This window comes from Roseibium sp. RKSG952, from assembly GCF_009711355.1.
The window spans coordinates 31,224-88,894 of record NZ_SMMF01000958.1 but is presented as its reverse complement, the minus strand read 5'-3'; the positions used below and the strand labels follow the sequence as shown (position 1 = coordinate 88,894).

Annotated in this window: 47 protein-coding genes and 3 pseudogenes (1 of these 50 only partly in view); 22 read left to right on the top strand and 28 right to left on the bottom strand. The window is 54.1% G+C overall.

The annotated features are described in order from the left end of the window. The 5 genes from E1297_RS39535 to E1297_RS39515 form a co-directional block, all read right to left on the bottom strand. Positions 1 to 439, bottom strand: partial view of an AAA family ATPase gene (locus E1297_RS39535; protein ID WP_155148027.1) — the 5' end (the start) only. The gene continues 806 nt to the left of window position 1, outside the view; the window shows 439 of its 1,245 coding nt (coding positions 1–439); its start codon is at positions 437 to 439; its stop codon lies beyond the left edge, outside the window. A 1-nt stretch (position 440) separates the two neighbouring features. Beyond that, complete coding sequence (gene prfH / locus E1297_RS39530) at positions 441 to 1,082, bottom strand: peptide chain release factor H (RefSeq protein WP_155148025.1); 642 nt, start codon at positions 1,080 to 1,082, stop codon at positions 441 to 443. Beyond that, positions 1,079 to 2,212 (bottom strand): RNA ligase RtcB family protein, encoded by a 1,134-nt coding sequence (locus tag E1297_RS39525; protein WP_155148024.1) that lies wholly within the window; start codon positions 2,210 to 2,212, stop codon positions 1,079 to 1,081. Before E1297_RS39525 ends, prfH begins: the two co-directional genes overlap by 4 nt. 332 nt (positions 2,213 to 2,544) lie before the next feature. Next, positions 2,545 to 3,348 carry a metallophosphoesterase gene (locus E1297_RS39520; protein ID WP_209016274.1) on the bottom strand — a complete coding sequence of 268 codons (804 nt, stop codon included), beginning with the start codon at positions 3,346 to 3,348 and terminating at the stop codon, positions 2,545 to 2,547. A 50-nt stretch (positions 3,349 to 3,398) separates the two neighbouring features. Then, on the bottom strand, positions 3,399 to 3,965 hold the full coding sequence (locus tag E1297_RS39515; RefSeq protein ID WP_155148022.1) for a metallophosphoesterase: 567 nt from the start codon (positions 3,963 to 3,965) through the stop codon (positions 3,399 to 3,401). A 678-nt stretch (positions 3,966 to 4,643) separates the two neighbouring features. Here E1297_RS39515 and E1297_RS39510 point away from each other — a divergent pair. The 4 genes from E1297_RS39510 to E1297_RS39495 are packed head-to-tail and all read left to right on the top strand — an operon-like array spanning position 4,644 to position 10,351. After that, positions 4,644 to 5,441, top strand: a complete 798-nt coding sequence (locus E1297_RS39510; protein WP_155148019.1) for a hypothetical protein — start codon at positions 4,644 to 4,646, stop codon at positions 5,439 to 5,441. After that, positions 5,441 to 7,618 (top strand): DDE-type integrase/transposase/recombinase, encoded by a 2,178-nt coding sequence (locus tag E1297_RS39505; RefSeq protein WP_196223514.1) that lies wholly within the window; start codon positions 5,441 to 5,443, stop codon positions 7,616 to 7,618. The genes E1297_RS39510 and E1297_RS39505 overlap by 1 nt, the downstream gene beginning before the upstream one ends. Next, positions 7,611 to 8,528, top strand: a complete 918-nt coding sequence (locus E1297_RS39500) for a TniB family NTP-binding protein (RefSeq protein ID WP_155148015.1) — start codon at positions 7,611 to 7,613, stop codon at positions 8,526 to 8,528. Before E1297_RS39505 ends, E1297_RS39500 begins: the two co-directional genes overlap by 8 nt. A gap of 35 nt (positions 8,529 to 8,563) precedes the next feature. Then, a complete protein-coding gene (locus E1297_RS39495) occupies positions 8,564 to 10,351 on the top strand; it encodes a TniQ family protein (protein ID WP_155148013.1) in 1,788 nt (595 codons plus the stop codon). A 551-nt stretch (positions 10,352 to 10,902) separates the two neighbouring features. Here the strand turns inward: E1297_RS39495 and E1297_RS39490 are convergent. The 3 genes from E1297_RS39490 to E1297_RS39480 all read right to left on the bottom strand — a co-directional run bounded on the left by E1297_RS39490 (position 10,903) and on the right by E1297_RS39480 (position 15,388). Then, positions 10,903 to 12,879 carry a tyramine oxidase gene (locus E1297_RS39490; RefSeq protein WP_155148011.1) on the bottom strand — a complete coding sequence of 659 codons (1,977 nt, stop codon included), beginning with the start codon at positions 12,877 to 12,879 and terminating at the stop codon, positions 10,903 to 10,905. 22 nt (positions 12,880 to 12,901) lie between these two features. Next, entirely contained in the window at positions 12,902 to 14,308 is a 1,407-nt protein-coding gene (locus E1297_RS39485) for an aldehyde dehydrogenase family protein (RefSeq protein WP_155148009.1), read from the bottom strand. 108 nt (positions 14,309 to 14,416) lie between these two features. Beyond that, a complete protein-coding gene (locus tag E1297_RS39480; RefSeq protein WP_155148008.1) occupies positions 14,417 to 15,388 on the bottom strand; it encodes a helix-turn-helix domain-containing protein in 972 nt (323 codons plus the stop codon). Between the two features lie 99 nt (positions 15,389 to 15,487). On the opposite strand from E1297_RS39480, the pseudogene E1297_RS39475 reads away from it, so the two are divergent. After that, positions 15,488 to 16,009 (top strand): annotated as a pseudogene (locus E1297_RS39475) (IS5 family transposase); the annotation flags it as partial. A gap of 18 nt (positions 16,010 to 16,027) precedes the next feature. Here the strand turns inward: E1297_RS39475 and E1297_RS39470 are convergent. Further along, complete coding sequence (locus E1297_RS39470; RefSeq protein WP_155148006.1) at positions 16,028 to 16,531, bottom strand: GNAT family N-acetyltransferase; 504 nt, start codon at positions 16,529 to 16,531, stop codon at positions 16,028 to 16,030. A gap of 405 nt (positions 16,532 to 16,936) precedes the next feature. Beyond that, the gene (locus E1297_RS39465) at positions 16,937 to 17,569 is read right to left on the bottom strand and encodes a tyrosine-type recombinase/integrase (RefSeq protein ID WP_155148207.1); all 633 of its coding nucleotides are present in this window, start codon (positions 17,567 to 17,569) and stop codon (positions 16,937 to 16,939) included. A gap of 306 nt (positions 17,570 to 17,875) precedes the next feature. On the opposite strand from E1297_RS39465, the pseudogene E1297_RS39460 reads away from it, so the two are divergent. Next, positions 17,876 to 18,004: pseudogene (locus E1297_RS39460) on the top strand (tryptophan--tRNA ligase); the annotation flags it as partial. Between the two features lie 83 nt (positions 18,005 to 18,087). On the opposite strand, the gene E1297_RS39455 reads toward E1297_RS39460, so the two are convergent. Further along, a complete protein-coding gene (locus tag E1297_RS39455; protein WP_155148004.1) occupies positions 18,088 to 19,422 on the bottom strand; it encodes a tetratricopeptide repeat protein in 1,335 nt (444 codons plus the stop codon). 165 nt (positions 19,423 to 19,587) lie between these two features. Between E1297_RS39455 and gntH the strand changes: the two genes are divergently transcribed. From gntH to E1297_RS39410, 9 genes are all read left to right on the top strand, one after another. Continuing rightward, a complete protein-coding gene (gene gntH, locus E1297_RS39450) occupies positions 19,588 to 20,919 on the top strand; it encodes a guanitoxin biosynthesis MBL fold metallo-hydrolase GntH (RefSeq protein WP_155148002.1) in 1,332 nt (443 codons plus the stop codon). Positions 20,920 to 21,032: 113 nt separating this feature from the next. Beyond that, positions 21,033 to 21,794, top strand: a complete 762-nt coding sequence (locus E1297_RS39445) for a hypothetical protein (protein WP_196223513.1) — start codon at positions 21,033 to 21,035, stop codon at positions 21,792 to 21,794. A 40-nt stretch (positions 21,795 to 21,834) separates the two neighbouring features. Further along, complete coding sequence (locus E1297_RS39440; protein ID WP_155148001.1) at positions 21,835 to 23,514, top strand: hypothetical protein; 1,680 nt, start codon at positions 21,835 to 21,837, stop codon at positions 23,512 to 23,514. Between the two features lie 4 nt (positions 23,515 to 23,518). Next, entirely contained in the window at positions 23,519 to 24,778 is a 1,260-nt protein-coding gene (locus tag E1297_RS51440) for a HupE/UreJ family protein (RefSeq protein ID WP_155147999.1), read from the top strand. 571 nt (positions 24,779 to 25,349) lie between these two features. Then, on the top strand, positions 25,350 to 26,696 hold the full coding sequence (locus E1297_RS39430) for a substrate-binding protein (RefSeq protein WP_155147997.1): 1,347 nt from the start codon (positions 25,350 to 25,352) through the stop codon (positions 26,694 to 26,696). Between the two features lie 105 nt (positions 26,697 to 26,801). After that, the gene (locus E1297_RS39425) at positions 26,802 to 27,833 is read left to right on the top strand and encodes a branched-chain amino acid ABC transporter permease (RefSeq protein WP_155147996.1); all 1,032 of its coding nucleotides are present in this window, start codon (positions 26,802 to 26,804) and stop codon (positions 27,831 to 27,833) included. 3 nt (positions 27,834 to 27,836) lie between these two features. Next, on the top strand, positions 27,837 to 29,042 hold the full coding sequence (locus tag E1297_RS39420) for a branched-chain amino acid ABC transporter permease (protein WP_155147994.1): 1,206 nt from the start codon (positions 27,837 to 27,839) through the stop codon (positions 29,040 to 29,042). Between the two features lie 10 nt (positions 29,043 to 29,052). Beyond that, positions 29,053 to 29,808, top strand: a complete 756-nt coding sequence (locus E1297_RS39415) for an ABC transporter ATP-binding protein (RefSeq protein WP_155147991.1) — start codon at positions 29,053 to 29,055, stop codon at positions 29,806 to 29,808. Positions 29,809 to 29,817: 9 nt separating this feature from the next. Then, entirely contained in the window at positions 29,818 to 30,573 is a 756-nt protein-coding gene (locus tag E1297_RS39410; protein WP_155147989.1) for an ABC transporter ATP-binding protein, read from the top strand. Positions 30,574 to 30,652: 79 nt separating this feature from the next. On the opposite strand, the gene E1297_RS39405 is transcribed toward E1297_RS39410, so the two are convergent. Then, a complete protein-coding gene (locus tag E1297_RS39405; RefSeq protein WP_155147987.1) occupies positions 30,653 to 31,531 on the bottom strand; it encodes an AraC family transcriptional regulator in 879 nt (292 codons plus the stop codon). A gap of 138 nt (positions 31,532 to 31,669) precedes the next feature. Between E1297_RS39405 and E1297_RS39400 the strand changes: the two genes are divergently transcribed. Next, positions 31,670 to 32,650 (top strand): aldo/keto reductase, encoded by a 981-nt coding sequence (locus E1297_RS39400; protein ID WP_155147985.1) that lies wholly within the window; start codon positions 31,670 to 31,672, stop codon positions 32,648 to 32,650. Positions 32,651 to 32,933: 283 nt separating this feature from the next. Here the strand turns inward: E1297_RS39400 and E1297_RS39395 are convergent, their stop codons facing one another. Continuing rightward, positions 32,934 to 35,720, bottom strand: a complete 2,787-nt coding sequence (locus E1297_RS39395) for a bifunctional aconitate hydratase 2/2-methylisocitrate dehydratase (protein WP_155147983.1) — start codon at positions 35,718 to 35,720, stop codon at positions 32,934 to 32,936. Positions 35,721 to 36,098: 378 nt separating this feature from the next. On the opposite strand from E1297_RS39395, the gene E1297_RS39390 reads away from it, so the two are divergent. Continuing rightward, positions 36,099 to 37,022, top strand: coding sequence for an SMP-30/gluconolactonase/LRE family protein (locus E1297_RS39390; protein WP_155147982.1), 924 nt, complete (start codon positions 36,099 to 36,101; stop codon positions 37,020 to 37,022). 180 nt (positions 37,023 to 37,202) lie between these two features. Next, the gene (locus E1297_RS39385; protein WP_196223512.1) at positions 37,203 to 40,373 is read left to right on the top strand and encodes an adenylate/guanylate cyclase domain-containing protein; all 3,171 of its coding nucleotides are present in this window, start codon (positions 37,203 to 37,205) and stop codon (positions 40,371 to 40,373) included. Here the strand turns inward: E1297_RS39385 and E1297_RS39380 are convergent. The 11 genes from E1297_RS39380 to E1297_RS39330 form a co-directional block, all read right to left on the bottom strand. Continuing rightward, the gene (locus tag E1297_RS39380; protein WP_155147979.1) at positions 40,370 to 41,767 is read right to left on the bottom strand and encodes a hypothetical protein; all 1,398 of its coding nucleotides are present in this window, start codon (positions 41,765 to 41,767) and stop codon (positions 40,370 to 40,372) included. The two genes, E1297_RS39385 and E1297_RS39380, sit on opposite strands and share 4 nt — an antisense overlap. Then, positions 41,764 to 42,480 (bottom strand): hypothetical protein, encoded by a 717-nt coding sequence (locus E1297_RS39375; protein WP_155147977.1) that lies wholly within the window; start codon positions 42,478 to 42,480, stop codon positions 41,764 to 41,766. Before E1297_RS39375 ends, E1297_RS39380 begins: the two co-directional genes overlap by 4 nt. Before the next feature lie 4 nt (positions 42,481 to 42,484). After that, the gene (locus E1297_RS39370; protein WP_155147975.1) at positions 42,485 to 43,498 is read right to left on the bottom strand and encodes a catalase; all 1,014 of its coding nucleotides are present in this window, start codon (positions 43,496 to 43,498) and stop codon (positions 42,485 to 42,487) included. A 161-nt stretch (positions 43,499 to 43,659) separates the two neighbouring features. Further along, a complete protein-coding gene (locus E1297_RS39365; protein WP_155147973.1) occupies positions 43,660 to 44,709 on the bottom strand; it encodes a patatin-like phospholipase family protein in 1,050 nt (349 codons plus the stop codon). Between the two features lie 186 nt (positions 44,710 to 44,895). Next, the gene (locus tag E1297_RS39360) at positions 44,896 to 46,059 is read right to left on the bottom strand and encodes an NnrS family protein (RefSeq protein WP_244328057.1); all 1,164 of its coding nucleotides are present in this window, start codon (positions 46,057 to 46,059) and stop codon (positions 44,896 to 44,898) included. A gap of 34 nt (positions 46,060 to 46,093) precedes the next feature. Continuing rightward, on the bottom strand, positions 46,094 to 46,333 hold the full coding sequence (locus E1297_RS39355) for an NnrT protein (protein WP_155147970.1): 240 nt from the start codon (positions 46,331 to 46,333) through the stop codon (positions 46,094 to 46,096). Then, positions 46,330 to 46,503 carry a protein NnrT gene (locus E1297_RS39350; RefSeq protein WP_155147968.1) on the bottom strand — a complete coding sequence of 58 codons (174 nt, stop codon included), beginning with the start codon at positions 46,501 to 46,503 and terminating at the stop codon, positions 46,330 to 46,332. Before E1297_RS39350 ends, E1297_RS39355 begins: the two co-directional genes overlap by 4 nt. Position 46,504: 1 nt before the next feature. Then, on the bottom strand, positions 46,505 to 48,391 hold the full coding sequence (locus E1297_RS39345) for a nitric oxide reductase activation protein NorD (RefSeq protein WP_155147966.1): 1,887 nt from the start codon (positions 48,389 to 48,391) through the stop codon (positions 46,505 to 46,507). A gap of 5 nt (positions 48,392 to 48,396) precedes the next feature. Next, positions 48,397 to 49,191 carry a CbbQ/NirQ/NorQ/GpvN family protein gene (locus E1297_RS39340; RefSeq protein WP_155147964.1) on the bottom strand — a complete coding sequence of 265 codons (795 nt, stop codon included), beginning with the start codon at positions 49,189 to 49,191 and terminating at the stop codon, positions 48,397 to 48,399. 3 nt (positions 49,192 to 49,194) lie between these two features. Continuing rightward, complete coding sequence (locus E1297_RS39335; RefSeq protein ID WP_155147963.1) at positions 49,195 to 50,544, bottom strand: cbb3-type cytochrome c oxidase subunit I; 1,350 nt, start codon at positions 50,542 to 50,544, stop codon at positions 49,195 to 49,197. Between the two features lie 21 nt (positions 50,545 to 50,565). Continuing rightward, positions 50,566 to 51,018 (bottom strand): cytochrome c, encoded by a 453-nt coding sequence (locus E1297_RS39330; RefSeq protein ID WP_155147961.1) that lies wholly within the window; start codon positions 51,016 to 51,018, stop codon positions 50,566 to 50,568. 119 nt (positions 51,019 to 51,137) lie between these two features. Between E1297_RS39330 and E1297_RS39325 the strand changes: the two genes are divergently transcribed. Further along, the gene (locus E1297_RS39325) at positions 51,138 to 51,353 is read left to right on the top strand and encodes a DUF1858 domain-containing protein (RefSeq protein ID WP_155147959.1); all 216 of its coding nucleotides are present in this window, start codon (positions 51,138 to 51,140) and stop codon (positions 51,351 to 51,353) included. 8 nt (positions 51,354 to 51,361) lie between these two features. Here E1297_RS39325 and E1297_RS39320 read toward each other — a convergent pair whose 3' ends face one another. Beyond that, positions 51,362 to 52,072 carry a Crp/Fnr family transcriptional regulator gene (locus E1297_RS39320; protein WP_155148205.1) on the bottom strand — a complete coding sequence of 237 codons (711 nt, stop codon included), beginning with the start codon at positions 52,070 to 52,072 and terminating at the stop codon, positions 51,362 to 51,364. Here E1297_RS39320 and E1297_RS39315 point away from each other — a divergent pair. The 3 genes and pseudogenes from E1297_RS39315 to E1297_RS39305 all read left to right on the top strand — a co-directional run bounded on the left by E1297_RS39315 (position 52,019) and on the right by E1297_RS39305 (position 54,707). Continuing rightward, complete coding sequence (locus tag E1297_RS39315) at positions 52,019 to 52,660, top strand: pseudoazurin (RefSeq protein ID WP_368669820.1); 642 nt, start codon at positions 52,019 to 52,021, stop codon at positions 52,658 to 52,660. The two genes, E1297_RS39320 and E1297_RS39315, sit on opposite strands and share 54 nt — an antisense overlap. Before the next feature lie 267 nt (positions 52,661 to 52,927). Further along, a pseudogene (gene nirK, locus E1297_RS39310) lies at positions 52,928 to 53,938 on the top strand (copper-containing nitrite reductase); the annotation flags it as partial. A gap of 19 nt (positions 53,939 to 53,957) precedes the next feature. Beyond that, the gene (locus E1297_RS39305) at positions 53,958 to 54,707 is read left to right on the top strand and encodes an SUMF1/EgtB/PvdO family nonheme iron enzyme (protein ID WP_155147953.1); all 750 of its coding nucleotides are present in this window, start codon (positions 53,958 to 53,960) and stop codon (positions 54,705 to 54,707) included. Positions 54,708 to 54,748: 41 nt separating this feature from the next. Here the strand turns inward: E1297_RS39305 and E1297_RS39300 are convergent, their stop codons facing one another. From E1297_RS39300 to E1297_RS39290, 3 genes are all read right to left on the bottom strand, one after another. Next, a complete protein-coding gene (locus E1297_RS39300; RefSeq protein WP_155147951.1) occupies positions 54,749 to 55,597 on the bottom strand; it encodes an ABC transporter six-transmembrane domain-containing protein in 849 nt (282 codons plus the stop codon). A gap of 6 nt (positions 55,598 to 55,603) precedes the next feature. Then, positions 55,604 to 56,023, bottom strand: a complete 420-nt coding sequence (locus E1297_RS39295) for a DUF2141 domain-containing protein (protein ID WP_155147949.1) — start codon at positions 56,021 to 56,023, stop codon at positions 55,604 to 55,606. Beyond that, on the bottom strand, positions 56,020 to 57,671 hold a 1,652-nt coding region (locus E1297_RS39290), incomplete at its 5' end, for an efflux RND transporter permease subunit (RefSeq protein ID WP_155148203.1). The genes E1297_RS39295 and E1297_RS39290, both read right to left, overlap by 4 nt.

Genomic DNA, 57,671 nt, shown 5'->3' with positions numbered 1-57,671 from the left:
GAATTGTCTCGACTTTCCCGAACAGGACAGTGACATTCAGCACCTCCATCGGCCGCTGATTGTGCGATGCACCCACTTTTGACTTTTCATTGATGTCGCGCTCCAGACGGCAAAGTTTTCCGCGCCAGAAAAACCAATGCCGTCCCGGAGCTGGTGCATAGCCCTTTGTTCCCCGAGCCCATTTTCCATCCGTCATACGTACATGCCGCGAATGGGACAGAACATTGTTCTGCTCCATCCAGATACAGAAATGGCGATAGGCGGCGCTCCGGTTGTCGAGTGTCAGACTCACCCAAACGCGCCGCACAATCACGCGGTACAGGGCCATGAATGCGACGCGTAGAAAGGCTGCCGCGACCCCGAATGCCCCGAGCGCCAAGCCGCCCGCGAAAAAATCGCTGGTCAGGGCGCTGGTCAGGAATTGATCAAATGCTTCCATCTTAGCCCCCTTTCACTTCGCGAAAGTCGTGACCTTTGAAACACCGCACCGGATTGCCGCGTTCGAGCGCATGGTGCAGCTCATTGCGGCTTGCCTTTTGTGCAGCTTCTTCCGCAGAGGCTTGCGCGGCCATCAGATGCTGAAGACGTTCCAATGCCAGCGCCTTGTTGCGGTGTTGCGACCGTTCTTCGCGCGCCACCGCTGCAAGCCCCGTTTGCCTGTGCGTCGCCCGCACTGCGCTATCGGTCGTGTTCTGGTGCTGCCCGCCAGGTCCGCCCGCCCGGAAGGTTGCAAAAGTGACGTCGCTCGCTTGAATGCGTTCAAGTGTTTGCACCGGTGCAGGCAAGTCGAACACCCCAATGAACCAATTGGCCCGTTTATGCGTCGGACGCAGATTGCTTTCCGCCCGCCACTGGATCGTACCGCGCCAATTCTTGGCGAAGGCCTCCGCGTCTTCACCGCTGACCAGAACCACCGCGGATTTATAGCCATGTTTTGTACGCACCCCATTGGTGTCGAAGTCCACGGCGATGAGCCCGGCCTCGTTGCGCATTGCCTCCAGCACGCCTGCAACTGCTTGCTGGCATTCCGCCGGACCGCTGCCACTGGTGACCAAGAGTGAAATATGTCGGGATGCAGTCATGACGGCCTCCCGTCACGCGTTTTCTTGAAGGTTAGAAGCGGATGGAACTCAGCCACAGAATGCGCAGCACCTGTTCGCTCCAGGTCTCCGGCGACGGACTTGGCCGATTTGTAGGCCAAGGGCGCTTCTTCAATCAGAAGGTCGCGATCTTCGCACAGAATACGCCCGCCAAGGGGGGTGCGCTGCATAGCCTCAATGTCAGATTTCTTGGCTCGCACGCGACCATGCATGGAAGATCGGTCATAGCGCCGCCCCGCCCCATGAGCGAGGCTGCTTAGTGCGTCGTCACAACCGTTCGGAGCCATCAGATAGCTTGCACTGGCCCGCGATCCGGCAAGCGGAACAAATCCCTGCTCGGCGACTGCCGCGCCCTTGCGGTGCAGCCAGCCATCGCCATGTCGCGCAAGTAAATTATGCGGGGCATCAACCAACAGCATCAGATCTACCCGAAGCGCCTCCGCCGCGCGTTCAGCGATGATATGGCGGTTCAGGCTGGCCCAGCGAACGGCCCTGTCATGATCCCGCAAGTAAGCCAACGCGGTGTCATTCTCGGGATCAAGGCCCGCGAAGGTGCCATCCGGTACCGAACCAAGAACCGCATTGCCGAATCCGCGCGATCCGGAATGAACCAGCAGATACAGGCGTGATGCATCGAGGCGGATGCCGTCATCCGCCTCGGCCAAAGTTTGCACTTCGCAGAAATGATTGCCGCCACCAACCGTACCGAGCGATGTGGCAAACAGATCGGTTGGCAGGCCAGCATCTTCCAGTCGCCAGCGCTGATCTTCAGATACAGGTGCTCCAAGAACACGCATCCGGCGCAGCGCTTTCTCCAGCTTCAGCTTTCGCACAGGCAGATCAAGCTGGAACAGAGACATGCCACAACCGATATCGTTACCGATCAGTTGCGGAAAAATCCGGTCCGCCAGGACGGCACATCCAACCGGCCCGTATTTGCCCGGATGCAAATCGGGAAAGGCCGCGATTTTTTGCACGCCGGTCCAGCCGGAGATTTCTTCGAGTTGCGCTTCGGCCCGTCCTTCAATCCAGGCCGCAGATGTATAGAATTTCGTGATGACGCCGTCGCTGGACACAGCTGACGCGCGACCATCCAAGACAGAATTGCCCATAAGATAGTACCCAATAAACGTATATAGATGCGCCAGCTACGAGCCGGCGAACTGGATCAAACCTGATCTGATTTCAGTTTAGGTGTTGATCGGCCCCGAAAGGGCGAAATGACGAATAAGCATGTATGTCCCTTTCCTTGTTGGGGGTTACGATTTGGGTCCGATGGACCAATTGGAGAACGTCGGATAAGCGGGATTGTTGATTCCCTCAACAGTTTTGAACTTGGCTGACCGCAAGTCGTGTCCAAACAGCAACACGACTGTGGCTCTATGGTTACCACCAAGCTTCTCTGCAAAGCATGTACAATTGATACGTTTGGCGATCGAATGGGTCAAACTGCCATCAAACCCGAAGGATCAAATGCTGTTCTCTCTCCTGGATAACCTCTTTGGTTGGAAACAAAGCGCATCGATCCATGATCGCCTTTTCCCACCCAGCAAAATTGCTCATGGCTGTGCCCACATATCCAGGTGTGGACTTTGAGCTTTCGCACTTCATCCCACAAATCACTTGCAAAACCGTTGCTCAGCAAACGCTCCGGGTTGCTTTGGTGGGTGCGCCAAGGCGTGAGTAGCTCCCGTACTGGCAAGTGATGTGTCATTACAACCGTTGGGCCAGAATGAGGCCGGTGCAGCGCTTCAAACAGCGCAACTTTGTCGGTTCTATGACGTTCCAGCATGTCCTCAACTGTAAACCTTGTATCAGGCGCGGTTCGTATTTCTCGATAGTCCTGAAGGTGTGCAGACAGCATAATCTGCGTTTGCGTGTCCGATCCTGGAAACAGCTGGAGATCAGTCCAAAGTGTAGCTCCGATGATACGAACACCAGCAATTTCCGTTACCGCACCATGTAGGACCCGAATATCGAGGCCTTCTGCGCAAAGATCAGTTAGCTGTCGCTCTTCGTCGGCCAGTAGTTCCGACCAGATTGACCCATAAGGTTCATGATTTCCCCAAATGGTAACAACCGGGCACCCGTATTTGCGCGCGGCCCGAGCCGGGATATCCAAGTGGCGTCCCATCGTGTTGGTATCGCCTGCGATCAACACTCCGTCTATCGGAGAGGCTAGGTCGGGTAGCTCAAAACCATCCCAGAACTCGTCATGCAAATCGCTCCATACCAAGAATTGCGCCACATTTTTACTCCAAACTTACCAGGCTGTTTCGTAGTGATTGACGAACCGAACTAGAGTAGGGAAGACCTTGGCTCAACATCAGACCAGTGTTTATTAACAGGCAACGACTTCGCCCGTTTTGCAATTTGCCGAAATGAAACCGGCGTGAAGTCCCACACATCGACGCCAACATTGACGGCGTTCCTTGCTCCTTTCCAGTTGTTATGAACATGACCAAAAAGATGAAGCGCTTGGCGCCTTGCATGGTTCCAAGTCATCATTGGATAGTGGCAAAGTGTATGAGCCTGGTTTTGAGGCCCATCTTTGACCTCGACCAAATAATGTATGCTGTCCCACGGCAGTTCTAAAGTAGGACTGAGGTCATGGTTCCCAACAACAAGGTGCTTTTTCGCTCCGGGCAGCTGGCTGAAAACACCCGCCAAATATGGTGCCTCTTTCGCTTTTGGACCAAAGGCAAAATCACCAATTATCCATAGTTCGTCATCCGGCTTCACGACCTTCCACATGTTTTCGATGAGGAGGGCATCCATTTCGGCTGCCGACCGGAATGGACGATCACAATGAGCGATTACATTCTCATGCGAGAAATGCGTATCTGCAGTGTACCAATTGGCCATTTTCCGGCTCCCGAATTTCTCACCACCTTTGTCGATTTAGCTGAGGCAGTAAATCCCAATTGAGCTATTCGGACCAATGATCATCTCGTTACGTGAAATCACGTAACATATTGAATATATTATTAACTTAAGAAAATTTTTGAGGTAATATAGTACCCATATGGGTATTAATTGGGCCTGATTGGGGATTGCAACGAGACCGCAAAAGATTCATTGTGATGGTACATCGTATAGGAAAGTGGACGTCAATCCATGCAATGTGAAATGTGTGCTGGAGAGATAAAATTTCGCCTCAAGACTGAAGCTGGAATGTCCCTTGCTCAATTCGCAGATTCCATAAATCGACACCCATCGACCGTCAGCATGGTTATCCATCGCAGGCGGACTAGTAGTCCGATTATGGCAAAGATTTTCGAAACATTGGAAGCCGTACGCTCTGTGCCGAAACAGCCCTCCAACGACCAAGAGGACGCAGCATGATCTAGCCACCAAAAACCATCAGCCAGAGGTAAGTGCTGAATGAACAAAGGCCCGGATGCTTTCGCAACCAGACCCCTGTCGTGACTGAATACATTCATCCCACCTCACAATTTGAAAGTCAACAGACTCGCGCAAGCGGCTGATCACTTGCGCTCAAAAATCCGACGCGGTCGTGTTCGGAAACAGGGATGCTTTGCTATGAATATGCTACTCGATCACGCGGTGATGGAGATCGCATCGACTCCACCTATCGATTTGTCAGGGTTGCCGGGGGCGTTCCAGCGCGCCTTTGGGCCTACAGAGCCATTTCCAGATGATTTTGGCCCTATTGAAATGCTGGACGTTACACCGCTCCCGTATCGTGGCAACCGTCCAATCAATGTACGATCTCGTGGGTCATGCAGGATCCTCGCGATTCTTGTTGATCTGGAAACAGGACAACCAAGGCGCTACGGACTGGATAGCCAACTTGAATTTCATCACCTAGCTCTGACGCTTGTAAATCCTTCGGTCGTGCAAGTCCGTGAACAGGTTGGCCCGCTGCCTTTCATTGACGAGGACGGAAAGGTTGCCAAGCATTTCATTGACCTGGTGATCCAAAATCGGGACGGCCGCCGCATCGCTGTCGCGGTTAAACCAACGGAGCGGCTGGCGTCAGGTCGTTTCATTAGGGAGCTTGAGTGCCTCAGAGAAAGCATTGTTCCCAAGATTGCAGATGAACTTCGTCTTGTTACCGAACACTGCATTTCACGCGTCCAAGCCTTCAACGCGATCATGTATCAGCGTTTTGCCCTCTGCCCCGATCATGACGTCGATGCACGATTGGCCGAAGTCTTGGAAAGCGTCCATGGAGAAATCTCGATTTGTGACCTGACGCGTCTATGCCGTGCAGGAGGTCGCGGGTTTCGGTGCATCGTCCGAGGCATGTATGAAGGAGTGCTAGCAAAGGTCAGCCCCGGTCGCATTAACTTCTTCACGATGGTGAGGGCAGTTTGATGACCCAAAAATTCCATTTCAACACCGTCGACCTCTACTGTTGGGGCGGCGTCTCGTACCAGTTCATGATGAGCGACGAAAAATTCGCTTACATGAAGCGCGCTGATGGTTCCGATGCCATTGAACGCTTCTCCTGGCCAGATATCCACGAAGCCGTGGCGAGCAAGGAATGGGACATCAAGCGTCGACCCGCAAACATCATCGAAGCGACTTATTCGCAAGATCCCTACATGTTCGTTTGGGAGTTGCCGGATACTCAAAGAACACTGGTGCTGAACCGATGGTTCATCGTGAGCGCTGTCGAGAAGCTCTACGCGCAAAAGAAACTCAAGTTTACCCCAAAGAGTGTCCAAGAAAATGAGGGCATTCTGTTCAAGGAAGCAAGCATTGCGCGTCGCGCATTCGAGGGAGAATTTGGCAAACAGTACTTCAGTTCAAAAACCGAAAAGGTTCCGCCCTGGCCAAACGCCTGCACTATTTTGCTTTGGAAACGTAAGTATCGGAACTCAGGTCGCCGGATTGAGGCACTTGTGGACCGCCGCGGAAAATTCTCATCAATCGACATCGATCAGGAGAGCTTTGCGTTCATCAATGCAAGGCTCCGGAAGTACCTCAATGATCAGGAATACTCTGGAAACGGGGTCATTCGTGAAACCCTGATGGATATCGAAAGAGAGAACGAGCGACGACTGGCCACTGGTGAACCGAAGATACAAACACGATGTAGATCCGTTCTGCATGAGTGGCTTCAGAAATTCGGCCCCTTTGCCATCAAGGCGGGGCGAGACGGACTGACCGCAGCCAAACACGAGTATGGAGGCATAGGAAAGACAGAGCGCGCAACGCGTCCCGGTGAATGCTTTCAAATTGACGAATGGGAGGTAGATGCTCGCACGTTCATGATGGCTGGACCATTGCGTGAAGGTCTAGACAAGAAGACCCTTGCAGCTTTACCGCGTGGACGACGTTGGATGTACATCGTCATTGACGTGGCCACACGGTATATCGTTGGCTTTGCTCTGTCCGCGTCCCAAACCCCAGAGGCTGCCGTACGCGCCTTGCGGATGGCGCCGCAGAATAAGGATCATCTTGCGAAAGCGGCTGGTGCCAAGAACGGCTGGGCTGGCATGCAATTTGAAAGCCTGCAGTCCGACACCGGCTCAGCGTTCTTTTCCGAGTTCACGCAACGCGCCGTCAACACAGCTTTTGCGACTTACTTCTATCCGACGCTTGGCGAACCTCAATTACGCGGGATTATTGAACGGGTGTTTGGCACCTTTACCGACTGTGCCATGCCTTTGATCCCGGCGCGGACCTTTAGCAACCCGCAGGAGCGAGGCGACTACAAGACTGAGGACCGGGTTACGCTAACGGATGATCAACTGGCATTGATTTTTATCCGATACATCGTCGACGTATATCATCAGTCCAGCCATTTCGGCCTGTTTGACGAGACGCCACAAAACGCGCTCAATCGCCTTGTCGGGACGGTAGGCAAGCCACCTGACTTACCAAAACACATCCGTCGACATGCCTTTGGTATTAGGATCGAACGCACACTTACACGGCGAGGTGTTCGAGTTCTTGGTATTGATTTCAACAGCGAGGAAATCGTTGAAGCACGCAAACAATATGGCAGCCCTAAGTGCCCCGTTTATGTTGACCCAGACTCGCTTGGAGCGATCAGCGTCTATGTCAAAGGAAAATGGATCGAGGTTCCAAACAGCATTGAAAACTTCGATGGCATCTCTGTCGTCGAATGGAACGCGGTCGGTGCGACCCTAAGGCAGCGTTACGCCGCCGAAGCCAGGGTCAATTTCTCCGTCATTTTGGCAGCTCTCACCAACATCAGATCACGCGTGACGGATCAGCAAAAGATTGTAGGCACGTTGCCGCAGGCGCCAACTTCAGCAGATTTCAATCGACTTGAGAACAATCTGTGGCATGGCCTGTCGATCTTCGATGATACTGTTGACCAATTAGATGGGCTTCCGAGCGCTGACGACGGGTTGGGTTTCATAATAGGCGAGCCAGCACCCGGCATCGAAAAAGACGTTGCCGCAGAGAAAGCCACCCCGACTTACGTTGATGACACGCCAATAGCGGAGCCCGACGCTGGGGATAGCGGTGTCGATTACGACACTGATTGGTGGCAGGGGGACGACGACGATGTCTGATCATGTTTCCACTATGACCAATGCCGGTCCACTATTCATAGACAGCCGCGACGCCAAACGGATCAGGGAGCGGATTACAGAGACGTACGAGGACTTTGTAATGGCAACCAGATCCGGCCGACGTTTCGAGGCGCGCGGGATTGCCATTCTGGGTCTGACCGGAACCGGAAAATCTGAGGGAACTATGCAGGCACTAGAGGCGCTCGGGATGGCCGAAACCAACGCAGGGGACTCAGAAAGACCATTTCTGAAACTCGACCTTGGAGCGAGAGCGACATTGAAATCGCTCAGCGCGGCGCTGTTAGAAGAGCTCGGTTGGCCGGCCCGCCAGAAAGATAGCGCCGAAGCCATGCTGCGCTCGAGCCGCAATTACATGGCTAAGCTTAACACCAAGATTTTGGTGATCGACGAAATCCAACACATCAGATCGACGGGAAAACAAGATCGAGAGGATCTGCAGGACTTTCTCAAATCACTGGTAAAGCCGCGCGTTGGTCAGATCATTCCAATCCTGATTGGCATGCCCGAATTTAACGATGTCCTCGCATCAGACGGTCAGTTGGATCGACGTTACAGAAAGGTCAGAATGTCGAGTTTTGACCCGGCGTCAGACCTCGCGCGGACGATACGAGTATTGAAGATAGTAGCTGAAAACACCGGTATCGCGTTGGGCGCCAGCGTCATGACCCAGAACTTCGCAGCACGCCTCATGCACGCCGGTATGTATGCCTTTGGCGAAATCTGCGTCTGGTGTCAGCGTGCCGCATCAAAAGCATATCGGAGCGATGCAGATGAGCTTGTCATCGCACATTTCCAAGACTGCTACCGAGAAGAAGAAGACTGCGTTCCCGCACTCAATCCGTTTATCGCCGACGACTTCGAAACCATAAAAATCAAACCCCAAGAATAGCTGTCGCACAAGACGGCCCAACAACGAGCAGAAAAATGATCACAGTTCTACCATTAAAGACATCGGCGCTAGCCGACGAACCCGGATTCTCACTACTTGCCCGGAACACCGCCATCAACGCATCCGGCACCACACAAGAATTCTGCACAGCGACAGGCCTGTCAAAGGCGAAGGTCTGCACTGGTCGTCAGACCGAGCTTGATCGCTTGGCCGATCTTACGGCTTCTGAGCGATCAAGCTTGACGCAAAACAGCCCAGAACAGCTGTCACGAACCTACTCACGCCTGCACGGTCAGCAGTTCCTGACGCGGTCGTTGCGTAAGCAAGACCTCGCGATCTGTCCGGTTTGCTGGCTGGAGACGGGAACATCCGACAAATCGCAGCTACATCTCCGTCGAAACTGGCTTCCTCGCCCAATACAGACCTGTCCGATTCACAACGTTGCTTTGATACCGTTGCCGTATGCGGACTACACCTCTTGCTACGACCATATTTTGCGTGCCCGCTTTGAGCGCGGCTGGCTCGACCAGCTGCCGCGATATGTTCTGCCCATGCGTCAAAGTCCGTTCGAGCGCGCCGCTATCTGTCAAATCGATAGTGATACACCAATGTGCAATTGGATCGGTGACGTTCAGATCGACGTTGTGGAGCGTTGGTGCCTCGGTCTAGGGCAGTTCGTCAAAATGGGCACCGGTCATCCAGCTGACCTAACTCGTGAACAGCAGCGGAATGCGATCAACGCTGGCTTTGCAATTACTGAACAGGGCGCGTCCTCAGTATTTGAAGCTGTCGATAAGGCCCTCTGCAAGCATCGTCTTCGGCTGAGCAAAACCTGGCTGCACAACTGGGCTTTGCTGTCCGTCAAGCCAAAGGAACGCTCGTTCTTTCGAGAGTTGATGAGGCAACTATGCGCCGACCAGGGCCACTTTTGTCTGAACAGTATCTCGCAAAAGGTCAGTGTTGAACGATATGTCGACGCCAACATTGTTGCCATTGCCAAGGCAGCAAATCGGCACCACAGCTGGGTCAGGATGGCACTGGTACGTGACGGATTACTGCCCGAAGGTGGAAACCCTCAGCAACAGAACCTAAAGGTTCAGATGCAAAAATGCTTGGCCCACATCCAAGACTTAGTGAAAAGCCTGGATACGACCAAGGGTGCTAAGCTTCTTGGCATTGGCACAAAAGGGTTTGAAGCGCTGGTGAATGACGGTCTACTCCGGCCGATCAGAAGCACTGCCCACAAGAAATGGCGGTTTCGGCGAGAAGATATTGAGGGCTTTTCGGCTCGTATCCAGGAGCATGTTGCTGGCAACAGCCCTACTGACAACGCTGATTATTGCAGCATCCATCAAGCGTGCTTTGCTTACGGATGCACCACGCCGCAAGTCATTCGGCTCATCCTGACCGACCAATTGGCTGGTTCGTATCAACATGAAACCGAAGTTGGCATTTCTGGCATTCGTGTTCTCAGGTCTGCACTTGTTGCCAAGCTTCCCATCTTCACCAGTGAACACATCACACCATATGATCTGACCAAGCAGCTTGGCTTAGAGTACGCTGAACTCAAACAGTTGAATAAACTCAACCTCCTGCCATGCTATCCAACTCCATCCGGCTGCCGGCGGAGAATTCGGAACAGTGTGAGCGTCATAATTCTCGATCAGTTTCTGGGGCGTTTTCAAACGGTGCGCAGTGCAGCGAGTGTGTTGCAGATTGAGGAAAGCGATCTCCAGAAACGCATCAATGAAGTAGGGATTTATCCATCTCCAGATGCTGGTGGCCTGCCGGTATATCCGGCATCCGAACTGCTAAGCCTCTAATCTTAAGTCAAAATTTCTATGCTGTTTCCGGCCGCTTCCTGCGGCCTTTTGTTTGCCTTCACGCCCACAAGACTCGCATCTAACCCGGATGAAGTTGGGGTTCTATACGGACAGTTTCGGAAAAGTGTCGTATTATCAGTGTGTTGAGAATAGAAAAGACTCGGTTTCAGGCCGGACTCCACAACGAAATTGTGTCGTCCGATGTGAACTGGAACTTGTCCGGCTTGAAAAGCAACTTTTGTCGGCCGAGAACGCAACTTTTGCCAAAATTAGGGAATTCGGCGGGCGGTTGTCATCTCAATTGGCTTGTTATCAAGTTACAAGGAACTATGTCGGCACTTGAGGTCTGATCGCACTGGATCCGGCATTCGGGGCTGGACGCTTCAACTTCGCTGCGATCAATTTCAATGACGACAATGCGCAGAAAGTCGACTTTGCAAAGTCGAGCGGACGGCCCTACCAAACTTTAAGAAATCGATATCGATAAGATCACACACAAACGAAGGGCGGCCCGCACAAGGCCGCCCTTCGTTTGTTTCATTTGCCCATAATCACTCGCGGATCGTCAGCGCTGGGTTGTGAGCGAAGAAGTTGAACGGCATGATATGAACCGTCTTCCACTCGGTCGACATGACCGGCCAGTCTTCCATTCGCGGGATGTGGTGGAACCCTGCAGTAAACCACGACACGATGTCCTGGTGCATGAGGGGTTTGTCCTCTTTTACCCATTCGGCCAGCGTGTCCGAACCATCGCTTTGCATCGCGTATTTACCACCCGCATAGCGCTGTTCCTGATCGTACACTGTCGTCCAAGAGGAATACTCAATATAGGCGTTTCGCTTGAATGGAGGGTCGTTTTCAAAGTCAAACGGGCCATAGGCGATCGAGCCGTGGTGAATCATCCAGCCCGGGGTATGGCCCAGATAGCCTTCTGCTTGCGGGTTCGAAATATGGACGTGACGCGGTTTGGATGCGCTGAAGCGATAGCGCGCGTCCAGCTCACTGTCCGGCATCACGTGCTGCCAGGTCCACATCGATTTGCGCGGGCTGTCTGCAGGCACTTCAGCCGGGATGATTTCCATCAAACCCATGTGGTTGACCGGCTGGTCGATGTCGAAGTCGATACGGAAGTTGAAATAATGATCATGGTTGGCCGCAACCAGATGCGGTGCAATCAACGTGCCGTATTTCGTATCTTCCGCAGCCGTCGCGTCGTTCATCGAGGTCGAAACCACACCTTTGACTGCGTCCAGACCAGTTGCGCCGATCTTGATGAACATCTGACCGTCCTGCTTGAAACGGTAGTCGATCAAGTAGTCGTAGTTCCCGACTTCCGATGCCGTCCGTACAACCAGTTCGGTTTCCGAACGACCTTCGGTCGGGACAAAGTTTTCGGGCGTCTGAGCGAAGATCTCGAAGTGACGCCATGCAGGATCGCCGATGTTACGCTCAAAAATGCAGATCGCATCCGGAATTTCCAGCGGCATACCGGCGTCATCCGCGATCACAGCGGGCAGGAAGGTCGCATATGCCGGGCAGTCAACGCCTGCGCGAAGCGGTGTCAGGAACAGGCCGAACCCGTATTCGCCACTGTCCATATAGGTCCGCCAGTACCAACCGTCAGTCGGGTCCATATAGGGGACGAACACTTCGGACAAATGCGTCTGATAAATGACCGAACGCCATTTGCCCTGATCGTTCACATCGATGTTTGAGACAACCAGACCAGCACGCTTTTCCGCGCGCAGGTTCATGCGCCAAATATCCCATTCCAGATGATTACCGTCCAGCGTGTAGTTGGGTCCACCTTCCTGAGTCAGCAGCACCTTGTTGGTTTCAGGGCGCAGCTCGGCCCGTTCGGCAACCTCTTCCAGCGTGTAACCCCAGGGATCTTGCGGCAAAGGGATCGCACCAGTGTCGATGACCTCAACAACTTCCTGCTTGCCGATGTCGTAGATTGCAAACAGACCCTCGATTGGCTTTGCGTAGAAGTTTGAGCCCGTCGGGTTTTGATAGCAAGGCACCTTCATCAGACGTGTACCGTCGAATTCGGGGGTAAAGAAATTGCCCGCTGTGAGAGGCAGACAGAACGCGTCTTCATTTGTTAAACCACGTGCTTCCAAACCCGCGATCATGTCCGGGTGGCCCAGAGCACCTTCCAGCGCACCGATAAACTCGGCGAACAGAACCATCGGCTGGCCCGAGCCCTCGATGGCAAAGTTCTCTTCGACCGTGCCTTGCGTAATGTTTACGATCGCCTCGCTAAAGCCTTCGTCGGTTGTGTATTGCACCATCGCTTTGCGATCCAGCGCATCCCCTTCTTTCCACGCCAGAACGTCGGCCTTCGACGGCTCATGCAGGTCGATCAACGGATACAGCGTCTCATCCGTGACGGTGCCGCTGTCTTTCAGGATCGTGTTGATCTGCTGAAGTTCGTCGGGCGTCAGCCCATCCAATGGATGCGCAAGGGCACCGCCGGCGAAGGCGGCCCCCAGCGCAGTTGTGGCAAGGATGTTCCTGATTTTCATCTTTTCCTCTCCTGTCTTGCTTTTAGCTGAATACGACTTGGATATCGGTGTATTCGGCCAAACCTTCATCGGCGAATTCGACGCCGATCCCAGATGATTTGACCCCGCCGAACGGGGCGTTGGGTTGAATGGCGCCATGCTTGTTGATCCAGACTGATCCGCATTCCATACGGCTGGCAACTGCCTTGGCGGCCTCAATATCAGACGACCAGACCGAGCCACCCAGCCCATTCGGGCTGTCATTCGCAGCGGCAATCGCATCTTCCACGTCCGAGTACTTGATGATCGGCAACGCCGGGCCGAACTGTTCTTCATCAACCAATGGGTCGCCGTTCTTCAGCCCCGCAACGATCGTAGGAGGGAAGAACAACCCATCGCCCGGTGCACCACCCAGTAGCACCCGGCCACGCTGTTTCGCGTCGGCGACCAGGCGGCTGACCTTGTCAAACTGCATTTTGTTCTGGATCGGGCCGAGTATCGCATGGTCGTCCATGCCATCACCCACCGGGATATTGCGGGCAAATTCGACAAGCGCGTCGCAGACCTTGTCATGGATACTTTCATGAACATAGAGGCGCTTCATCGCGGCACAAGTCTGGCCGTTGTTGATGAATCCACCCCAGAACAAACCTTCGGCAATAGCGTGTGGGTCGGCGTCAGGCAGAACGATGCCCGCATCATTGCCGCCCAGTTCGAGCGTCAGGCGTTTCATGGTTTCGGCGGCCGACGCCATGACCTTTTGCCCGGTGGCGCAAGACCCGGTAAAAACGATCTTACGGATATCGGGATGGGCTGACATCGCGCCACCGATATTATCACCCATGTCATCGCTGGTGATAACATTCACGACGCCCGCAGGCAGAACTTCGTTCATAATCTGAACAAGACGCAATGTTGACAATGGCGTCTGGGGAGATGGTTTGATGACGACAGTATTGCCGGTACGCAGTGCCGGCATGATGTGCCAAATCGCAATCATCACCGGGAAATTCCAAGGTGTGATCGATCCTACAACACCAAGTGGCTTGCGATGTAACTCGACCCGTCCTTCATTGCTGTCCTGCAGAACCTTCATCGGCAAAGACAGGCCAGCAGTATATCCGGCCCAGGCCCCTGCCCCACCCATTTCCCAGCGCGATCCAAGACCGTTCAGCGGCTTTCCCTGTTCGGCGGTAATGATTTTGGCAAGCTCATCGGAATGCTCTCCGATCTTCTGTGCCACAGCCTCGCAGGCGGATTGCAATTCTTCGTCCGATCTGGCCGACCAGCTTTCAAATGCTGTTTTTGCAGCTGCAACTGCCGTCTCCAGTTCGGCTGTCGTCGCATTGGGCGCCCGTCCTGCAACTTCACCCGTCGATGGGTTCAGCACATCAAACATGGTTGCCGTGGATGTTGGCTGACCATCGATGGTCAGATCGTATTCGATCATGTCTCGTCCTCCCTGAATCTCGATGCTCGTACACGACCATCAATCATAGAGAGAAAGTTTAGCCGACCGGTCGGTCGAGTCTTGGGGTTTTGCGCCACAAGATTTGGGTCAAGGCGACATATTCTTTCGCGCAGCCCCCGGGGAGACACCAAATCGTTCCCGAAAGACCTTGTAAAAATGCGACAGGTCGTTGAACCCGGAATCATACGCCACGACGGCGATCGTGTCGCGTCCGGCGTCAGAGTTCACTTCCTTCAGTCGGGCTTTTGCGGTCTCAAGCCGCACAGACAAGATACGCTTACTCGCCGTTTCACCAATCGTTCCAAAATGGCGCTGAAGGGTCCGGGACGATACTTGCAGAGCTTCTGCCAACGCTTGCGGCCCGAACGCAGGGTCGGTCGCTTTGCGCTCTATCAGTTGCAAGGCACGTGACAGCACTGCGTTAGCCTCTCGTCCGTTTTGATCTTCCTGATGGCTGACACACCGGAAATAGGCCCCCAGCAAACTCAAGAACGCCTCACCCAGCTGCAGTGTAACTGCGTTATCTTCCGCAAATATCTTGGCCAGAACGGCGCGCATTGCCACAAACAAGGGATCATTGTGGTCTACCCCAATCCCGCCGGTGCAAATTGCCCCGAATCTGTGCAGCATCTCGTCACGAGGCAGGTGGATCGAGATTTGGCGAGAGTTCATCCCGTCATAGACAAACTCGGAGCGTTTTGCGCTATCAACAAGATACATGTCGCCGGGGGTCAACAAAACCGACGTATCGTTCTGGTGAATGCGACAGTTTCCCTTGTCCTGTATTAGTAGAAACAAGTGCTCTCCGGGATCCTTCCGTATCATACGCTCGTCTCGAAAAACTCTTTGAGCGTCTAGAGATACAATTGCCGTTTCAAATCGTGACACTGGTAATGTGGAAACGTCTCCATCAATGCGCCCGCGTGAGGCAGACCCAGACTCGACGGCAAACTGCCCGCAGACCCTTTCAAGATCTTGAGAAAACCCTTCCACGGATCGCGAACGCAAATTCGCCCGCACAAGCGGTGCAAATGATGCGTTGTTTGGTTGTGGATTCATGAGCGTTGGGTTTGCTGTGATTGGATTGGCGTAAACAGTACCGGTGTTGTGGGTTTTCAGCAAAACGTTTCTTGTTGCAAGACGGGTGGCTTTGGCGAGATGATGGCTGGTTTGGCCGCCTATCACGGCGAGGAAATAACTCTGATGATTGATGCGACTTACCTGAAGGCTCATCGAACTGCGTCCAGTTTTGACGTCAAACAGGGGGGCGTGGGCGGCTGAACCAAGGGCGGCATGAACACAAAGTTGCATGCGATCTGCGACAGCTGAGGTCGTCCACCGAACCTCTTTGTAATCGCCGGATAGGTCAGCAATTACATCGGTGCATGCGTCTTGCTCAGTAGCTTGCCAGATGTCGATTGGTTGCTCGGGATCGCGGCTATGATGCTGTTTGGTTCAGGAAAGCTTTGAACGACAAAGGCACGCCCCTGCGTTCCAGGTCGAAAGCACCGCAAGAAACCCGCGAGGTATGACATGTGGCGTTACAAACGCCGCTACCGCATAGAGATCATGTTCGGTCGATTGAAGGATTGGCGGCGCGGCGCAGCACGGTACGACAGGTGCCCGACAGTCTTCCTCTCAACAATCGCCATCGCAGCTCTCGTCATGTTCTGGCTATGAGTCCTGAGCCCAAGTGACCTATTCAAAGGGGTGGCGATAAACTAGATCCGTCGGATCTTGACGAGGTGCTGCTGCGTCCAACTTAGCGCCGAGCCTTTCGGCAAGCGAACGAGATCGAATATTAAGTGGATCGACATAACTGACCAGTGTCTCAAGTTTCCTTTCATGATACGCCCAGCGTTTCAACTCCAGCGCAGCTTCGTAGGCAAATCCTTTACCCTCTGCGTGTGAATAGATAAGCCAGCCCAGTTCATACTCCGGAAACAGAGGACCGGAATTAACTCCTACTTGCCCTAAACACTGCCCCGACCGACGTTCTTCGATCGTCAGTGCGCCAAATCCCATCAGTGCCCATTGCGCAACGTCGTGACAAAACAATCCCCAGGCAGCAGCAAGAGAGAAAGGACCACCCATGAAAACCGAGCGTTCTGACACCATCAACTCAGAGTATTCTGGCCAGTCCTCCATCGTAGGCACACGCAATATAACGCGCTCTGTTTCCAAAGTTGGCATCGAATACATAGACTATTGGCTTCCAGTTGAATCCTGATGGACGTTGCCAATACCTTCACAAATAACGAAAATCAGCAACGACAACTTTCCCACTCCCCTGCCTTTCACAAAATTGCGCTCAATGTCCGGTTTGTGCGTTCACGACGCGCCGCACTTGCATAGGCCCGAAGCGCGACTAACGGCAGCTCCGGGCTCAGAATGGACGTTTTTCAGCAGTGCACTTGTACTGGCGATAGGAGCCCTGAGCAGACATCCATCACTATTTGAAACTTCACTAGTGCAGCATGTCGCGACGCGCAGGAACCGGACATTCAGCCTTAGACTGTTAGTGACTGGTGGGCAGGCTGCAACAGCGGCATTCGAATATTGGCCACAAAGTCTGTTATGGGCCGCCCTCGAAGACGGCCCATCTTCCTAAATCTCGACGGATTCCGAGATTGCCAAGGCATCTTCCAGTTCAACGCCGAGATATCGAACTGTACTATCCATTTTTGTGTGACCAAGCAAAAGTTGAACCGCCCGAAGATTACCAGTCTTCTTGTAGATCTGCGAAACCTTGGTTCGACGCATCGAATGCGTGCCATAAGCACTCGGCTCTAAGCCAATCGACTTCACCCATTCGCGAACCAATCGCGCGTACTGACGTGTCGAGATGTGAAGACGCTCGTGGAAACGCCCCGGCCAAAGATACTCGGAGCCGACCATCAATGGCTGTTCCATCCATCTTGAGAGTGATTTTCGAGTTCCTTCTGTGATCTCAAATCGGACCGGTTTTTGAGTTTTGCTCTGGATGATTGATGTGCGCTCTTTGACCTGACCGGCTGCATAGACATCAGCCACCATTAACTTGACCAGATCACACCCACGCAGTTTGCTGTCGATTGCCAAATTGAAGAGAGCAAGATCGCGAAAGTTGTCTGCGATCTCCAGTCGAACACGGATCGCCCAGACGTGTTTGGGTAATAAAGGCCTTTTCTGACCGACGATACGTCCTTTGTTCCAGGCAGGGCGGCAGGCGCGAATGGCGGGTAAATTTGGGATAGTCATGGTAACTCTCCAATCCGCCACACCCCGCCTCAACGCCAACCCGACGTTGACGGGAATTCATACTAACTGGATGTGCGATTCCGGAGAATGTCTGCAAAGAGCCCTCTCTACCAATTGATTGACCAGTAATCTCACAGACGATAGTCAGTGTTCCATGGAAAACACTACGATCATCGCAATGACTTGGTGGCCGGCCTCCTGACAGGGTGGCCGGATGACCAAACGTATTCCGAGGCCGCCGCAAGGGCGGCCTTTTGTTTTCCGAGCCTCCCGATGCGCCGCCTCCATTTTCTTGAGAAGACGCAAATGAACAAACCAACCATTCTAACAGGTGACCGCACCACGGGGCCGCTTCACATCGGACACTATGCAGGCTCCCTTGCAAACCGGCTGCGCTATCAGGACAGTCATGAACAATTTCTGCTGCTGGCGGATAGGCGGAGTGAGTTTCGACTTCAGTACTTCCACAAGCGAAAAAACTATGACCTTGGCACTGTAACTCGCTGTTGTGAATCACCCTATCGGACAGGGCTTACCCATCCTTGTTTTCGTAATTCGCGTAATACGGCTTCTGCGTTTTCGACGTCTTTGTGAATGCTTTTGAGTATCGCGTCTATTGGCGCGTCCGGCCATGCACGCTCAAGTTCAGCCAGCTTGGCTTTGGCCGCTTGATCTTGCCCCATGGCTGACAGCGCTGCCGTTACATAAGCCAGAGAAGGAGCACTAAGCGGATCGCCAAGTTGCTTAGCCTCTTCAAAGCGCTCTACCGTTGTTTGATATTGACCCAGATGAAAGTGCGTCGCGCCCGAAATGTTTCGATTGGCAAACCTCTGGTTGCTGGGATCCAGCAACGAGAGCCTGTCTGCGGTCTCGATTGCCTCCTCGAATGCGCCCGAAAACAAAGCCACAGCGCCAAGAAAGTCGAGAACCGCTCCATCATTCGGATCAAGTTTTGAGGCCCGTCTACCGAGTTGCAAAGCTGCGTCGTAGTCGCGATTGGCGAAAAAGGCCCAGCTTTTAGCGGACTGGCTCCAGGCTTGGTCCGGAGCAAGGCTAACTGCTTGGTTCGCCAGCTTCATGGCGGCATCAGCATATTCGGTCTTGGCATCGGACGGCGGAGTTATTACCGCAAGGGACGCGAGTGCCTGCGCTGCACCCGCATATCCGCCGAAATACTCTGGGTCGATCTCGATCACGCCTTCGAACACGGTGAGAACCAATAACTGGCGTTGTTGGTCGAAGATCGGAAATATCATTGTCCGCGCTTGTTGCGCCAAATTGAATGCTTGAAGTGCGGCCGGGGATTTTTCGTAAATTGCAGCGCGCTGCAAGTACGCGTTCGAGTCAGCTGCAGGCAAACCGCTCACTTCAGCAGAAGCAGTTTCCTGTCCATCTTGGGCAAGACCGACTGCGACCAATGCACCAACTAAAGCCCCTATGGCGAACGCGCCTATGGGTAGTCCAAAACGTTTAACTTCAGTCGAGATTGATACTGTAGCGATGCCTGAAACGGCTTCGAAACGCGGCCTATATCCACCGCTATCGATACACAGTCGTACCGGATCATCTTTTCCAATACCTTCGTAATGCAGTTCCAAGAACTGGCGAAGCCGCCGAGCATCGACGCGAACGATGTTCTCCGGATCAGTTCCCTCCGAGGTATCGCGGTCATAAACATCTTGAGCGATAGTCTTGCTGCGGATTTCCTCGCCTCGCCCTGCGAGTTCTTCCTCGACGATGTACGTCAGGAACGCCTGAAGTCTATCAGATCCATCTAGATGAGCGTCAGCAAGCAACCTGCCTAGGGCAGCGCGTTTCTCACCGTCCGAAACGATTTCAGGATGCTGTACCATATTCGTATTTTTGCAATTATCGGTGCGTGAGTCACCCCGTTATTCACCGTGAGTCACTTACGTGTATGTTCCCTAAGCCTCAGGCTTGCAACCAAAACAGCGGGCCGGAGCGCCAAAATCCGCATTTCCAGCTCGCCAAATCACCAAGCGACTGGAGGATGACACATGGCTCAACATCTGAATTTCAGGAGTCTTAGCAAGCACTTCGCAATTGGTGCGATATTTGGCGCTTGGGCTGTCTCCCCTCAAGCGATTACCGACGCGGTATTTGATGTAGTTGCCCCCTCGGCAGCATACGCGCAGGAAACAGAAGAGGTTTCTCCGACGATGGTGCGTGATCGCCCGCGCGATGTGTACTACCCCAATACCGAAGATCTCGCCGAAGACGAGATGCGAGTAATTGCCTGCGGAACCGGAATGCCCACAACGCGGGCTGCTCAGGCTGCTGCGTGTTTCCTTGTGGAACTGGGCAACGGAGACAAGTTCTTGTTCGACATTGGTTCGGGATCGGCCGAGCGAATTTCTTCCCTGCAAATCCCGTACAATTATTTGGACAAGGTTTTTATCGGGCACCTGCATACCGACCATTTCGGCGCTTTGCATGACCTGTTCATCGGTGGAGCGTTGATGGGCAGAAATGTTCCGTTGCGGGTTTGGGGGCCAAGCGGTCCTGTGGAAGAGTTAGGGACAGCCTATGCGCTTGAAAATATGCGCCGGATGTTGACTTGGGACCTGGCAGCGCGTGCCGGTAATACAGATTTTCGCGGATACAGCTTGGAAATCAACGAATTCGACTACAAAGGTGAAAACCAAGTGGTCTACGAGAACAATGGTGTAACGATCCGGTCCTTTCCAGCAATCCACGCAATTGATGGCTCGGTTAGTTATGCTTTGGAGTGGAATGGGCTGAAATTTGTGTTCAGCTCGGACACCTATCCGAACAAATGGTTCAAAGAATACGCAAAGAATGCAGATCTCGCGATCCACGAGTGTTTCATCGCCGTACCTGAACTGGTCACCAAAATGAAGTTTACGCCTGAATCGGCACTATTGGTCGGAACCCAAGTCCACACAGCACCTGAAGCCTTTGGAAAGGTGATGAGTGACATCCAACCAAGACTGGCCGTCGCGTATCATTTCTTTAACGATTTCGACACGGTCAACTCGGTCTACCAGCGCATTCGGTCGACCTATGACGGCCCGCTCAGTCTGGCAGACGACTTTATGGTATGGAACGTCACCAAGGACGACATAACCATCCGTATGGCGGCAACAGAAGAAAGAACTTGGGCACCTCCATTGGCTGCTCCGGCGCAAGCACCAGACATGCAGGATCGAGTCAATTTCTCTGAAAAAGCTGGTGTGCCGCAAGATGTTCTCACGTTCTCAGAGTTCACTCTCGGGGGTGTTGACGACGTGGATGACGTCTTGCGACCGATCTACGAGGAAGCGTCAGAGGTGTTGGGCCAAGAGTTCCCGTATCCCGGCGATCAATAAAGTCAAATTTGACCGGCGCGACTTTAACACGCGCCGGTTTCACCTAAATCTGATCGGGTTTCCTTATGCGACACACATCTTTGATTTATCGCCATTTGGTTTGTGTGGGTTGGTTGACTATAGCGACATCCCATGCGGCGAGCGCTCAGTCTCTTGCGCGTTCTGAAGATGATGAAGGCGGGTGGCGACATTCCATTACGCCCTATCTGTTCCTGCCGCTCAGCACGACGGGTACATCGACAATTGATGGTACAAGCGCCGATCTGGACCTGAGCCTGAGCGAGGTTCTCGATGTTCTCCAAGGTGCCGCCTCCGTACGCTACGAGGGTTGGAACGGAGACTTCGGGATCATCTCTGAACTCTACTATGTAAGGCTTGGTGAAGACGGAACTCTACCGGGCGGGAGAGCAGGCGTTGATGTTGATGTCCGGCAGACCTTTGTCAATGTTCAGGGGGCTTACCGGTTTGCGAACGGGGTAAATGCTTCGGGTCGACGCTATGCAGCAGACGCTGCTATTGGCGTTCAATGGAACCGGCTAAAACAGGAAATCGACATTGCTGGTCCCGGGCCCGGCGTAACTCTGGGCGGAACAGAAGATTGGCTCGAACCGATGATCGCGCTCCGCTATGCGATGGAAATCAACGATAAATGGAGTTTCGCCAGTCGCGCTGAACTGAGTGGTTTCGGCGTGAATGGCGATGACCTGCAATATCTGCTTCTGGCTGGTTTTGACTGGAAAGGCTGGGAGAACACGTCCCTGCGGTTTGGCTATCAGTTCTATGGAATTGACTATTCCACTGACCGCTCGGGCGGGGAGTTTGCCTATGATGTTGACCAGAATGGTATCTATGCTGCCGTCGCGTTCCATTTCTAAGACTGGAGAATGCGGCACAATATGCGTTTGGTTGGGCTCGGTGCTCGCCAGTCTTACGTTTAGCGCGAACCAATCGATTGCTGACCTCGTGTCCCCCTACGGCGGGGAAACCGCCCCAAACTTTGTCGAGCTTTCGGTGCAGCCCGATCATGTGCGAGTAACCCTTGAGGTCGATTTGAACGACTATCCCATATTCGTCATTCCAGACGATGGTTCGGGTACGTCACTGGCCGAGCGTACGGGTCGAAACCTTCAGATCTGGGCAGACGAAGAGGAACTGACCGGCACAACGAATACGATTGATGTACGCCCCAGAATTTCACGGCAAACAGCCGCGAGTGCTCTGTATCGACCGCGACCACGCAGCGAAAATGTCGTCTTCGTGGATATGGAGTTTCCGTTCAATGGCAAGCCTGAACGGGTCACATTCATTCCCCCCCTAAGTCCAGACGGGATTCCCCTGGCTTCACTCGGCGTTGTGGTCGAGCACATGGGTGTTCCGGTGACAGACTATCGGTACCTTTCTCAGGCTGAGACCATGCTGCCAGATTGGGATGATCCTTGGTTTAGCAAGTTTGAGAACCCAAACCTCACCCGCCACCACAAGTCCCCGATGATGTCTTTTCTAGCCATGGAACCGCGTGTTGTCCGGCACGAGATCATATTGCGTTTGACAGACTTCGAAACTTGGGCGGATTTGGACTTTGAAGGCGCAGAGCGATTAACCTCAGATGATGTCGCCAGGATCAAGTCTGACGTCTCGGACTTTTTTGCGACGCGAAACCCGCTCACCGTCGACGGCAAGCCGATGAAACCGGAAACGGTGCAGGTTTCACGTATTGAAGTTGGGGCTGAAGGTTTGCGTGTTCTTCCGGATGAATCAGAGGCTAACCGAAAGACGATGTTGCTGGGCGTGGTCCTTTCCTATCCGGTTGCGACCTTGCCGAAACAAGTTGATCTGGCATGGGAGCTTTTCGCAGATGGTTTGGATGTTATTCCGATCACCCTCTCCGATCCGGCAGGGGCAGTCCCCTCGCAGATTTACGCATCCGATCCTGTTGTAAGCTGGAACAATCACCTGACGACTTGGATAAACCCACAAACGAGCCCGGTCGTAGTCAAAGTCTCGGGAGTAACGCAGGTGCCTTCGCTTGCGTTCGGCTTAGGTTTTCTGTGTTTGGTATGCGCCTATTATTCGTCGCAACGTGCAAACGGTCAGCGTCTGATCTTGCTTGGCCTGACCGGAGCATTCGGTGCCGCTGCGATTGTCACTTACTCATTGAACAACTTGTCGACAGCGCCCGAGCCGGATGAGATCGCGACGCATCAAATCGTAGAAGGCCTGTTGACCAACATCGGAACCACGATGCTTGAGACGCGAGATGACAATACCGTGGCGGCGATGGAGCCATATGTCGAAGCAATCAATCGCGAAAAGGTTCAAGCAGAGATGCGTCGTGGCTTGTCGGTTACCCTGCCCTCTGGCGCCTTGGCACGAGTCGAAGCGATTTCAGACCTGAACGTCGAAAGCTTCTCGCCCGGCACAGACAGACATCAGCATCAGGCCCTCGCCAATTGGACTGCCCGTGTAAGCGGAGGTCATTGGGGGCACCTACACAGGCAAACGGTTTCTTATCGCGGCTTGCTAGACGTTTCGCGGCATGGCGACCATTGGATGCTTGATGACCTGACGATTATCAGCGCCAAAACAGGAGGGTAATTCTGTGGTAGTGGTTAGATTGTTTTTTGCCACGTTCCTGTTTGCCATGATCTTTTTGTGCGCAGGCAGAGCAGAGGCGCATTTCAATCTAAACCAGAATGTCCGCATTCATCATGTGGCTCATTCGGAAGATGGCTTAGATGTCTATTTGCGCCTTCCGATGCCGTATCTGGTTGCGGAACTCGTCGGTCCCGAAGGCTCGGACGGTTTGCCCGAACCAGCTCCTTACACATACAATCTGATCGAAGATGGGGTGCTGATGCACTACTTGGATCAGGTCGCGTTGCAAAAAGATCCAACCGGCTTGGCTCGTATTGCTGAAAACGGCTTTGTGCTATCTATCGACGGTCACCAACAAACACCAGAAATCGTCTCGATAAGACTGCACCCGTCGGGGCAAGAACCTGGGTTTGCCACGCTTGATGAGGCGCATTCGGCACTTGCGCCAAGAGATGTGTTTCCAACAACCGAGGAGATTTATGTTGGCGAGGTGATGGTTGACGTACATCTGCGCTTTGTGACGGGAGAGGTTGTAGCATACAGTTTATCCTACACTTCTGATCCGGGACTTCCTGAACAAGAAGAAACGGCGAACCTGATCCTCGACTATAACGGGCAGGATGTTAGGACATTTCGTGCGCGGGGCCTGATGCATACCCCGGTCGAAGTTTCCGGATCAGCAACCGCAGCCGCTTCGACCTTCTTTGTCGAAGGTATTCGGCATATTTTGGAAGGTCCCGATCACGTTCTGTTTGTGCTTTGCATGATCATCGGTGCATTGAACTTACACAGCCTTCTCGCCCGCGTCACAGGGTTTACATTGGGTCACACGGTAACACTGATTTTAGGTTTTTTTGGCTTTGCGCCGAGCGGAGCGTGGTTCATCCCAACTGTTGAATTAGCAATAGCACTTTCAATTATCTACGCTGCTGCGATGGCAGTTTGGCCACCGGAAAAAGGCCATGGCGACCTGAAGGCTTTTGCCATCACGTCCGGGATTGGGTTGCTGCACGGGTTTGGTTTCTCCTTCATGTTGCACCAGATTCTACGTGTTGATGCACCGAACGTTTGGCACAGCTTGCTGGCCTTCAATGTTGGAGTAGAGGCTGGACAAGTCATGATCGTTCTATTGGTCTGGCCCCTGGTGTTGTTGTTGCGCAAACAACCAGGTCGTATTTGGGTCGGCTCTCGCACTGTCGTTGCCGCGTGCGCAAGTCTGGTCGCAATGGTTTGGGTAGTGGAAAGGGCAGAGTTCTTTCTCTGATCCGTGCGTTTGTTGACATGAATCACGTTAGCCGCTGGTCGTCCGATACGTGGTTTTTGCCGCTGTATGGCAAGTTTCTTTACGCATCGCTTAATCTGCGAAGTTTACTTGCGAATGTCCGCTTCGGGCTGTGACAGGTCGCCGAACAACAATGCAGCGAAATGCGGCATGGAGCCCAAAACAGGCAAATGATAAATCAGGCTCCTTTGACGGCAGACACCCAGCCTCTGCGAACATCTAGTATCAAATTGAAACAGAAAATACTGCGTCGCTCTTGTGAATTAGCCTCAGCTTCTGCCCACTAAAGCGTGCGAAGCCATTCAGGACAGAGCGTTAGGACTAGCTTTTTTGCATCTAACTGTCAGGAATCATATTAGTTAGCACTACCAGTCTGCAAAAAATTTACAGATATAGCTGCAATTGGTGAATAAATTTACAAAATTTTATTTCAAATCCAGCAATTTGTTGTGAAATTTTCCTCCGGCTTTCCATTATTGATTTGCACATAAGTGCGCTTTCGTCTGCTGGAAGAGGAGCCAAATGACGAAAGAAAGGGAAATGGGAGGAATTAATGACCAATAAATCTGTCACACGCCGCGGCGTGTTGAAGTCTGGTGCCGTCGCAGGTACCGGTCTGGCCCTGCCTACGATCTTCACGGCTTCGTCGGCTGCTGCTTACACCAACGAACCAACCGGAGGGTCCGTAACCCTGGGCTTCAATGTTCCCCAGACTGGGCCGTATGCTGAAGAGGGTAACGACGAGTTGCTGGCGCAACAGCTGGCCGTCGAACATCTCAATGGTGAGGGAGATGGCGGTTGCTTGAACACCTTCACTTCGAAGGCGCTGAAGGGCAACGGTATCCTTGGAAAGAAAGTAGAGTTCGTCACAGGCGACACGCAGACCAAGTCAGACGCTGCGCGTGCATCGGCAAAATCGATGATCGAAAAAGACGGTGCCATCATGATCAATGGCGGTTCGTCATCGGGTGTGGCCGTTGCTGTGCAAGGCCTCTGTCAAGAAGCAGGCGTGATCTTCATGGCGGGTCTAACCCACGCCAACGACACGACTGGCAAAGACAAGAAGGCAAATGGTTTCCGCCATTTCTTCAACGCCTACATGTCGGGTGCTGCCCTTGCACCTGTGCTGGCCGCCGAGATGGGCAATGAGCGCCGCGCCTATCACCTGACGGCTGACTACAACTGGGGTTGGACTCAGGAAGAGTCCATTGTTGCCTCGACGGAAGCCTTGGGGTGGGAAACGGTCAACACTGTCAAAACACCGCTCGCGTCCACGGACTTCTCGTCCTACATCACTCCGGTTCTGAACTCGGGCGCTGACGTTCTGGTTCTGAACCACTACGGCGGCAATATGGTGAACTCGCTCACCAACGCAATTCAGTTCGGCTTGCTCGACAAGGTGGCCAACGGCAAGGATTTCAAGATCGTCGTACCGCTGTATTCGGAACTGATGGCCGCTGGTGCAGGTGAGAACATCAAAGGCGTGCTGGGTTCGATGAACTGGAACTGGCAGCTGCAAGATGAGGGCACCAAGGCCTTTGTCAAATCGTTTGGTGAGAAGTACGGCAAACCGCCGTCCAACTCTGCACAGACCTGCTATGCACAAGTTCTGCTTTATGCGGATGCGTGTGAGCGTGCTGGTACATTCAACCCGTGCGGCGTTGTCGAAGCTCTGGAAGACTTCGAGTTTGACGGTTTGGGCAACGGTCCGACCTGGTACCGCGGTGCGGACCACCAGTGCTTCAAAGACGTGTTGGTCGTTCGCGGCAACGAAAACCCGACCAACGCCTATGACACTCTGGAAATCGTCGAGATCACGCCGCGCGCACAGGTCGAATACGACCCTGAGCATCCGATGTTCGCCGGTGGCTCACTGGGTGAGTGTAACCCGGGCGCGTAAGTCCTCGTGTCTAAGTCTGGCTGCCAAAAAGGTGGCCAGACACCTTCAACAGGGCTGATCCTGTTAACCGCTTAATTCACACTGACCAACCCTGAGGTGGGGCCAATGGACGCCATCCTATTGCAAATTTTGAACGGTCTGGACAAAGGCTCGGCCTATGCGTTGATTGCGCTGGGTCTGACGCTTATTTTTGGAACGCTGGGCGTTGTGAACTTTGCCCACGGGGCACTGTTCATGATCGGTGCGTTCTGTGCCGTTACTCTGCAAAAGCTCATGAACCTGAGCTTTGTGACCATCGACGAGAGCCAAACCGACTTCCTGGGTAACCCGCTGAAGGTTGAAACACCCTACGTCGAGGCCTGGTTCGGCCCAGAGACCGGTGCGACGATCATCGATTGGTCTGTTCCACTGGCTGTCCTGTTTGCGATCCCGATCATGTTGGCAGTGGGCTACGTGATGGAACGCGGGTTGATTAAGCATTTCTACAAGCGCCCTCACGCTGACCAGATCCTTGTGACGTTTGGTCTGGCGATCGTGTTGCAGGAAATCGTAAAGTACTTCTTCGGTGCCAATCCAATCCAAACTCCACCGCCTGACGCGCTGAGCGGTTCTATCGACCTTGGCACAATGGTTGGATTTGACCCCAACGCCATAATCTATCCAATTTGGCGTCTGGTGTACTTCGGATTTGCCGTCGCGATAATCGGTGCTGTTTTCTCATTCCTGCAATTCACCACGTTCGGCATGGTCGTGCGCGCCGGAATGGCGGATCGCGAGACCGTAGGCTTACTGGGAATAAACATCGACCGGCGCTTTACGATCATGTTCGGTATCGCTGCCGCAGTGGCCGGTTTGGCAGGTGTAATGTACGGGCCGCTGAACCCGCCAAATTATCACATGGGGATGGACTTTCTGGTCCTTAGCTTTGTTGTGGTTGTTGTCGGCGGCATGGGCTCGCTGCCCGGAGCTGTGCTGGCTGGCTTTCTACTGGGCATCCTGGAGAGTTTTGCCTCAACAACCTGGGCCACCACGACAATCCCTGGGATCAACCAAATCATCATCTACCTTGTTGCCATCATTGTGCTTCTGACACGCCCGCGCGGGTTGATGGGACGCAAAGGCGTGATGGAGGAATAATCGATGTTTGGACTGAACAAAAAAGACACCAGCCTTCTGATCATCGTCGGCCTTCTCACTCTGCTGGCCCCATTCATCCTGAACCCGTTCCCAGAAGGCAGCGCCATGGCGCAATTTAACGCGGGTTATCCGGACTTGATGCAGCGTTTCGTGATTTTTGGCATCTTTGCCATCGGGTTCAACATCCTATTCGGCCTTACAGGATACCTGTCATTCGGTCACGCAGCCTTTTTGGGTGTCGGATCGTATTCAGCCGTATGGATGTTCAAGTTGCTGAGCTACAATATCATTCCAGCGATCGCACTCAGCGTTGTAGTTGCCGGGGTGTTCTCACTGCTGATTGGTTATGTCAGTCTGCGTCGGTCGGGCATCTACTTTTCGATCCTGACTCTGGCCTTTGCGCAGATGAGTTTTGCATTGGCCTACTCTGTTTTGTCGAACCCCAAGTTCAACCTAACCAACGGGGAAACCGGCCTGCAGGTTTACGCAGACGATCCGCAAATCTTGCAAGGCGCCAACTCACCAGACCTGCCGCATCTATTCGGGCTGCCGATGCGCGCAACCTATACAATGGACGTGGGAGCGTGGAGTTTTGATTTTAACGCGGGATACTATCTATGTGCGATAATCATGATGATGGTATTCTATCTGTCCATCCGCATCTTCCGCTCACCTTTTGGCATGATGCTACGGGCGGTCAAATCAAACCAGCAACGGATGAGCTATACCGGCCTAAACTCAAAGCCGTACACATTGGCGGCGTTTGTTATCTCTGGCATGTATGCCGGATTAGCTGGTGGTCTGATGGCCGCAATGGACCCGCTGGCAGGCGCAGAGCGTATGCAGTGGACCGCTTCGGGTGAAGTCGTTCTGATGACGATACTGGGTGGTACAGGCACTTTGATCGGTCCAGTACTGGGTGCAGGTTTCATCAAATATTTCGAGAATATCTTCTCCAAGATCAACGACAACGTCTTGCACAGTTGGTTTGCTTTCCTGCCTGACGGTTTGGAGGACGCGGTAGTGTTCGTGATCCATCCGTTCATTGGAAAAGGTTGGCATCTGACGCTCGGCATCCTCTTCATGCTGGTCGTTATCTACTTGCCCGGTGGTCTTGTCGAAGGTGGCCAGCGTTTGCTTAACCGGATCAAGCGCAAGAAATCAAAAGCCGACGATGCAACGTCTGGCAAAACGGAACCGGCGGAATAAGGGGCGCGCCATGGCAATTCTAAGAGTCAAAGACGTCAGCAAGCGCTTCGGCGGTCTCAAGGCACTAACGGACGTAAATCTCAGTGTTGAGGAAAACTCGGTTCACGCAATCATCGGCCCCAATGGTGCCGGCAAGTCGACTTTGCTAAATTGTCTGGTGGGCAAGCTTATGCCAGACACCGGTTCCGTATTGTTCGACAACGCCTCGGTGTTGGGGCGTGAACCCTATCAGATCAACCAGATGGGTATTAGTCGCGTGTTCCAGACGCCGGAGATTTTTGGTGAGCTGACAGTGATGGAGAACATGTTGATCCCGATTTTTGCAATGCGGGACGGTGCATTCCGAATGCATGCATATGAGACCATCGCAAACGAGCGCGACATCGTCGATCAAGCCGAAGCCATGCTGGAAGAGATGAATATGGCAGACAAACGCGAAATGCATGCTGCCTCGCTGTCGCGCGGTGACAAGCGGCGGCTTGAGATTGGCATGTGTCTCAGCCAAAATCCGCGGCTACTTCTACTGGATGAACCCACGGCTGGGATGGCGAGGGCGGATACCAACAACACGATCGATCTGCTAAAACAAATTAAGGATGAGCGCGACATCACCATCGCAATCATCGAGCATGACATGCATGTGGTCTTCAGCCTAGCCGAACGCATCACTGTTCTGGCTCAGGGTACACCTCTGGTTGAAGATACTCCTGAAAACATCCGCGGTAACCCCAAAGTTCGCGAGGCCTATCTAGGCGAGGCTGCGTAAGGAAAAGCTATGAACGAAAAACCTGACTTTTCGAAAAACGCCAATTTGGCCAGCACGGCCCCTGCATTTCTCTCCGTTTGGGATATGCACTCCTACTATGGAGAAAGCTACATCGTGCAAGGCGTCAGCTTCAACGTGCACGAAGGTGAAATTCTTGCTCTTCTCGGGCGCAACGGCGCGGGTAAAACCTCAACACTTCGTTCGATTGCGAGAGTTGGAGAGCCTGAAGTAAGACATGGTGAAATCTGGCTCGACCATAAGCCTCTACACAACATGACTAGCTACGAAGCCGCCGCGGCAGGCCTTGGTCTGGTACCGGAAGACAGGCGCATTATTCCCGGCCTAACCGTGGAAGAAAACTTGCAGCTTGCTCAGATTGCCCCGCCAATCGGATGGTCACTGGAACGGCTTTACGAACTGTTCCCGCGTTTGGGTGAGCGTAGAAAACAAGAGGGAATTACACTGTCAGGAGGCGAACAGCAGATGCTGTCAATCGCCAGAGCCTTGGCGAGGGACATCAAGGTCTTACTCTTGGATGAACCATATGAGGGACTGGCTCCTGTCATTGTCGATGAAATCGAAAAGACCCTTATTCACGTTAAGCAACAGGGTATGACCACGATCATTGTTGAGCAAAACGCCGTACGTGCTTTGGAGTTGGCGGACCGTGCGATCATACTAGATACCGGGACCATTGTATTTGATGGTACGGCGAAAGAGGTGCTTGAGGACACCAATCTCCGTGAAGAATATCTAGCAATCTAGTTCGCATATTTCGCGCTAATCAGGTCAAAAGGGCAGACTTAAAACACGTCCAAAGCACTTGTTTGCTTCGGAGGTAAGTTTACTGACTTGCGCGAACCTTCGCCAATTCTCGTGCCGCAGCAGCATCTTGAAGCGGCGGCAATCCAAATAATCGTCGATATTCGCGGCTGAATTGGGACGTGCTTTCATAGCCTACACGGTAAGCCACCGACGCAGCGTTGCCTTCACGGGCAACCAGATAACGCTTGGCTTCATGCAACCGGAACTGCTTTTGATATTGGAGTGGGCTGATACCAGCGACTTTCTTAAAGCGACGGTGGAAGGTCGTAAGACTCATGCCCGCCAATTCAGCCAATTCACGGACCTCCAATCGTTCGGCATGATGTTGACGTATGAATTCCATCGTCTGACGAATGCGGGATAGATCGGAATCTGCTGTGCCAATCTGACGTAGGAATGGACCCATCGGTCCAACGAGAAACCTGTACAGAAGTTCCTGCTCATACAAAGGTCCAAGCGCTTGTATTTCATCTGGACGGTCGAGCATACCCAACAGTCTGCCCCATGTTTCAATCAGCAATTCAGAAGCTGACTGCAACCCAAAGCTTTGATCGCCTGAGTGTTCAGATATCGGGGCTTTTCGCATCGCGTCAGCGAGTTTGGTTGTATTGATCGTTAAAGCAAGCGCCAGAAAAGGTTCGCTGACAGATGCGCGGGTGACTTGTCCGAGCGCCGACAATTCTGCTGCTATCATCAGGCAAGAGCCACCCGAGTAATCCAGCACCTTTTCCCCGATGATGGTGCGTTTTTCGCCCTGTAAAATCAGGCAAACGCTTGGCTCATATATGAGTGGGATCAACTCTGTAGGCTGGTCCAGCTTATGTATTTCCAAGTCAGGAATCGCAGACGAGCCCGCATGTTTCAACGCAAGCGCTTTGAGATCGGATATCTGTTTCATGCAAGGAATAAGGCGATTCCTATGTGGATAGTCAATATCGTGACAGAAATAGGCAATGATTGTACATGATCAGGCAGGGACGACCCTTTCTCCATGCCCATATGCTCCACAACGATCAATCAAGAATGGAGTATTGATATGAAAAAGCGACAACTGGGCAGCCAGGGACTTGAGGTATCCGCCCTCGGCTATGGTGCGATGGGGGTGACGTCTTTCTATGGAGCAAGTGATGAGGCGTCTGCCCTTGCCGCTGTCCAGAAAGCCTATGATTTAGGGGTCACCTTCTTCGACACAGCAGAACTGTACGGCTGGGGTGAGAACGAAAAATTCATTGGCCGCGCGGTCAAAGAGTTTCGCGATGACATCGTGATCGCAACCAAGTTTGGATTCTCACGCGATCCTGAAGGCGGTTTGAGCATCGGTTTGAACAGCACCCCCGAGAACATTCGCAATGTGACTGAAAACAGCCTGCGCTATCTGGATACTGACCGCATTGATCTTCTCTATCAGCACCGGCCAGACCCCAATGTTCCGATTGAGGACGTTGCAGGCACCGTCGCTGACCTCATCAAAGAAGGCAAAGTGCTGCATTTCGGACTAAGCGAGGCGGGTGAAAAAACACTCCGACGTGCCCATGCTGTGCAACCCGTCGCAGCGCTGCAAACAGAGTATTCGCTCTTTGCTCGGGATGTAGAAGTACTGTTTCCAGTGCTGCGCGAACTCGGGATTGGTTTTGTTCCCTATTCACCACTAGGGCGCGGATTCCTGACGGGCCACGCAAAACCTGTGGACAACTATGAAGAGACCGATTTCCGAAAGTTTGACCCACGTTGGCAGCCTGGCAACTATGAAAAGAACGTCGACGCGGTCGAAAAACTCAAAGCGCTCGCCAAAACGAAGAACGCATCTGTCTCGCAACTTGCGCTGGCGTGGCTTTTGGCACAGGGCGACAACATCGCTCCTATCCCAGGTACACGTAGTCAGGAACGACTGACAGAAAACGTCGGTGCGGCAGAACTTGATCTGAATGCTGATGATTTGAAAGCTATCGCGGAAATCCTTCCGAAGGGAGGATTTGGTGCGCGATACGCAGAAGCGTTCATGCCGCAGTGGGACTAATCTCGCGCTCAGCGAGTGACTTTGTCTGACTTGAGTTCACTGCTGAAAATTAAGACAGCGATCATCGGTGGTAAGTACGATGGCCGCTTCGTCCCGCTATTCGGAATCGCAAGGTTTCATCATTATTATCCCCTCAGGGGTAAAGGCGCACCAATAGCCTGATAGTTTTGGACACGATCGATCGCTCTGGCAGATCACCGATTTCTGACCGGGAACCCAGACCCTGCTTGTGATCAAACCAAGAGAAAACCCCCAAAACTGTTAGTCCTGGGGGTTCTGATTGTTAGTAGTGGATCGAACGCTGACCCGGTGTTTTCTGCAGAGGAGGCGCAAATTTTGTCAGGTCAATTCCATCTACAGCGCGCTTGTATTCATCCATGTTCGGGGTGCGACCCAGAATGGCCGACAGGACAACTACAGGAGTTGATGCCAACAGTGACTCGCCCTTCTTCTCAGCCGAGTCCTCAACAACCCGGCCCTTGAACAGGCGCGTGGATGTGGCAAGAACGGTATCACCTTTTGCGGCTTTTTCCTGGTTACCCATGCAAAGGTTACATCCCGGACGTTCAAGATACAGGATGTTCTCATATTCGACCCGAGCTGCGCTTTTGGGTGCCGCATCGTCGAACTCGAACCCCGAGTACTTTTGCAGAACTGCCCAATCGCCCTCTTCCTTCAACTCATCAATGATGTTGTAAGTCGGAGCCGAAACAACCAGCGGAGCATTGAACGCGATCTTTTCATGCGTCTTTTCAAGGTTACGAAGCATCTGTGCGACGATCTTCAAATCACCTTTATGCACCATGCATGAGCCGACAAAACCCAGATCAACCTTCTTTTCACCGTTGTAGTAAGAGACAGGCCGGATCGTATCATGTGTGTACCGCTTGGAGACGTCTTCATTGTTGACGTCAGGGTCCGCAATCATGGGCTCGTCGACCTGATCTAGATCCACGACCAGTTCTGCAAAGTAATTTGCATTCAAGTCGGGGGTCAGGGCGGGTTTTGAGCCGGATTTAATCTCGGCAATGCGCTTATCGGCGATGTCGATCAAGCCCTGAAGAGTCTGGGCCTGGTTGTCCATTCCCTTGTCGATCATGATCTGGATGCGGCTCTTGGCGATTTCGAGCGATTCAATCAGCGTTTCGTTTTCGGAAATACAGATCGATGCTTTGGCCTTCATCTCAGCCGACCAGTCGGTGAAGGTGAATGCCTGATCTGCGATCAGCGTGCCGATGTGAACCTCGATGACGCGTCCCTGAAAGACATTGTCTCCGAATTGCTTCAGCATCTGAGCCTGCGTTGCATGTACCACATCACGGAAGTCCATGTGATCCTTGAGGGTTCCTTTGAACGTAACCTTCACGGATTCCGGGATTGGCATCGTTGCCTCGCCGGTCGCCAAAGCAAGCGCAACGGTTCCCGAGTCTGCACCAAAGGCTACACCCTTTGACATACGGGTGTGAGAGTCGCCACCAATGATAACTGCCCAGTCATCGACCGTGATATCGTTTAGAACTTTGTGAATCACGTCCGTCATGGCGTGGTATTCACCCTTTGGATCCCGTGCGGTGATCAGGCCGAACTTGTTCATGAAACTCATGAGCTTTGGGATGTTTTCCTGCGCCTTGAAATCCCAGACCGAGGCGGTATGGCACCCGGACTGATACGCACCGTCAACAGTCGGGGAGATCACGGTCGCGGCCATGGACTCAAGCTCTTGTGCAGTCATCAGGCCGGTTGTGTCCTGCGAACCGACGATGTTCACCTTGACCCTAACGTCCGATCCGGCATGCAGGACGGCCCCGTCGGCGACACCAACTGCATTCTTGTTGAAGATCTTCTCAACCGCGGTCAGGCCTTGTCCTTCATGCGAGATCTCTTTGGACGCAGCAAAGACAGGTGGCGTTTCAACGCCGAGTGTCTGTGCAGCGAAGCTCTGAAGCTTTTTACCAAACACGATCGCATAGGAGCCGCCGGCCTTGATGAACTCGACTTTTTGCGGGGTCAGTGACGAAGAGATATCAACCAGCTCTTTATCGCCGTCATAGAGCTTTTTTGTCTTGGTGTTGATTGTCAGCACAGTGCCATTATCAACCGAGTAGGCTTGCTCAAGCACCGGTTCGTCATTGTCATCCAGGACCGGCTGACCGTCAGCATCAAGTTTCTTGACCCAGTTCTTCAGGTCAATCCCGATGCCACCTGTCACTCCGACGGTTGTCAGAAAGATCGGCGAAATTCCGTTCGTACCAGCCACAATCGGTGCGATGTTGACGAATGGCACATAGGGGCTTGCCTGCTTACCAGTCCACAAAGCCACATTGTTCACGCCCGACATCCGGGACGAACCCACGCCCATGGTCCCTTTTTCCGCGATCAGCATAACGCGCTTGTCAGGGTGCTGCTTCTGCAGTTCCTGAATTTCGACCTGAGCCGCTTCGGAGATCATGCACTTGCCATGCAATTCACGGTCAGACCTGGAGTGAGCCTGATTACCCGGCGAAAGAAGGTCGGTCGAAACATCACCTTCTGCAGTAATGTAGGTTACAACCTGAATTTCCTCTTCGATGTCGGGAAGCTTTGTAAAGAACTCGGCCTTGGCGTAGCTTTCCAAAACTTCTTTGGCGACCGCATTACCAGCGGCGTAGGCAGACGCCAGGCGGTCAGTATCTGCTTCATACAGAAATACCTGTGTTTTCAGCACTTCGGCCGCTTGCTGAGCGATCTCCAGATCATCTCCCAGTGCCAGATCAAGAAGGGCGTCGACGGAAGGGCCACCCTTCATGTGCGACAAAAGCTCAAAGGCAAAAGCCGGTGAAATCTCTTCAACAGTCGCCGTGCCTAGAATGATCTCTTTCAGGAACCCCGCCTTTTCGCCTGCAGCGCTGGTCGTGCCCGGCAAGGTGTTGTATACGAAGAACTTCAGGGATTCTTGCCTGTGTTCATTTTCAACATCTTTTATTTGCGAGATGATTTCTTTTGTGAGCGCGCCGTCTTCGATAGGCTTCGGGTGCAGCCCCTGCCCTTTGCGCGTTTCAATCTCATTTAGGTAGTCTGTGAACAGGCTCATGATTTTCCCGACGTATAAGCGTTAAATGAAGCTTGAACGATGGGCCTCAGCAGTGACTGGCGAACCCGGAGAAGCTTGCTGTATGCGGCGGTATACCAAATGAAACAGAGTTGCAAGAAATACGGATCGTGGCATGTTGCCCCACCTGACCCATACCTGAAAGTTGCTTACGGCGTCAGGTCTGGTTCGCCTCCTGCTCCCTATTTGGCAGTGAAGAGTTTTCACCCTGCAACTTCGACATCACGATCACAGAAGTAGCCGGCTGTCGGTCTTGACCAAGATTCAAGATCCGGCGTTTCTTTACAGAGAAAAAACAAATCATCTGGCCTGCAGTGAATTCACAGTGTTATTGGTCAGCATGATATGAGGAGGGGCGGTATGTCATTGAAACTGGAAGAAATGTGCAGCGGGCTGGGATTTCCTGAAGGCCCTGTGGCTATGGATGACGGATCACTGCTTTTCGTCGACATCAAAGAACAGACACTGCTGCGCCTCAGCGAAGATGGCAAAGTCAGCGTAGTTGCTGAAATTCCCGGGGGTCCGAATGGCATTGCCATCGGCCCTGATGGCGCCGCATATGTTTGTAACAACGGTGGCGTCTACAGCTTCGTGCCCTACGGCCCCGAGCAAATTACGGTCCCTGCCCCTATACGACCGAACTACAAGGGAGGATCAGTCCACCGTGTGGATCTGGACACGGGGGAAGTAACCCAACTCTACGATTCGTATGACGGAAAGCGTCTCATCGCTCCGGACGATATCGTTTTCGACACGTCTGGGGGATTTTGGTTCACTGACACGGGCATTCAGGATGACGAATCGACGCGATATGGCGGCCTATATTATGCAACCATCGACGGAAAATCCCTGACCAAAGCTGCCACCATACCGATGCCAAATGGTGTGGGACTGTCCCCAGATGGCAAGACTGTTTACGTATCAGACACTGTTTACGGACGTCTCTGGGCGATGGAGATCACTGCTCCCGGTAAAGTGAAGCCGGGACCTTTGCCCGGAATGCCGGGAAATGTTGTTCAAACGCTACCCGGATACCAGTGGCTTGATAGTCTCAAGGTCGAAGAAGACGGACGTGTTTGCGTGGGAACATTGTTCACCGGTGGCATCACAGTATTCAATCTCGACGGAACCACGGAACACGTTGAAATACCTGATCTTTTCACAACCAACATGTGCTTTGGCGGCAGTGACATGCGTGACCTGTGGATTACCGCTTCAAGCACAGGCAAGATCTACAAGACCAGGTGGCCTCGACCGGGATTGAAACTTGTTTATTCAGTCTGATCTCAAAAACAAGATCGACTTTGCGCAATCAGCAACCCGGATCAACCCATAGCTGTGTAATGCGTGACATTTTGGCTGCCGTTCAATGAACCTTGGTCACGTGATGTTGCGTAAGTCTGGCGGGACAACCTTTGCTGTAGTAGATAGGTTTTTCAGATGGGGGATGTTGCGAACATACCAGTGTCACAGCAAGCTAGCCTTGGTGAAAGACGCCAGGTGTCCGTGTTGTTCGCGGACATGGTCGGTTATACCGCTATCGTTGCCGAACTTGGCGAAGAGAAGGCCCTCAATTTTGTCCGCCTAACCTACGAGACGCTGACCAACGCTGTTGAGGAGCATGGCGGTACAGTGCGCGACTTTGCTGGCGACAGCATCATGGCTCTGTTCGGCATCCCGGAAGCACTTGAAGATGCAGCACTGCGCGCATGCCGGGCAGCGATGGCGATTCACAAAGCCCTGGCGACAGCAGCGAATGATCTGGAAGCAGAATTCGGGGTACGCCCACGCATGCGTGTTGGCATCAGTTCCGGAACTGTCCTGATGGCCGCTGTGCAAGGCGAGGACGGACCAACAACTGCTGTTGGCAGCACGGTCAATCTCGCGGCGCGTATTGAGAACCTTGCACCGCCTGCTGGCACCTTGATGTGCGATACAACACGTCGACTGGTCGAATGGGTCGCCGATCTGAGCTTCAACGGTGAGCATCAAATCAAAGGTTTGCTGAAACCGCAGAAGCTCTGGCAATTGCAGTCGGTCAGCAATGATGCAACACGCTTTGATGCCTCGATTGCGCGTGGGCTCAGCAGCTATGTCGGACGGGTTGGGGAACTGAACCAGCTATTCGATGCGCTGGCTAATGTAGATGACGCCTTGTCCGTCATTGATCTGGTCGCTGAGCCCGGCTTGGGCAAGACGCGCCTTGTGTTCGAATTTCTTAAGAGAGTACCTTCCGAAGAAGCCTCGGTTCTTTCCGGCTATTGCTTTGCGGATGGTCAGCAGGTGCCCTTCCTGCCCTTTCTGGAAATCATGCGCAGTGCGTTCAAAATCCGCGAGGCTGATGACCCGACAGAAGTAGCTCGCAAGCTGGAAAAGGGACTGACTGCCGCGGATTTACACTCGGCTGAAAACTTGGGCTTACTGCTCAACTTGCTGGGCCTGAAACCTCCCGCAGGTGCACTTGACGGGCTTGATGGAGTTTTGATCGGTCTGCGCACGCGCGAATTGCTGCCAGCTTTGATGAAGGCAAAATGTGCGCATGGCAAAGTAATCCTGCTTATAGAGGATGCGCATTGGATCGATTCCGCTTCAGAAGAGCTTGTTCGCAATCTGGTTGAAAGTGGTCAGCAGAATAACCTGTTGATCATCCAGACACGGCGCCCGGAATATTCTCCGGGTTGGAATGCGCAGGCCGGTGTGACAACGATTTCGCTCGGCCCGTTACCGTCTGACGATATTACCTATCTGGCCCAGACGCGGCTCGGGGTAGATACATTGCCGGACGATCTGGCTTCTCAATTGACAGAACGTGCTGGAGGAAACCCTCTTTTTGGAGAGGAGCTTTTGGGATTCCTGCTCGATGAAGGCACCCTGAGGGTCGATGCAGGACGAGCCTATTTCGAAGTTGGCAAAGGTGAGAATGAACTGCCCGTAAGTATGCGTGGCCTGCTCGCCGCCAGAATGGAACACCTCAAACCAGAAGACCGAGAGTTGTTGCAAGCGGCTGCTGTCATTGGGCGGAGGTTTGATCCTGGCCTGTTGTCTCAACTGGTTGAAAAGCCCGGCGGCGTAGGGGCAGCGCTACAAAGGCTGCAAGCTCTAGACGTTCTTTATCGGGAAACCAACTCTTCCGACTATATTTTCAAACATGTCCTGCTGCGAGACTCGGTGTACCAAAGCCTCGTATCAACTCGCCGGTCGGCACTGCATCTGGCCATCGCGGATATGTTGGAGTTGAGAAACTCGAACCGACTTCAGGAAGTTGCTGAAACCCTTGCCCATCACTATGGGCTCACAGATCGAACGGATCAGGCCTTCAAGTACAGCACTTTGGCAGGTGTAAAGAGCTTGGGCATCTACTCCCTTGACGAAGCCAACAAGTACTTTGTTTCTGCGCTCGAACTTTATCAAAGCGATCCGGGCTGCGCCACGAATGAGCAATTTGTGGAGTTTCTTGCAGATTTTGCCTTGTGCTCGAATATTTCGATGCGTGTGCTCAAATTGATCGAACTAGCTGATAATGTTCGGCCGATCCTCGAAGAAGCTGGAGACAGCAGCCATCACGCCCTTTTCCTGCATCACTACGTTTCCTGTCTCGTCTGCAATGGAAAATTCCGCAAGGCACATGGTGTTCAGCAAGAGCTGACCGCAATGGCAGAGCGACTTGGTGACCCGGCCTCCCGAGCGTATGCCATGGTTAATGAACTGTCGGTATCCATCTACTTTGCGCCGATTGAAAACGATCTTTTCAATGCCAAGATCGCCGAAATCGAAAGCTATCTGGAAAAGATTGAAGACGCCTATATTCAGAATTTCTTCCTGGCGACCATCGGTTGGAATGAACTCAATCGTGGTCGGGTAGCTGCAGCACATGCCAATTCGGATCGAATGATCGCCGTTGGCAAGGCCAAGAACGATCCACGCTCACTTGGTTACGGCACCGCGATGAAAGCCCTGATTGCGATGGTCACTGACGACCATGAGCTTGCACTAAAGATGGCAGAGGAAGCACGACGCCAGTCACAGGTCGAATTTGAGTTGGCCATCGCCGAAGTAGCGCGGGTAAGTTCGATGATACCCTTGGGCAAACCCGGTGCCCTTGAGACTGTCAAACAACATATCAGCAGATGCGATGCCAAAGGCTGGGCATTGTTCACCAACGGCCCAGCAACCATGCTGGGTGTCGCCTACGCTCTGAATGGTCAGATTGCCGAGGGGCTACGCCAGATCAAAGATGTTATTCGCCAGCGCGACGAAGATGGTACCCAAACCGCTGCAGACTGGGGCCGCCTCTTCCTATGTGAAATGCATCTGGCCATTCTCACGGGTGAAGGTGGAGGATCGCTTGGCGTCTTGTTCAGAAATCTGCGCTCGATCCTTCGGGTCATGATCTTTGGTGAAAAAGAAATGATCGCCATGATCGAACACATTCGCAAGAATCCGCAATTCGACAGTGGCGGTCATTATATCGCACGCTGCGACATGATCATGGGCCTGCTTTACAAGGCAAAAAAGAAAAGGCCCTTGGCCGTGGAGCACCTGCAGCGGGCCCGTCTGGTCGTGGAAACCGCGGGCCAGTCGCCGATGCTCACACGGATCGATACCGCGTTGAATGAGCTTTCCCTGAGCGCCTAATTAGTCAACTCTGACAGGTACTTGATCGCAGCAATGCTTGGCAGGAACGTATAGGCTCCGCCCCGCGACGTGATCAGGCGGGGAATGCCGCGAATGCGGATCGTGTCACCATCCGGCAATCTCATATCGAACCAGCTGGTTTCAGCTGTGTTGGCACCCAACAGTGGATCATTGGATCCGGTGATGGTCGGATCATGAAGACCAAGATTGATCCAGTCGCACATAACCGCTTCGAACTGCGCACCTATATTGGCTCCGATGAAGCTGCCAAGCAGTCCGCGCTCATGACTGTCCGGTTGCTGAGGATCGAAATCCGGACCGTATGACATCCCGCGCCGCACGAGACGCCTGGTATAGTTAGCGATACGCTGAACGATGGGCCCACCACGAGGATTTCCGCGTCGCAAGTGAGAACCGGCCGGGCAGCGAGAATTGCGCGTGTAGTCGAAATTGGTTAGCGAAACAGGCTCTTCGGGGAATTGCGCATCAGGAGACAACTCGTATGGCACACCATTGCGCCATCTACCGCACATCTGTGCGGCAACGACCTCACGCAATGCGCCATGCAGATCCAACCCCTCGCCAATCCGGTCCAGATTTTCAGGATCAGCCAGTTGCGTTGCTTCAGGATGCTCCATCAACTCGGTGGCGGCCTGATCCAGATAAGCTTCGAAACCCACAACATCCTGCGCGAGAACGCGGAAGGCGTTGAACGACCCATTGAACCCCAACTCATGCGGCGTAGGGACCCGAAACGTCACACCTTCCTGACGTGTGGGATAGCCCAGCAACGCCGTACCAAGTGGATCGATGGGTTCATCCACACCTAACTGATCCGGATCGATGACATGTTTGAAGCGTGGCTGCGAAATGCCGTCAACATAACCAAAGAACACCTTGCCTTCAGGCAGGTTTCGCCCGTTGCGCACGCCCAGAACATTAAACGCACCTGCCACCTGTGCCTGAACTTCATCCAAGGGTTCTTCGGTATCCGCGTGTATCGAGGCAATGATGTGCACACGGTCCGGAGTGTCGAAAGGCGCGGGCCAGTGTTCGGGGGCACTCTCCCCGAAATCACCAATTTTCATGGCGCGTTTCGTCATACCCTGCCGGAATTCGGTCGGGAATGTATCCAAATGCTCTGAAGGCGTGCCCAGCGCGCGCAAACCTTCAAATGTCACACCGATATTGAAACAAACCGCGGGCTTCTGGCGCCATGTCGTGTCTCGTGTAATCGCCGGAACATCCGAGTTGTTCCCATCTACCGAAGCAGCCAGAAAATTTCTTGCCGCTGCCAGATCATTAACCTCAAGAATGAGATGTCGTACAAAGTTGCGGCGATAGCCACGCAGGATGTTGCCTTGAATATCGCCGAGATCGAAAGCCTTGTTCACCAGCCCACTCCGAATTTGCTGCGTACTTGAGCGGCAGAAACACCGGGATAAGCGCGGTAACCGCCACCCAGTGAAATGTTGGGATTTGCATGCAACTGCAGGATCAGATCGCGCGGTAGCGAGCCAATCATGTGCGGCGGATCATTGGGAACTAGCCCTTTGGCTGCGTCCTGCAGACCGAACAAATCTGTTGGGAAGTCAGGCGCTTGAAACAGATCATGCTCATGCACCCAATCGATGAACTTCTCAACGTTGTGCTCGGTCGGCATAAGCTCATCACCGCCTTCGACCAACGACATAACATCGTTGAAGACACTGCCTATCGTTGTGATGAAATCCCGGATGTAATTGCTGAAATCGCCATCATAGACAGATATCATGCAGATGTTGTTTCCGATCAGCAAAAAGCGCGCAAAGTGCACCGTACCCACATTGTCGAGGCCAGCAAAAATCTCATCGACATTCTGGGCAATTGCCAACGTTGCCCGCGCCCGCCCTGCTGGTGACGGATCCTTCAGAGGCATGATGAGGTTCATCATCCTCTGAACATTTTCGCTGGGCTGCGGTGACGGGCGGGGCCCACCCGGCAGCTTTGGCTTCGCCTCTTTCCAGATCCAGTAGGGTACGACCACGTAGCGGGAGAGAAAATTGAACCATCCTCGCTCGGGCAAACTGTTGACGTAGCGATTGAACCATCCGTTCCGGCTTGTCATGGCATTAACTCCGCGAAAATGGGCATGGTGATCCGTCCCGCCACTTGCTTGAAATCTTGTAGGATTCCTTGCGGATATGCAGCACCGGATCATCTGACGCCTCGATACCATCAGTAAGGAGGCCCGGATTGAAGCTGAGCTTTTCGCACTGCTCCTCCTGGTTCTCGGGTATGGCGTCGAGCGTGAGCGTTCCCATCATCACCCTTTGCCGATGCGGTGGCCAAGGTCGTGACGAGTCATTGAAGTCATCGCCTACTTCGCCAATCGTCATCATCAGCGAAAAACGAGCCGGTTCGTTAGCAATGCGGTCCACAAGTTCTTGCTTAAGATAATCATCGACCGGCGTTTTGTTGGGATCGGTTCTGAGAACACCCGCAATCGGCTGCCAGCTAAACCGCACCCAGCGGCGCGTGTTGTCAGGATCAGTAACCACGAAGGTGTGGACAGCGTGATATGCCGCACGCACATAGCTCACCGGCGCGCCAATGGTTGCGGCCTGTAGCACGCCAAGCTGCGCATAGGCATTCTTGTCCGCAAAGCGGATAGCTCCTGCATCGGGGCTGATGGTTTCACCCGGATATGGATCACGTTCGGGCAATCTCAGGTGCAGCAGTTCCAGGATTTTCTTCCACGGAGATTGCCCCTCATATGGCGCCGGGGATGCCTCTAAAGCAAATTCCAGAAACGCCTCGGGCGTAGGGGCAAAAAACTCCGGCAAGGTCATTGCGATAAGGTCGGTGTCGCTCCCGTCAGACAGATGGAAACGTACCGCCATCCCCCGTACATCAGACCAGCCGTCTCGTATCGTTGCGCTACCCGACCCGTTTGAAAATCGAACGATTACATTTGTTTTTTCTGCTTTGAAATGCTCGGCGACACAGAAATTTCCCGCGATCGGTGACGGTTCAAAAAATCCGGTGGCACTGACACCAAAGGTGTGAACGGGGCGCAACGAAGTGTCGCCATCGCTGCGCTGTAGAACTTCGACCAATTTCTCGGCAATGTTGGGATCGTCCATATGCCTCCCCTTCGCGTATGAACAAATAAGACTTGGGCGTTAACCTTTATGGTTTAGCCGCAATCGCAACAAACACTTCGCATTTTCTGGAAAGTGCCACAAAAACAAAACGGGGTGTGTTCCAGTATCCCCAATCGATGTCCCGAAGTCTCTCAATAGGACTACCATCCACGAAGCATCTGCACCGCGCGCATCCAATCCTCGGATTCTTTGATAGACTGATAGGCCTCATCCATCAGGTCATAGGCGGCGGGCTTGTGTGTCGACAGCCCTACGACCTTGGGCAACGGTGGGTTCAGGCGCACCAACCGATCTTTCAGCACCAGTCGCGCCATCCAGTACTGGTTCTCCGCCGAAGTCGTTAGCAACAATTCAATCAGCGCGCCGCGCGGTGCGTTCGAGGTTATCCCAAACCACTTTAGCAGGCCCCAATCGTCAGGGTCCTTGATCATCTCTTCCGAGATATCCGTAGGCTGCTGACCGGTTCCGATCGACAGCGCCTCGATTTGCTCAAGCCCCTCAGCCCGATCTGCAGCTATCGCTATGTTGATCCCATTCAGCACCGGATTGTTCGCAAAGGTACCGCCATCAGCGAAGTACCCGTAATCAACCCCATCCGCCGTTATCAGGTGCGGTGGAAAATATGTCGGGGCCGCCGAGCTTGCCAATGCAACGTCAAGCAATTTGACCGCACTCATATCCAGCCATGATCCATTACCCAGATCCTGGTTGGTGACTGTAAATGGCGCCCAGCCGGCTTGGTCACTGCGATGCAAGCACACTGTGTTGATGGCCATCACCAGATCCGAAGAAATTGATCCAACGGTCCGATCACCGACAAGGGTCTCGCCGATCTCAGCCAAACCGGTCGAATTATACTGCGCAGCTGTAATTCCCGGGCCGCCACCGAATTTGAATTTTCGAAGTACTTCATCGAGCGCCTTGTCTACCAGACTACGCTCATTCTCTCTGAAAATCGTATCCGCATCGTCACGATAATGCGATGCAAGATCCGTGATCAATGCGGTCAGGTCTTTTCCCTGAGATCTGCCATCTGCCAAAGCGACCGCTATCAAACCACCGGTCGAGGTTCCTGCAAACCCATCGGCCTTTTCCAGAAACTGAGTTTCCTCCTGCAGACCCTGCAAGATCAAACATGTTAGATATCCTCTGATCCCGCCCCCATCGCAGGATACCAGCCTGAATGCCATCCGCCTTCATTCCGTTCGTTCGCTTCCAGTGCGTTTGATGATCACTGAACAGTTGTTCCAACTACCCCCGGAACTTTCCGTCAAATGTTCACACTGACTGCTTCGTTTCCCTCACCTTTTTTTATCACGTTAAAAATTCCACGCCAGACAAGACCGCAAAGTCTGGGGCACTCAAATTGGTGTGATTTACACCTTCGCCTGTCTTGGCCGCAGCAAGAGAGGACCATATCCCCAGAGGAATCCGCCAAAAGACAGTAGCCAGAGCAACCCGGAAACTTCTGTCAAAACTGGAAAGCTATCCGCGCCGAACCGAGCCATGACAGAGCCAAAGAGCGCGCAATAGATTAGAACAGTCAGCAGATTAGCATGCAGAGGTTGCCCGGTATGTCCAAGGGTGGCGCGGGTCATGACTGCTAAAGTCATCCCCCCGATGCCGCCGACCATCCACAAGTGTTGAGCCGCGGCTATCCCATCGCCTTTCAAAATGGCCATACCCAACACCAAAGCCCCGGCAGGAATGAATGCGTAAGAAATGTGCAGCACCCAAACCAGGGGCTCAGTAGCCGTGTGATAACCTTTCCAACGCAGCAAGCGCACCAGATGCAGAGCGCCAAGGGTACACAGCAGTAATGCAGACAAAGTAAGTTCAGGCGCAATAACCCAAATCAAAAGACCTGCAATCGTCAGCAAAAGCAGAAATTTATCGAACCGCTGCATGGGTGGCACGGGCAAAGGCTGGCAATTGTGTTGAACCATCCAGTTGCGGGTAAACGATGGGATAATTCGGCCTCCAATGACAGCGATCATCATCACCGCCGTAGCCAGCCCCAACCGCAGCCCTGCCCCCCGAGCCGCAAATTCACCGGTTGCCGCTTCGATATGAAACAGCGCATTGGCTATGGTGAACGTAGCTAGCAGTCCCAAGACGATCAGGTTACGCCAGTTTTTACCTGCCACGATCTCTCTCAGAACGACGTACCCGAGTACAACGGTGAAAGACAAATCGACCAAGGCAGCCGCCCACGGCGGCAGGTGCGCAGAAACCAGTACTGCGACCCGACCTGCGATCCAGAGAGCAACCAGCCCAAAAAGGGGCCAGCCAACCAGTGGAAGTCTTCCGGTCCAGTTCGGCACAGCCGTCAACAAAAAACCTGCCAGAACGGCATTTAGGTACCCAAACAGGAATGCGTGAGCGTGCCAGGAAACCGGATCAAACCGCGTAGGCAGATCAAGCGCACCCGATAACGTCGCGATCCATAGCAACATGGAAAACACGGCCCAGACCGCACTGAACAGAAAAAATGGGCGAAACCCAAAGCTGAGCAACGCTGGTCCGTTCCAGGCTCGCATTTGCTCCGACGAAGTTTGTGCCATGAGGTGTCTCCTAATTCTTATTGAGACCATCCGCGACATCCATCAGGTGCCGGATGTGGCGTGCAAAATACCAGGTTGCAGGCAGGCCAATAAGACAGCCCAATACGATGGACCACCCGGTTGAAATGACCGGAACTCCCAGCCAGCTGAAAATCAGCGAGGCAAAGAACACGTTGACCGCCGCCGCCCCGGCCCCGAAGGGATACAAGGCCAGTGTTATATGTATGGTGGACCAGCCTTGTCGGTTCATCTGCGCGCGACCAGCCGTTGCACTGCAATCAGCGCGATGATCAAGGCGATGCTGCCGATGGCAAACCAGAACTCTGCTGTCGCAGATTGTGGTTGTGGGATGGGACGGTCGAACCCTTCGGACCAGGCTGGGGCGGCGACAAGTGTCAGGAATATAGCTGCAATACGCATGTCAGGTCTCCTTCGTCAGAGTGCGGTAGATATCGGGTAAGGCGCGCGTCAGGCGCTCGGGTGAGGGCAACAGAGTAAATCCGCCACGCCCGAAGATGCGCGCAAACCAATCCTGTCCGTCTTCGTCGATGACAACACCGTGCAAGCTCAGACCGGCACGGCGTGCTTCGCGAACGGCCATATGACTGTCTTCGATCCCGTGCTGACCTTCGTAATGGTCCAGATCGTTTGGCTTACCGTCGGTCAGCACGATCAGTAACTTATGAGCCGACGGCTCCTCGGCCAGCTGGGCACTGACGTGACGGATCGCAGCCCCCAATCTCGTGTAGTGCCCGGGCGTCAGTGCGCCGATATTTGCCGTGATTTCTGCGCTCATCGGGGCGTCGAAGGTTTTGCAACGGGTCAGGAAAACCCTGTCACGACGCAACGAAGAAAACCCCCAGATACCCAACCGATCACCTGCGGCATCAATGCCCGCCGCCAATGCAGTCATGGCTTCGCGCGCAACTTCGATCACCGAGGTATCACCGATGGCCGCCTCGGTTGATCGCGAGCTGTCGATCAGGAAAGCGACGGACAGGTCACGCTCGATTTGACGGGCCGCTTGCCAGATACGGTCTGAACCGCGCCCGGTCGCGGCGAGATCGGCACGCGTGGTCAACAACGCGTCCAGATCCAGTTCTGACCCATCGACCTGCCTTGGCTGTAGAATACGGCGGGGACGCAGTGCCTCAAACTGCCGGCGCACCTCGCGGACGCGGCGTTGGTTCGGAACGAACAGCTGAGACGCATCCGGTTGAGCCGGTGCATCCAGCACGCGACAATGACCTTCCATGTAAGATCGCGAACGGTGGTTCCATTCGGGATAGGTATGCTCACCGGCCAGAGCCTCGTGATCGGCATCTGCGGGGGAAAGGTCGAGATGCAGGCGCAGGCGCGTTGCTGCCTTGCGGTGCTGTTTCGACAGAATGATCTCGTCCTGATCATCGGCCGCTTTCTGGGCGTTCTCATCATCGTCGTCATCGACGCTGCGGTTGATATTCATCGACTCGACCCAGGACAGGATCGACTCAAATCGGTGGATGATGAAGCTGTCCTTGCGGTTCTGCTGATCCTGATCCTTGCGGTGGCCCAGTTTCCGGCTGGTCAGCGCCGCATTGGGTGGAGGGGCGGCAGGATCAGCCTGTTCTTCAGTTGCCGCCGCACCCGATCCGGGGCGGGCAAAGCACAGCCAGATCGGCACCGGGGCAAAGGGTTTATAGCCGCGCGGGGCGGTTTCGACCCCGATCACCGGTGTCGCACCGCAGAGCTGATCGCGGATCGCGGTTTCGATCTGTGCCTCGGGTGTTGGGCGCATCACGTCGGGACGTGTGGCGGCGCAGTGTTCGGTCATCCGGGCGTAGTCTTCGCGCAGGCCCGGGCAGCGGGCATAGGCTCGGTCGGCGGCTGCGGCATTGGCACGAATTTGCGCCCCGTCCATGGCGGGTCCGTCGCCTTCCAGATCGAAATCGGCCACTTCGCTGACCGCCGCCAGCGCGGTCAGCCAGAAATAGGCGGCGCGGTTCAGGTGTGGTTCCGGGAAAGCAGCGATAGCCGGAGGCAGCGACAGGCGTTCGCCGTCGTAACCGGCCACCCATTCACGGTCGCGTTCGGCCCCCAGATTGCGGCGGACAGGTCGGCGGTGGCGCACCAGCGTTGCCGGGGCCTCGGCCAGTTCCACGCCGGGCGCACCGCCCAGCGCACGGAACAGGACCGCAAGGCTGGGCCGGACCGAGATAAGGGAAACACCGGCCTCGGGGTAGCTGACATGCTCCGCGATTCCGCTGGCCATCTCGTGCCAGAGATTGCCAACGGTTTCTTCGGGTTCCATGAGATCGAGAAGTCGCATGACGCTTATCCGTAAATGGTGGCAACCAGATCGCGCAGCGCCTGCTGCATGTCGGCCTCATCGGTCAGGGGTTCGACGATGGCGGCCTCGATCGCCTGATTGACCCCCATGCCCCCAGCCATCAGCGTGGCGGCATAGATCAGCAGACGGGTCGAAACACCCTCTTCGAGGTCCATGCCCGACAGCGCCCGGATATGACCGCCCAGACGGACCAGAGGCGCAACGCGACCCGGTTCAAGTCGGCTTTCACGAGCCACGACGGCAATCTCGGTCTCTTCGTTGGGGAAGTCGAACGAGATCGACAGGAAACGCTGCCGGGTCGAGGGTTTCAGCCGCTTCAGCACGTTCTGATAGCCGGGGTTGTAGGATGCCACGAGCATGAAGCCCGGTGGTGCCACCAGTTCTTCCCCTGTGCGGTCGATCATCAGCGTGCGGCGCGTGTCGGTGAGCGGGTGCAACACCACGGTCACGTCCTTGCGGGCCTCGACCACCTCATCAAGGTAACAGATGCCGCCTTCGCGTACTGCGCGGGTGAGCGGGCCATTGACCCAGACGGTTTCCCCGCCTTTGAGCAGGTAGCGCCCGATCAGGTCGGCCGCCGACAGGTCGTCATGGCAGGCAACGGTATAAAGCGGTTTGCCCATCTTGGCCGCCATGTGTTCGACAAAGCGTGTTTTACCGCAGCCGGTCGGCCCCTTCAGAAGAAGGGGCAAACCATTGTCATAGGCCGTCTCGAACAGCTCGCATTCACGCGCAACAGGCTGATAGAACGGCAGGGTCGGAGGGGTTTGCATGTTCATGGCTTACTCCCCGGGAACCGAGCTGGCCGAGCCGGGCGTGATGATCTCTTGCTTGCGCACGACCAACATCGAGTAGATGAACAGCAGCGCACCGAGCACCACGGCAGCACCCGCGCCAAACCGCATCAGGTAGAAGATCGACAGAGCGTCCTGCACATCCATGTAATAGTCGCCGACCACTCGCTGCATATGGGTCTGGATGGTCCCCGCGAAGGTCAGCACGAAGGTCATGAACGCCATGCCGCCGGTCATCAGCCAGAACGAGGCCATGTTCAGCACTTGATTGTAGGGCGCGCGGCCCCGCAGCATCGGCATCGCGTAGGTAAAGACCGCAAGGTTCAGCGCCACGTAGGCCCCATAAAAGGCAAGGTGACCGTGGGCGGCAGTAATCTGCGTGCCGTGGCTGTAGAAGTTGACCCCATGCAGGGTGTGCAGGAAGCCCCAGACACCGGCGCCAAAGAAGGCCACGGTCGACGAACCCAGCGACCACAGCAGCGCGGCCTTGTTCGGGTGGTTCTTGCGGCCCTTCCAGACCATGACGAAGGCAAAGCTCATCATCAGGAAGAAGGGGATCACCTCGAAAGTCGAGAAGATCGAGCCGATCCATTGCCAGTAGCCCGGCAGACCGATCCAGTAGAAATGGTGCCCGGTTCCAAGGATACCCGAGAACAGCGCGGTGGCGACGATGACATAGAGCCATTTTTCAACCACTTCACGGTCCACGCCTGTCAGCTTGAGCAGCAAGAAGGCGAGGATGGCGGCCATCACCAGCTCCCATGTCGCTTCGACCCACAGGTGCACGACGAACCACCAGTACATCTTGTCCAGGCTCAGGTTGTCCGGGTTGATGAAGGCAAACACCCAGAGCAGCGACAACAGCCACAGGCCCATCAGCAGCACATTGGTGATCGCTGTTTTCCTGCCCGCCAGAACGGTCATCGAGACGTTGAACAGAAAGATCAGCGCCGCGACGAGGATGCCGAACTTGACCCACAGGGGCTGTTCAAGAAACTCACGCCCGCCATGGATGCCAACCAGATATGAGCCGACCGCACCCAGCGTCCCCACCAGAAGGATGATGAGTTGTAGATAGGCCAGTTTGACCGAGTAGATCTCACGCTCGGATTCCTCGGGGATGAGGAAGTACGCTGCCCCGAAGAAGCCCAGCAGCAGCCAGACGATCAGCGCGTTGGTGTGGATCATGCGGATGATGTTGAACGGCAGAAGTTCGGACAGGAAGTTCGGCGAGACATAGACCCAGCCAGCCAGAAGCCCGCCCAGCACCTGAATGCCAAACAGGGCTATTGCAGCCAGAAAATAGTAATACGCCACTTTTTGAGATTGGTATTTCATGTGATTTCTCCTTCGTGCCGCTTAGCCAGCGTCGTTGGGCGGCCAGCCCTGCGTGTCGGTCTGATCAGCCCAGCGCAGGAACTCGGCGAGGCCGCGCATCTCTTCTTCGGTCAGATCGAAATAGGGCATCTGGCGGCGGCCCTCGACGCCCGAAGGCTGCGCCTTCATCCAGCCATCGAGGATTTCATAGGCGTCCTCGGGCGAATCCATGACGTCCCAGCGGGTCATCACATTGCCCAGTTCGGGGGCGAAATAGGCGCCTTCGCCATGCAGGCTGTGGCAGTTGATGCAGGAATGGCGTTCCCAGACATGTTTGCCCAGGACGACCTCTTCGCTGAGTTCCATGCCTGCGGTTGACGTATTAACCACGTAACGGTGGCTGTGGACGGTCATCGCCACGAAGATCACGACGAAAAAGATCGAACCCCCGTAGAAGATGTTTCGCGCCCGCGATTTGGTTAAGATTTCAGCCATGCGTCGGCCTCCTTCAGATCGGGATGCCTATTGCTAGCCCGAGCGAAGAAGGCACTGTTTGCGCCAGCGCAACGTTTGGAACGGTTCCAAGCCTAAGGTCGAGGGTGAGAGGAACCCCAATGCCTTGCCCGAACATTGACGATCCAGACCTGACGCTTGCGGATCTTATGACGCAATGGCCGCAGACAATTCGTGTTTTCCTAAAACATGGAATGTTATGCGTCGGATGCCTTGTGAACCCGTTTCACACCATCTCAGATGCCTGTCTGGAATACGATCTGGATGAAACGGCCTTTTTGGAAGAGCTGAAGAGCGCAATTTCCAACTGTGCCTGACCGGACGGCTAGCCCTGGCTGAGCTCGACCAGCGCGTGGGGATCGCATACTTTGATGCGCTTGCGTTTGCTTTCAACGATACTCTGCTTTTCCCATGCGCTCAGCAATCGGCTGACCGTATGCAAGGTGGTCGCTGTAAGTTCCGAGAGATCCTGTCGGGTGATGGGGAAATCAATCTCGATCCCATCCTCCACCTTGCGGCCGGTCTGATTGATCAGACGCAACAGCGCGTTAGCCACGCGCTGTTCCACCTGTTGCGTCGCAAGCTCCACAATACGGGTGTTCATTTCTCCTACACGGTGGCCAACCGTCTTGTAGGTTTCAGTGGCGAAGCCGTCATATTCGGTGACGAAAGTATCCCACAGTCTGGTGGGCCAGCTCAGCGCAATGGACTCTGTCGCCGTGACCGCCGTGGCCGGATAAGTCTCGCGCCCGATCGCCTTTGCAATTCCCAGAAGTTGACCAGCGGGGATATGCAACGCCGTGACCTGTTCACCGGTCTGCGTGACCCGCACCACCCGGACATAGCCATCCAGCAACATGAAGAAACGATCGGCCGGGTCTTCTTCTTCAAAGATATGCGCACCCGCTTCATAGCGGCGCGAACTGGCCTGATCCAGAATCGTGCGAATTTGCCGACGATCCAGTTTTGAGAATGGTGGCAAATGCGTCAGCAGGCTTTCATCAAGCCGCGGCAATATTTTCTTGGCTGCTTCCATCATGGCTTACCTGATTTGGCACAATCACAGCCGCAAAACCAGATCGTAACGGTCAGTGTTTCCCGAAAACGCAGCAAACCTTGCGCCAGCGCAAATTGCAGATCGCAGAAATCAATAGAGTCAGGCCCAAGAGATCATTCAGGAAAGGACAATTCGATGATCCGCACGCTTACAACCAGCGTTGCACTGGCCACCCTGCTGGCTGGTGCCGCCTTCGCGGAAACCTTCGAGGTGCAAATGCTCAACAAAGGGAGTGATGGCGAGCGCATGGTGTTCGAACCCGCGTTCATCCAGGCTGCTCCGGGCGACACGATCAAGTTCATCGCATCGGACAAGGGCCACAACGCTGAAACAGCCAAAGGCATGCTTCCTGATGGCGCCGAGCCCTTCAAGGGCAAAATCAACGAGGAAATCGAGGTCACGCTGGATACCGAAGGCGTCTATGGCGTGATCTGCAAACCCCACTACGCGATGGGCATGGTGATGACCATAGCGGTGGGTGACGTTGAAATTCCCGAAGATTTTCTTGAAGGCCGCGTCCCCAAAAAAGCCAAGGCGCGTTTCACAGCTCAACTTGAAAACTTCTGACCCCCGATACGGCAGCGAAATGCTTACCCGCTGCACCCATCCGACCTCAAGGAGGATACCATGACCAAGTTCATCAACCCCGGCCTCATGAAAACCAGCCGCCGCAATGTGTTGCGAGGATCGGTTCTGGCAGGCGCTGCAGCAATGACCGGCGCAGGTGCCATGGCAGCTCGTCGTACACCAATGCCACTCAAGGCAGATGCAACCTCGGCAAAACTCTACAAAGTTGCGGGTGAACAAACGGCTGACAGCACAGCCAAACCGGCGGATTTGTCTGGTTATACCCGTGTTAAACAGGAGCTCGTTGCACCACCCTTTGCACCAGAGCACGAGCAGGTAGCGACAGGCGGACCAAAGATCATCGAAATCACCATGGAAACAACCGAACGTCTTATGGTCGTTGACGAGGATACCGGCGCGTCTGTCTGGGCGCTAACCTACAATGGCTCAGTCCCCGGTCCGCTGATCATCTGTCACGAAGGCGACATGATCGAGCTGACCCTGCGCAACCCCGAAGACAGCGTGATGGAGCATAATATCGACTTCCACGCGTCAACAGGCGCTCTGGGCGGCGGTGGCCTGACCCACGTCTATCCGGGCGAAGAGACTGTTCTGCGCTGGAAGGCGACCAAACCTGGTTGCTTCACTTATCACTGTGCGCCAGGCGGAGCGATGATCCCGTATCACGTCACCCACGGCATGAATGGTGCGGTGATGGTACTGCCACGCGATGGCCTGAAGGACAAGGACGGTAACCCGCTGAAATACGACAAGATCGCCTATATCGGTGAGCAGGATTACTACCTGCCCAAAGATGAAAACGGCGAGTTTAAAACCTACGAAGTTGCAGGGGACGATTACGCCGACAGCCTGGATGCGATGCGTACTCTGACACCGACCCATTCGGTCTTTAATGGTGCGGTTGGCGCTTTGACTGGTGAAAATGCGCTCAAGTTCAATGTGGGCGAGACGGTTCTGATGATCCACAATCAGGCAAACCGCGACACCCGTCCGCACCTGATTGGTGGTCACGGCAACTATGTGTGGGAAACTTCGTTCAGCGATGATCCTCTGACCGGTGTCGAAACATGGTTCGTTCGCGGAGGGTGTGCAGCGGCTGCGATGTACACGTTCGAGCAACCCGGCGTTTATGCCTATGTGAACCACAATCTGATCGAAGCTGCGCTTCTTGGAGCTACTGCGCACTTCATCGTTGAAGGTGAGTGGGACAATAACCTGATGGAACAGGTTGTAGCACCCCGCCCATTTGCAACCTGATTTCGGGAACCAAACAATCATGAAAACCGTCACCACACATAAATTCACCCAACCGATCGTCATCATCGGGGTTGGTGCAGCAGTGGCGGCGGCTCTGGCCGGAGGGGTGTTCTTGCTGAACACCCCTCTTCCCGCATCTCAACCACTGCCAGAAATGGCTGAAAGACCGGTTACTCTGCCAGATGGTGAAGAGCTTTATGTACAGCGCCACGAGGTGACAGTTGCAGAATGGAACTTGTGCCATGCCGATGGCGGTTGCACCCTGAAATTGCGTACTCGCAATGGGTTCACACCCGATACAACACCAGCAACCGGTCTCAGCTTTGTTGACGTTTCCGAATATCTTCGGTGGTTTAACGAAGCTGCACGACACGAATTTCGGCTGCCCACAACCGCCGAGTGGGAACATATAGCCCGAGCAGTCCTACCAGAAGAGCCGGATCCGATCTTTACTGACCCATCGCTGACTTGGGCCTCAAGCTACCTTTATGAAGGCCTCACACCCAGAGCTTTGAAGCCACAGGGCAGCTTTTCAACCTCGCCCGAAGGTGTCGTTGATCTGGATGGTAGCGTCTGGGAATGGACGCAGGAATGCTACTCAGGGACAGAAGCCGATCCTGATCGCTGTCCGGCCTTTTTCGTCGGTGGCGAACATCTGGCTGCCGTGCCATTCCTTGTTCGCGACCCTGCCCGGGGTGGCTGCGCCGTTGGCTCGCCTCCTGCCCATCTGGGTATGCGTCTGGTATCGGATACACCGGTCGGAAGCTAACAGGTCAGATACCATGCTGCCTCAAGTTCGAAGGTGGACCGCTAGTTGCTCGCCAGACGTTTTGTAATCTCTGACAAACGCGACCATGACTGCAGTGTGATCGGCAATGCCAAAGCCGCCTCTGTGAATTCCCAAGAATAGCTGACGATAGAAAAGATAGCCCCCGCCGTTACTCCAAGCTGAGTGGTCGCAAACCACAGGTTAAACAGCAGCATTCCTAGAAGCAGTATAAAGATCGCTCCGTATAGCACAGCCTCGACATCCGACAGAGCAACTTCGTAACGGCGCAGCCTCAGCAAATGTAACAGAACAGGTCGGTCGCGCCGTGTTTCGAGTATGCTGACCTGCTGCTCACTCTGGTGATTGAGCGCCCCGTTCCAGCGATAGAATCCGCTGTGGAACAGAGAGTAAATTAGGACCATCCCAATCAGCACCACTGCTGCCGCCAACGCCAAAGTTGGCGAAAACAGATACAGCAACACAATCGCGGCAACGAACTGTACGGTGCCAGCGATTGCCTCGGGCAAAACGCCTTCCAGAAAGTCGGCCAACTCGCGGCCCATTCCGAGACGCGCATTCAGCTTTGACACAGGCAAATCGCGGGAACGCGCGACCTGCGCTTTGCCAATCTCAACCCGCATAGTGCCGTAAACGCGCGTGTCGTAGATACGCCGGATCACGCTCAGTACAATCAGCACGAATAGCAGCGCGGCCAACTGGGCCAAGGCACGGGTTTCCCCGGCCAGAAGCCCATCAATTGCAAACCCGATGAAAAGCGGGATCAGTACGGTGATCCCTGTCTCGGACAGGATCAAGATCCAGGTCAATCCAACCTGCCAGCGGAAAACACGCAGCAGCGTACCGATCGAAAAGGTCTGCCCGTTCAGCATTGCAGTTTACTTGTCGTAATAGAGGCTGATGCTGACATCTCCCGGCATGACCGAGGCCGCCGCGAAATCGGTGTCAAACTCTGGTGTTGGCACTCCGGATGCGCCGATCCCTTCCAGCAACTGCTCACCTTCCATGTTCAGGTTCTGGTCGCCGTTTTCATCATGCAGCGCAAGCACCGCATACGGACCTTTGTTCAGCGCTTTGAATTCGTGCTGCACCGCGCCTTGCTTTGCTGGAACCTCGGCATAGTCAACGGCTTTGGTCATATCCAGTGTGTCGAAAGCATTGGCGTCGTCAAACACGATGATCAGCAGCTTTCCATTAGCGTTGCGGACGCCTTCAACCGTTAGCGCAATGCCATCCGCCAAGGCTGGGGCAGAAAACGCAAGCGCCGCGAGTACCGAATAGAAAATAGAACGTGTCATGTTGTGGACCTCTGTTGATAGGATTGAGAAGGGGCCTTGCAGAAGAGCGCGATGAAATCTTCTGCGATCGCGATCAGCACCGGCACGAGGATCAGCATCAATGCCGTGCCGAATAGTTCTCCGAAGGCAAGCGATACAGCCGCAGGGATCAGGTACTGCGCCTGTTCTGACGTCTCGGTCAGTAACGGCAGCAAGCCGATCACCGTCGTTGCAGTGGTCAGAAAGATAGCTTTGAAGCGACCGATACCTGCGCTGTGAATGGCACGGTCGACGGTGTCACCTTCGTCGCGCGCCTGATTGTAGCGGGTTATCATCACCAGACTGTCGTTCACGACCACACCGGTCAGTGCGAGCATTCCAAAGAAGGAAAAGAGCGACAGGGACACACCCATAATCATGTGTCCGACAGCTGCCGAGATGAAGCCAAATGGAACGATGGCCAGGATGACAAATGGCTGCCAATAGCTTTTCAGCGGCACGGCCATCAGTACATAGATCAGGACTGCCGCAAGCAGAAGCGCCCGTTTCAGGCCACCGCTGATATCTCCCATTTCTTCCAGTTCGCCCGCGGGCAAGACCTTTACGCTCGGGTACTTGGCGGTCAATTCCGGCACAAGTTGTTCAAAAACAGCCTGAGCAACCTCTTCTGGAGCCACGAGATCTCGGTCAATCGAGGCTGCAACGACATTCATGCGCCGCCCGTCGCGACGCTGAATCGTTCCCGAAACATAGCTGCCCTGTATATCGGCCACAGTTTCCAGCGGAACCCATGCACCATTGGTGCTACGCAATCTGGTCTGCATCAGGTCTTCGATCGTGTCCCGATTGATACGCCCGTTCTGAACGACAACTCTCACCTCTGAACCGTCACGGCGCAGTTTGGTCACTTCGGCACCGCCAAATCCGAACCCGATCTGGCTAGCCAGAGTTTCAGCATTGAACCCTAAGCTACGCGCATCCGGACGCAGGCTCAGTTTGAGTTCAGGTTGCCCACCGATCAAACCATCGCGGATGTTGCTGACACCTTCGATATCAGCCAGAAATTCCTGCATTTCTTCGCTGGCCAGACGCAACAGATCCTCGTCTTTGGACATCAGCCGGATACGGAAGCCACCAGCGAGTTCCTCCGATCCTGTAAATTCAAGCTCGGTCGCCCCTTCGACTTCTCCCACACGTTCACGCCATTCTCGGACGACATCCAGGATTGGTACTTGAGGCCGTTCAGCCACTGGCAACATTTCGGCAAAAATCTGGGCGCTGCCTGCGCTATTGATAATGGTAAAAATGGTCTGGATCGGGGGCGATATCATGCCCGTATCTGCTGCGAGTTCAGCGTTCAGTTTCTCACCAACTGCTTCGATCCGATCAACATTTTCACGTGTCAGTGCGAAGGGCGCACGTGCATCCATTTCCAGATTAATAGTGATTATCTGCCCGGGAACATCGGGAAAGAAGACGGTTTTGACCTTCCCTTTGTACATCAGTCCCAAACCTAGCGTCGCCGCCGCAATGAACAGGACTAGAACTGCGTAACGTTGCCGTACCGAGGCGACCAAGGCCGGTTGATAAATATGGTCGCGGAACCAAATCAAGCCGCCCTGAGCTGCATCCTGAATTCGCCCCCAAATCCGGGTCAGCAAATACCGAC

Excerpts from the sequence above, each read along its gene's own strand:
- prfH (WP_155148025.1), bottom strand. The coding sequence starts at position 1,082 with ATGACTGCATCCCGACATATTTCACTCTTGGTCACCAGTGGCAGCGGT.
- E1297_RS39525 (WP_155148024.1), bottom strand. The coding sequence starts at position 2,212 with ATGGGCAATTCTGTCTTGGATGGTCGCGCGTCAGCTGTGTCCAGCGAC.
- E1297_RS39515 (WP_155148022.1), bottom strand. The coding sequence starts at position 3,965 with ATGGCCAATTGGTACACTGCAGATACGCATTTCTCGCATGAGAATGTA.
- E1297_RS39510 (WP_155148019.1), top strand. The coding sequence starts at position 4,644 with ATGAATATGCTACTCGATCACGCGGTGATGGAGATCGCATCGACTCCA.
- E1297_RS39505 (WP_196223514.1), top strand. The coding sequence starts at position 5,441 with ATGACCCAAAAATTCCATTTCAACACCGTCGACCTCTACTGTTGGGGC.
- E1297_RS39500 (WP_155148015.1), top strand. The coding sequence starts at position 7,611 with ATGTCTGATCATGTTTCCACTATGACCAATGCCGGTCCACTATTCATA.
- E1297_RS39495 (WP_155148013.1), top strand. The coding sequence starts at position 8,564 with ATGATCACAGTTCTACCATTAAAGACATCGGCGCTAGCCGACGAACCC.
- E1297_RS39490 (WP_155148011.1), bottom strand. The coding sequence starts at position 12,879 with ATGAAAATCAGGAACATCCTTGCCACAACTGCGCTGGGGGCCGCCTTC.
- E1297_RS39485 (WP_155148009.1), bottom strand. The coding sequence starts at position 14,308 with ATGATCGAATACGATCTGACCATCGATGGTCAGCCAACATCCACGGCA.
- E1297_RS39480 (WP_155148008.1), bottom strand. The coding sequence starts at position 15,388 with ATGAATCCACAACCAAACAACGCATCATTTGCACCGCTTGTGCGGGCG.
- E1297_RS39470 (WP_155148006.1), bottom strand. The coding sequence starts at position 16,531 with ATGTATTCGATGCCAACTTTGGAAACAGAGCGCGTTATATTGCGTGTG.
- E1297_RS39465 (WP_155148207.1), bottom strand. The coding sequence starts at position 17,569 with ATGACTATCCCAAATTTACCCGCCATTCGCGCCTGCCGCCCTGCCTGG.
- E1297_RS39455 (WP_155148004.1), bottom strand. The coding sequence starts at position 19,422 with ATGGTACAGCATCCTGAAATCGTTTCGGACGGTGAGAAACGCGCTGCC.
- gntH (WP_155148002.1), top strand. The coding sequence starts at position 19,588 with ATGGCTCAACATCTGAATTTCAGGAGTCTTAGCAAGCACTTCGCAATT.
- E1297_RS39430 (WP_155147997.1), top strand. The coding sequence starts at position 25,350 with ATGACCAATAAATCTGTCACACGCCGCGGCGTGTTGAAGTCTGGTGCC.
- E1297_RS39425 (WP_155147996.1), top strand. The coding sequence starts at position 26,802 with ATGGACGCCATCCTATTGCAAATTTTGAACGGTCTGGACAAAGGCTCG.
- E1297_RS39420 (WP_155147994.1), top strand. The coding sequence starts at position 27,837 with ATGTTTGGACTGAACAAAAAAGACACCAGCCTTCTGATCATCGTCGGC.
- E1297_RS39415 (WP_155147991.1), top strand. The coding sequence starts at position 29,053 with ATGGCAATTCTAAGAGTCAAAGACGTCAGCAAGCGCTTCGGCGGTCTC.
- E1297_RS39410 (WP_155147989.1), top strand. The coding sequence starts at position 29,818 with ATGAACGAAAAACCTGACTTTTCGAAAAACGCCAATTTGGCCAGCACG.
- E1297_RS39405 (WP_155147987.1), bottom strand. The coding sequence starts at position 31,531 with ATGAAACAGATATCCGATCTCAAAGCGCTTGCGTTGAAACATGCGGGC.
- E1297_RS39400 (WP_155147985.1), top strand. The coding sequence starts at position 31,670 with ATGAAAAAGCGACAACTGGGCAGCCAGGGACTTGAGGTATCCGCCCTC.
- E1297_RS39395 (WP_155147983.1), bottom strand. The coding sequence starts at position 35,720 with ATGAGCCTGTTCACAGACTACCTAAATGAGATTGAAACGCGCAAAGGG.
- E1297_RS39390 (WP_155147982.1), top strand. The coding sequence starts at position 36,099 with ATGTCATTGAAACTGGAAGAAATGTGCAGCGGGCTGGGATTTCCTGAA.
- E1297_RS39375 (WP_155147977.1), bottom strand. The coding sequence starts at position 42,480 with ATGACAAGCCGGAACGGATGGTTCAATCGCTACGTCAACAGTTTGCCC.
- E1297_RS39370 (WP_155147975.1), bottom strand. The coding sequence starts at position 43,498 with ATGGACGATCCCAACATTGCCGAGAAATTGGTCGAAGTTCTACAGCGC.
- E1297_RS39365 (WP_155147973.1), bottom strand. The coding sequence starts at position 44,709 with ATGGCATTCAGGCTGGTATCCTGCGATGGGGGCGGGATCAGAGGATAT.
- E1297_RS39360 (WP_244328057.1), bottom strand. The coding sequence starts at position 46,059 with ATGCGAGCCTGGAACGGACCAGCGTTGCTCAGCTTTGGGTTTCGCCCA.
- E1297_RS39355 (WP_155147970.1), bottom strand. The coding sequence starts at position 46,333 with ATGAACCGACAAGGCTGGTCCACCATACATATAACACTGGCCTTGTAT.
- E1297_RS39350 (WP_155147968.1), bottom strand. The coding sequence starts at position 46,503 with ATGCGTATTGCAGCTATATTCCTGACACTTGTCGCCGCCCCAGCCTGG.
- E1297_RS39345 (WP_155147966.1), bottom strand. The coding sequence starts at position 48,391 with ATGCGACTTCTCGATCTCATGGAACCCGAAGAAACCGTTGGCAATCTC.
- E1297_RS39340 (WP_155147964.1), bottom strand. The coding sequence starts at position 49,191 with ATGAACATGCAAACCCCTCCGACCCTGCCGTTCTATCAGCCTGTTGCG.
- E1297_RS39335 (WP_155147963.1), bottom strand. The coding sequence starts at position 50,544 with ATGAAATACCAATCTCAAAAAGTGGCGTATTACTATTTTCTGGCTGCA.
- E1297_RS39330 (WP_155147961.1), bottom strand. The coding sequence starts at position 51,018 with ATGGCTGAAATCTTAACCAAATCGCGGGCGCGAAACATCTTCTACGGG.
- E1297_RS39325 (WP_155147959.1), top strand. The coding sequence starts at position 51,138 with ATGCCTTGCCCGAACATTGACGATCCAGACCTGACGCTTGCGGATCTT.
- E1297_RS39315 (WP_368669820.1), top strand. The coding sequence starts at position 52,019 with ATGCGTCAGCAGGCTTTCATCAAGCCGCGGCAATATTTTCTTGGCTGC.
- E1297_RS39320 (WP_155148205.1), bottom strand. The coding sequence starts at position 52,072 with ATGGAAGCAGCCAAGAAAATATTGCCGCGGCTTGATGAAAGCCTGCTG.
- E1297_RS39305 (WP_155147953.1), top strand. The coding sequence starts at position 53,958 with ATGAAAACCGTCACCACACATAAATTCACCCAACCGATCGTCATCATC.
- E1297_RS39300 (WP_155147951.1), bottom strand. The coding sequence starts at position 55,597 with ATGCTGAACGGGCAGACCTTTTCGATCGGTACGCTGCTGCGTGTTTTC.
- E1297_RS39295 (WP_155147949.1), bottom strand. The coding sequence starts at position 56,023 with ATGACACGTTCTATTTTCTATTCGGTACTCGCGGCGCTTGCGTTTTCT.